This window comes from Spirillospora sp. NPDC127506 (assembly GCF_040302145.1).
Lineage (GTDB): Bacteria > Actinomycetota > Actinomycetes > Streptosporangiales > Streptosporangiaceae > Spirillospora.
Genome location: NZ_JBEORG010000017.1, coordinates 1 through 55,615 on the forward strand (window position 1 = coordinate 1; position 55,615 = coordinate 55,615).

The 55,615-nt window shown below is 72.7% G+C and carries 53 protein-coding genes and 4 tRNA genes (1 of these 57 cut by a window edge); 33 read left to right on the top strand and 24 right to left on the bottom strand.

What is annotated here, in order from left to right; genetic code table 11:
• Positions 1–184 precede the first annotated feature (184 nt).
• The 8 genes from ABTW95_RS17660 (at position 185) to ABTW95_RS17695 (ending at position 4,401) form a co-directional block, all read left to right on the top strand.
• Positions 185–269 (top strand) — tRNA-Ser (locus ABTW95_RS17660).
• Position 270: 1 nt separating this feature from the next.
• Positions 271–343 (top strand) — tRNA-Met (locus ABTW95_RS17665).
• Between the two features lie 11 nt (positions 344–354).
• Positions 355–427, top strand: a tRNA-Arg gene (locus tag ABTW95_RS17670).
• Positions 428–429: 2 nt separating this feature from the next.
• Positions 430–501 (top strand) — tRNA-His (locus ABTW95_RS17675).
• 86 nt (positions 502–587) lie between these two features.
• The gene (locus tag ABTW95_RS17680) at positions 588–2,441 is read left to right on the top strand and encodes a glycoside hydrolase family 3 protein (protein ID WP_500226823.1); all 1,854 of its coding nucleotides are present in this window, start codon (positions 588–590) and stop codon (positions 2,439–2,441) included.
• Between the two features lie 136 nt (positions 2,442–2,577).
• The gene (locus ABTW95_RS17685; protein WP_500226824.1) at positions 2,578–3,732 is read left to right on the top strand and encodes an ROK family protein; all 1,155 of its coding nucleotides are present in this window, start codon (positions 2,578–2,580) and stop codon (positions 3,730–3,732) included.
• 79 nt (positions 3,733–3,811) lie between these two features.
• Positions 3,812–4,114 carry a hypothetical protein gene (locus ABTW95_RS17690; protein ID WP_396447163.1) on the top strand — a complete coding sequence of 101 codons (303 nt, stop codon included), beginning with the start codon at positions 3,812–3,814 and terminating at the stop codon, positions 4,112–4,114.
• The gene (locus tag ABTW95_RS17695; RefSeq protein WP_500226825.1) at positions 4,111–4,401 is read left to right on the top strand and encodes a hypothetical protein; all 291 of its coding nucleotides are present in this window, start codon (positions 4,111–4,113) and stop codon (positions 4,399–4,401) included. The genes ABTW95_RS17690 and ABTW95_RS17695 overlap by 4 nt, the downstream gene beginning before the upstream one ends.
• A gap of 14 nt (positions 4,402–4,415) precedes the next feature.
• On the opposite strand, the gene ABTW95_RS17700 is transcribed toward ABTW95_RS17695, so the two are convergent.
• The 7 genes from ABTW95_RS17700 to ABTW95_RS17730 all read right to left on the bottom strand — a co-directional run bounded on the left by ABTW95_RS17700 (position 4,416) and on the right by ABTW95_RS17730 (position 11,889).
• The gene (locus tag ABTW95_RS17700; protein ID WP_396447166.1) at positions 4,416–5,525 is read right to left on the bottom strand and encodes an AAA family ATPase; all 1,110 of its coding nucleotides are present in this window, start codon (positions 5,523–5,525) and stop codon (positions 4,416–4,418) included.
• Positions 5,522–6,172 carry a nicotinamide riboside transporter PnuC gene (gene pnuC / locus ABTW95_RS17705; RefSeq protein ID WP_396447168.1) on the bottom strand — a complete coding sequence of 217 codons (651 nt, stop codon included), beginning with the start codon at positions 6,170–6,172 and terminating at the stop codon, positions 5,522–5,524. The genes ABTW95_RS17700 and pnuC overlap by 4 nt, the downstream gene beginning before the upstream one ends.
• A gap of 39 nt (positions 6,173–6,211) precedes the next feature.
• Positions 6,212–6,943 carry an anti-sigma factor gene (locus ABTW95_RS17710; RefSeq protein WP_396447169.1) on the bottom strand — a complete coding sequence of 244 codons (732 nt, stop codon included), beginning with the start codon at positions 6,941–6,943 and terminating at the stop codon, positions 6,212–6,214.
• Positions 6,940–7,527 carry an ECF RNA polymerase sigma factor SigK gene (gene sigK, locus ABTW95_RS17715; protein ID WP_396447170.1) on the bottom strand — a complete coding sequence of 196 codons (588 nt, stop codon included), beginning with the start codon at positions 7,525–7,527 and terminating at the stop codon, positions 6,940–6,942. The genes ABTW95_RS17710 and sigK overlap by 4 nt, the downstream gene beginning before the upstream one ends.
• A 65-nt stretch (positions 7,528–7,592) precedes the next feature.
• Positions 7,593–9,032, bottom strand: coding sequence for a High-affinity nickel-transporter (locus ABTW95_RS17720; protein ID WP_500226826.1), 1,440 nt, complete (start codon positions 9,030–9,032; stop codon positions 7,593–7,595).
• Positions 9,029–10,339, bottom strand: coding sequence for a tetratricopeptide repeat protein (locus ABTW95_RS17725; RefSeq protein WP_500226827.1), 1,311 nt, complete (start codon positions 10,337–10,339; stop codon positions 9,029–9,031). Before ABTW95_RS17725 ends, ABTW95_RS17720 begins: the two co-directional genes overlap by 4 nt.
• Positions 10,339–11,889, bottom strand: coding sequence for a DUF4331 domain-containing protein (locus ABTW95_RS17730; RefSeq protein WP_396447173.1), 1,551 nt, complete (start codon positions 11,887–11,889; stop codon positions 10,339–10,341). The genes ABTW95_RS17725 and ABTW95_RS17730 overlap by 1 nt, the downstream gene beginning before the upstream one ends.
• Before the next feature lie 242 nt (positions 11,890–12,131).
• On the opposite strand from ABTW95_RS17730, the gene ABTW95_RS17735 reads away from it, so the two are divergent.
• Entirely contained in the window at positions 12,132–12,836 is a 705-nt protein-coding gene (locus tag ABTW95_RS17735) for a hypothetical protein (protein ID WP_500226828.1), read from the top strand.
• 103 nt (positions 12,837–12,939) lie between these two features.
• Here ABTW95_RS17735 and ABTW95_RS17740 read toward each other — a convergent pair whose 3' ends face one another.
• The 3 genes from ABTW95_RS17740 to pdhA are packed head-to-tail and all read right to left on the bottom strand — an operon-like array spanning position 12,940 to position 16,372.
• Positions 12,940–14,241, bottom strand: coding sequence for a dihydrolipoamide acetyltransferase family protein (locus tag ABTW95_RS17740; RefSeq protein WP_396453708.1), 1,302 nt, complete (start codon positions 14,239–14,241; stop codon positions 12,940–12,942).
• A complete protein-coding gene (locus ABTW95_RS17745; RefSeq protein WP_396445316.1) occupies positions 14,238–15,251 on the bottom strand; it encodes an alpha-ketoacid dehydrogenase subunit beta in 1,014 nt (337 codons plus the stop codon). The genes ABTW95_RS17740 and ABTW95_RS17745 overlap by 4 nt, the downstream gene beginning before the upstream one ends.
• An 11-nt stretch (positions 15,252–15,262) precedes the next feature.
• Positions 15,263–16,372 carry a pyruvate dehydrogenase (acetyl-transferring) E1 component subunit alpha gene (pdhA, locus tag ABTW95_RS17750; protein WP_396445317.1) on the bottom strand — a complete coding sequence of 370 codons (1,110 nt, stop codon included), beginning with the start codon at positions 16,370–16,372 and terminating at the stop codon, positions 15,263–15,265.
• A 151-nt stretch (positions 16,373–16,523) separates the two neighbouring features.
• Here pdhA and ABTW95_RS17755 point away from each other — a divergent pair, with 151 nt between their 5' ends.
• Positions 16,524–17,153 (top strand): GntR family transcriptional regulator, encoded by a 630-nt coding sequence (locus ABTW95_RS17755; protein WP_396445318.1) that lies wholly within the window; start codon positions 16,524–16,526, stop codon positions 17,151–17,153.
• A 23-nt stretch (positions 17,154–17,176) separates the two neighbouring features.
• Here ABTW95_RS17755 and ABTW95_RS17760 read toward each other — a convergent pair whose 3' ends face one another.
• Positions 17,177–17,866 carry a GntR family transcriptional regulator gene (locus tag ABTW95_RS17760; protein ID WP_396445319.1) on the bottom strand — a complete coding sequence of 230 codons (690 nt, stop codon included), beginning with the start codon at positions 17,864–17,866 and terminating at the stop codon, positions 17,177–17,179.
• Between the two features lie 130 nt (positions 17,867–17,996).
• Between ABTW95_RS17760 and ABTW95_RS17765 the strand changes: the two genes are divergently transcribed.
• The 13 genes from ABTW95_RS17765 (at position 17,997) to ABTW95_RS17825 (ending at position 35,258) form a co-directional block, all read left to right on the top strand.
• Positions 17,997–19,226: an NRAMP family divalent metal transporter gene (locus ABTW95_RS17765; RefSeq protein WP_396445320.1), complete on the top strand. Its 1,230-nt coding sequence runs from the start codon at positions 17,997–17,999 to the stop codon at positions 19,224–19,226.
• 3 nt (positions 19,227–19,229) lie between these two features.
• Positions 19,230–19,829, top strand: coding sequence for a 5-oxoprolinase subunit B family protein (locus tag ABTW95_RS17770; RefSeq protein WP_500226829.1), 600 nt, complete (start codon positions 19,230–19,232; stop codon positions 19,827–19,829).
• A complete protein-coding gene (locus ABTW95_RS17775; RefSeq protein ID WP_396445322.1) occupies positions 19,826–20,716 on the top strand; it encodes a 5-oxoprolinase subunit C family protein in 891 nt (296 codons plus the stop codon). The genes ABTW95_RS17770 and ABTW95_RS17775 overlap by 4 nt, the downstream gene beginning before the upstream one ends.
• Positions 20,713–21,504 carry a putative hydro-lyase gene (locus ABTW95_RS17780; protein ID WP_396445323.1) on the top strand — a complete coding sequence of 264 codons (792 nt, stop codon included), beginning with the start codon at positions 20,713–20,715 and terminating at the stop codon, positions 21,502–21,504. Before ABTW95_RS17775 ends, ABTW95_RS17780 begins: the two co-directional genes overlap by 4 nt.
• Positions 21,505–21,525: 21 nt before the next feature.
• Positions 21,526–23,031 carry a protein kinase domain-containing protein gene (locus ABTW95_RS17785; protein ID WP_396445324.1) on the top strand — a complete coding sequence of 502 codons (1,506 nt, stop codon included), beginning with the start codon at positions 21,526–21,528 and terminating at the stop codon, positions 23,029–23,031.
• Between the two features lie 168 nt (positions 23,032–23,199).
• Positions 23,200–24,489 (top strand): ABC transporter substrate-binding protein, encoded by a 1,290-nt coding sequence (locus tag ABTW95_RS17790; protein ID WP_396445325.1) that lies wholly within the window; start codon positions 23,200–23,202, stop codon positions 24,487–24,489.
• Positions 24,486–25,403: a carbohydrate ABC transporter permease gene (locus ABTW95_RS17795; RefSeq protein WP_396445326.1), complete on the top strand. Its 918-nt coding sequence runs from the start codon at positions 24,486–24,488 to the stop codon at positions 25,401–25,403. Before ABTW95_RS17790 ends, ABTW95_RS17795 begins: the two co-directional genes overlap by 4 nt.
• Positions 25,400–26,290, top strand: a complete 891-nt coding sequence (locus tag ABTW95_RS17800) for a carbohydrate ABC transporter permease (RefSeq protein WP_396445327.1) — start codon at positions 25,400–25,402, stop codon at positions 26,288–26,290. The genes ABTW95_RS17795 and ABTW95_RS17800 overlap by 4 nt, the downstream gene beginning before the upstream one ends.
• Positions 26,290–28,581 (top strand): alpha-xylosidase, encoded by a 2,292-nt coding sequence (gene yicI / locus ABTW95_RS17805; protein ID WP_500226830.1) that lies wholly within the window; start codon positions 26,290–26,292, stop codon positions 28,579–28,581. Before ABTW95_RS17800 ends, yicI begins: the two co-directional genes overlap by 1 nt.
• Positions 28,581–29,948, top strand: coding sequence for a GH1 family beta-glucosidase (locus tag ABTW95_RS17810; protein WP_396445329.1), 1,368 nt, complete (start codon positions 28,581–28,583; stop codon positions 29,946–29,948). The genes yicI and ABTW95_RS17810 overlap by 1 nt, the downstream gene beginning before the upstream one ends.
• Entirely contained in the window at positions 29,945–31,177 is a 1,233-nt protein-coding gene (locus tag ABTW95_RS17815; RefSeq protein ID WP_500226831.1) for an MFS transporter, read from the top strand. Before ABTW95_RS17810 ends, ABTW95_RS17815 begins: the two co-directional genes overlap by 4 nt.
• On the top strand, positions 31,161–32,168 hold the full coding sequence (locus ABTW95_RS17820) for a LacI family DNA-binding transcriptional regulator (protein WP_396445331.1): 1,008 nt from the start codon (positions 31,161–31,163) through the stop codon (positions 32,166–32,168). The genes ABTW95_RS17815 and ABTW95_RS17820 overlap by 17 nt, the downstream gene beginning before the upstream one ends.
• A gap of 102 nt (positions 32,169–32,270) precedes the next feature.
• The gene (locus tag ABTW95_RS17825; protein WP_500226832.1) at positions 32,271–35,258 is read left to right on the top strand and encodes a glycoside hydrolase family 3 protein; all 2,988 of its coding nucleotides are present in this window, start codon (positions 32,271–32,273) and stop codon (positions 35,256–35,258) included.
• 42 nt (positions 35,259–35,300) lie between these two features.
• Here ABTW95_RS17825 and ABTW95_RS17830 read toward each other — a convergent pair whose 3' ends face one another.
• Positions 35,301–35,975, bottom strand: coding sequence for an anti-sigma factor family protein (locus ABTW95_RS17830; protein ID WP_396445333.1), 675 nt, complete (start codon positions 35,973–35,975; stop codon positions 35,301–35,303).
• On the bottom strand, positions 35,968–36,513 hold the full coding sequence (locus ABTW95_RS17835) for an RNA polymerase sigma factor (RefSeq protein WP_396445334.1): 546 nt from the start codon (positions 36,511–36,513) through the stop codon (positions 35,968–35,970). The genes ABTW95_RS17830 and ABTW95_RS17835 overlap by 8 nt, the downstream gene beginning before the upstream one ends.
• A 79-nt stretch (positions 36,514–36,592) precedes the next feature.
• Between ABTW95_RS17835 and ABTW95_RS17840 the strand changes: the two genes are divergently transcribed.
• The 5 genes from ABTW95_RS17840 (at position 36,593) to ABTW95_RS17860 (ending at position 39,272) form a co-directional block, all read left to right on the top strand.
• A complete protein-coding gene (locus ABTW95_RS17840; protein WP_396445335.1) occupies positions 36,593–37,087 on the top strand; it encodes an Ig-like domain-containing protein in 495 nt (164 codons plus the stop codon).
• Between the two features lie 37 nt (positions 37,088–37,124).
• Complete coding sequence (locus ABTW95_RS17845) at positions 37,125–37,787, top strand: cytochrome b/b6 domain-containing protein (RefSeq protein WP_396445336.1); 663 nt, start codon at positions 37,125–37,127, stop codon at positions 37,785–37,787.
• Positions 37,784–37,981, top strand: a complete 198-nt coding sequence (locus ABTW95_RS17850) for an anti-sigma factor family protein (protein WP_396445337.1) — start codon at positions 37,784–37,786, stop codon at positions 37,979–37,981. The genes ABTW95_RS17845 and ABTW95_RS17850 overlap by 4 nt, the downstream gene beginning before the upstream one ends.
• A 500-nt stretch (positions 37,982–38,481) precedes the next feature.
• Positions 38,482–38,874 (top strand): SSI family serine proteinase inhibitor, encoded by a 393-nt coding sequence (locus tag ABTW95_RS17855; protein WP_396445338.1) that lies wholly within the window; start codon positions 38,482–38,484, stop codon positions 38,872–38,874.
• 74 nt (positions 38,875–38,948) lie between these two features.
• A complete protein-coding gene (locus ABTW95_RS17860; protein ID WP_500226833.1) occupies positions 38,949–39,272 on the top strand; it encodes a hypothetical protein in 324 nt (107 codons plus the stop codon).
• Between the two features lie 15 nt (positions 39,273–39,287).
• Here the strand turns inward: ABTW95_RS17860 and ABTW95_RS17865 are convergent, their stop codons facing one another.
• The 11 genes from ABTW95_RS17865 to ABTW95_RS17915 form a co-directional block, all read right to left on the bottom strand.
• Positions 39,288–39,770: a nucleoside deaminase gene (locus tag ABTW95_RS17865; protein WP_500226834.1), complete on the bottom strand. Its 483-nt coding sequence runs from the start codon at positions 39,768–39,770 to the stop codon at positions 39,288–39,290.
• A 14-nt stretch (positions 39,771–39,784) separates the two neighbouring features.
• Positions 39,785–40,795, bottom strand: a complete 1,011-nt coding sequence (locus ABTW95_RS17870) for a LacI family DNA-binding transcriptional regulator (protein WP_396445341.1) — start codon at positions 40,793–40,795, stop codon at positions 39,785–39,787.
• Positions 40,796–40,832: 37 nt separating this feature from the next.
• Positions 40,833–42,257, bottom strand: a complete 1,425-nt coding sequence (locus tag ABTW95_RS17875) for a GH1 family beta-glucosidase (protein ID WP_396445342.1) — start codon at positions 42,255–42,257, stop codon at positions 40,833–40,835.
• A complete protein-coding gene (locus tag ABTW95_RS17880; RefSeq protein ID WP_396445343.1) occupies positions 42,254–43,153 on the bottom strand; it encodes a carbohydrate ABC transporter permease in 900 nt (299 codons plus the stop codon). Before ABTW95_RS17880 ends, ABTW95_RS17875 begins: the two co-directional genes overlap by 4 nt.
• Complete coding sequence (locus tag ABTW95_RS17885; RefSeq protein ID WP_396445344.1) at positions 43,150–44,139, bottom strand: carbohydrate ABC transporter permease; 990 nt, start codon at positions 44,137–44,139, stop codon at positions 43,150–43,152. The genes ABTW95_RS17880 and ABTW95_RS17885 overlap by 4 nt, the downstream gene beginning before the upstream one ends.
• 115 nt (positions 44,140–44,254) lie before the next feature.
• A complete protein-coding gene (locus ABTW95_RS17890) occupies positions 44,255–45,553 on the bottom strand; it encodes an ABC transporter substrate-binding protein (protein ID WP_396445345.1) in 1,299 nt (432 codons plus the stop codon).
• 176 nt (positions 45,554–45,729) lie between these two features.
• Positions 45,730–46,776: a LacI family DNA-binding transcriptional regulator gene (locus ABTW95_RS17895; RefSeq protein WP_396445346.1), complete on the bottom strand. Its 1,047-nt coding sequence runs from the start codon at positions 46,774–46,776 to the stop codon at positions 45,730–45,732.
• Positions 46,777–46,786: 10 nt separating this feature from the next.
• Positions 46,787–48,412, bottom strand: a complete 1,626-nt coding sequence (locus tag ABTW95_RS17900; protein WP_396445347.1) for a glycoside hydrolase family 13 protein — start codon at positions 48,410–48,412, stop codon at positions 46,787–46,789.
• 34 nt (positions 48,413–48,446) lie between these two features.
• Positions 48,447–49,271: a carbohydrate ABC transporter permease gene (locus ABTW95_RS17905; protein ID WP_396445348.1), complete on the bottom strand. Its 825-nt coding sequence runs from the start codon at positions 49,269–49,271 to the stop codon at positions 48,447–48,449.
• The gene (locus tag ABTW95_RS17910; protein ID WP_396445349.1) at positions 49,268–50,281 is read right to left on the bottom strand and encodes a carbohydrate ABC transporter permease; all 1,014 of its coding nucleotides are present in this window, start codon (positions 50,279–50,281) and stop codon (positions 49,268–49,270) included. Before ABTW95_RS17910 ends, ABTW95_RS17905 begins: the two co-directional genes overlap by 4 nt.
• Positions 50,282–50,286: 5 nt before the next feature.
• Positions 50,287–51,588, bottom strand: a complete 1,302-nt coding sequence (locus ABTW95_RS17915) for an ABC transporter substrate-binding protein (protein ID WP_396445350.1) — start codon at positions 51,586–51,588, stop codon at positions 50,287–50,289.
• Between the two features lie 209 nt (positions 51,589–51,797).
• Here ABTW95_RS17915 and ABTW95_RS17920 point away from each other — a divergent pair, with 209 nt between their 5' ends.
• The 5 genes from ABTW95_RS17920 to ABTW95_RS17940 all read left to right on the top strand — a co-directional run.
• On the top strand, positions 51,798–52,499 hold the full coding sequence (locus ABTW95_RS17920; protein ID WP_500226835.1) for a nucleotidyltransferase domain-containing protein: 702 nt from the start codon (positions 51,798–51,800) through the stop codon (positions 52,497–52,499).
• Positions 52,496–53,242, top strand: coding sequence for a nucleotidyltransferase domain-containing protein (locus tag ABTW95_RS17925; RefSeq protein WP_396445352.1), 747 nt, complete (start codon positions 52,496–52,498; stop codon positions 53,240–53,242). The genes ABTW95_RS17920 and ABTW95_RS17925 overlap by 4 nt, the downstream gene beginning before the upstream one ends.
• Before the next feature lie 123 nt (positions 53,243–53,365).
• A complete protein-coding gene (ribA, locus tag ABTW95_RS17930; protein ID WP_396445353.1) occupies positions 53,366–54,028 on the top strand; it encodes a GTP cyclohydrolase II in 663 nt (220 codons plus the stop codon).
• Positions 54,028–54,834 carry a CDP-alcohol phosphatidyltransferase family protein gene (locus ABTW95_RS17935; protein ID WP_500226836.1) on the top strand — a complete coding sequence of 269 codons (807 nt, stop codon included), beginning with the start codon at positions 54,028–54,030 and terminating at the stop codon, positions 54,832–54,834. The genes ribA and ABTW95_RS17935 overlap by 1 nt, the downstream gene beginning before the upstream one ends.
• Positions 54,791–55,615, top strand: partial view of a zinc-dependent alcohol dehydrogenase gene (locus ABTW95_RS17940; RefSeq protein WP_500226837.1) — the 5' portion only. It continues 147 nt past the right edge of the window; the window shows 825 of its 972 coding nt (coding positions 1–825); it begins with the start codon at positions 54,791–54,793; its stop codon lies beyond the right edge, outside the window. The genes ABTW95_RS17935 and ABTW95_RS17940 overlap by 44 nt, the downstream gene beginning before the upstream one ends.

The window sequence follows — 55,615 nt, forward strand, 5'->3', positions numbered from 1 at the left end:
CACTGGGGTTCCGCAACCTGACCAACTACATCGCCAGATCACTACTCGAGACCGGCGGCTTCAAACCGCAACTACACCCTCGATCGTGAAGAGCCCCTTTCCGGTCTCGGGTGCCGTCGGGAGACGTGAGCAGCACGTCCTGACGCAGGCCGCCCGAGATCTCGGGCGGTCTTTTTGCATTCCCGGAGGGTTGGCCGAGTGGAAAGGCAGCGGCCCGCTAAGCCGTGGTCAGGGTCATCCCTGCGCGAGTTCGAATCTCGCACCCTCCGCGCCAGGTGAGGACGCTGGTGTGTCCGGCGGATTCATAACCCGCAGGAGGCAGGTTCGATTCCTGCACCTGGCACGCGATGACAAGTCTCCGTGGCGCAGTGGAGAGCGCGCCGGGTTGCGGACCCGGAGGCCGCAGGTTCGATTCCTGCCGGAGACACGGCCTTCGTGGTGTAGTGGTCTGCACGCCAGGTTGTGGTCCTGGAGGTGTCGGTTCGATCCCGATCGAGGGCCCTTTGTCCTGTGCTGCGCGGCAGATATTGCCCATGCGCTGATTTCCGGTTGCGTTGCGTTTGATCAACGCTGGAAAAGCCTTCCGCATGCACACCTCCTCCCTGCACCCGACGCGGTACCGGCTGCCGGCCCTCGGCCTGCTGGCGGCGCTGGTGCTCGCCGCCTACGGCGGGCCGGTCCGGGCGGACCCCGGCCCCGCCCCCTACCTGGACCCGCACCTGTCCGTCGAGGACCGGGTCGACGACCTGCTCGACCGGATGAGCCTGGACGACAAGCTCGGCCAGATGACGCAGCCGGAGCGCAGGTACGTCACCCCGGCCGAGATCACCCGGTACCGGATCGGGTCGGTGCTGTCCAGCGGCGGGTCGGCGCCCGACCCCAACACCCCGGACGGCTGGGCGGACATGTACGACGGCTTCCAGCGGGCCGCGCTCGCCGGGCCGCTGCACATCCCGATCATGTACGGGGTGGACGCGGTGCACGGCGACAACAACATGGTCGGCGCGACGATCTTCCCGCACGACATCGGGCTCGGCGCGACCCGCGACCCCGCGCTGGTGCGCGAGATCGGCGCCGCGACCGCGGAGGAGATGGCCGGGACGGGCGTCGACTGGAACTTCGCGCCGTGCGTGTGCGTCGCCCGCAATGACCGGTGGGGGCGGACGTACGAGTCGTTCGGCGAGGTGCCCGAGCTGCCGTCGATGATGACGACGATCATCGACGGGCTGCAGGGGGACGAGCTGGGCGGCCCCACGTCCGTCCTGGCCACGGCGAAGCACTACGTGGGGGACGGCGGAACCGAGGGCGGCGACGACCGGGGCGACGCGAAGATCTCGGAGAGGGAGCTGCGCGCGGTGCATCTGCCGCCGTTCGCCGCGGCCGTGAAGCGCGGCGTCGGCGCGGTGATGATCTCCTACAGCTCGTGGAACGGGCTGAAGATGCACCGGAACCGCTACCTGATCACGGACGTGCTGAAGGGCGAGCTGGGCTTCAAGGGGTTCGTCGTGTCCGACTACAACGGCATCGACGAGATCGACGGGAAGCGCGGGTTCACCAAGGACGAGGTCGCGGCCGCGGTCAACGCCGGGATCGACATGGTGATGGTGCCGGCCGAGTGGCGCCGGTTCATCGACTACCTGCGGGACGGGGTGAAGGACGGCGCCGTCCCCATGTCCCGCATCGACGACGCGAACCGCCGCATCCTGACGAAGAAGTTCGAGCTGGGCCTGTTCGAGAAGCCGCTGGCCGACCGCGGCCACCTGAAGACGATCGGCGACGCCGCGCACCGGAAGCTGGCGCGGCGGGCGGTCGCCGAGTCGCAGGTGCTGCTGAAGAACGACGACGGCGTCCTCCCGCTCGACGACGACGACAAGGTGTTCGTCGCCGGCCGCAGCGCCGACGACATCGGCATGCAGTCCGGCGGGTGGACGATCACCTGGCAGGGCGAGCCCGGCCCGATCACGCCGGGCACGACGATCCTGGACGGCATCCGCAAGGCCGCCGACCCGGACGCGACCGTCACCTACAGCAAGGACGGCACCGGCATCGACTCGTCCTACGACGCGGCGATCGCCGTGGTGGGGGAGACCCCGTACGCCGAGTACCACGGCGACCGGACCGGCGACCTGAAGCTGGACGACACCGACCTGAAGACCATCGACCGGCTGAAGGCCGCCGGCGTCCCGCTGATCGTGGTGCTGGTGTCGGGCCGCCCGCTCGACATCGCCGGGCAACTGCCCGGATGGGACGCGCTCGTCGCGGCCTGGCTGCCCGGCACGGAGGGGGCGGGCGTCGCGGACGTCCTGTACGGAGACGCCGACCCCCGGGGCAGGCTGCCGGTGACGTGGATGCGGAGCAGCGACCAGGAGCCGATCAACAAGGGCGACGGCAAGAAGCCCCTGTTCCCGTTCGGCTACGGCCTCACCTACGACGACGACTGACCGGCGGTCCGGCTCCGGCCATCGGGCGCGCGGAGCCGCCCGCGGTCTCGATCACCCGCGCTGACCTGGCTATCGTTGGCGCTGCCGAGTCGCGCACGGCATAACGCAAGCGTGGTCGATCGCGTCGAGAGGTGCCGTGTCGCAACATCCGCTGCACGGGGGAGACCCGTCCGTGCTCCGCCGCCTCAACTCGGCCGCGACGCTGCGGGAGCTGCGCGACTGCGGCGAGGCGACGCTCTCCGAACTGGCCGGGCGGGTCGGGCTGTCCCGGCCCACGACCGAGGGCGTGCTGGGGGAGCTGATCCGCCGCGGGCTGGTCGCCGAGGGCGCCCCGCGTCCCGGCGCCGGGATCGGCCGCCCCGCCCGCCGCTACCGGTTCCGCGCCGAGGCCGGGCACGCCCTCGGCATCGACATCGACGCGCACCGGGTGCGGCTGCTGGTCGCGGACCTCACCGGCGAGGTCGTCGGCGGGCACGGCGCCGCGCTGGACGTCCGCGCCACGCCCGGAGAGCGGATCGCGGCGGTGCGCGCGGCGGTCAGCGCGTGCCTCGGCGCGGTGCGGATACCCCGGCGGTCGCTGTGGGCGGTCGGGGCCGGCACCCCCGGCGTGGTCGCGCCGGACGGGACGGTCACGTCCTGCACCGCCGTGCCCGGCTGGGAGGGCGTCCGGCTGGCGCGCGAGCTGGGCCGCTCGTTCCGCTGCCCCGTCCTGGTGGAGAACGACGCGAACCTCGCCGCGCTGGCCGAGCGGTGGCGCGGCGCCGCCCGCGACGCCGACGACGTCGTGTGCGTGTACGCCGCGCTGCACACCGGGACGGGCGCGCTGATCGGCGGGCGCCTGCACCGGGGCCGCTGGGGCGCCGCCGGGGAGATCGGGATGCTGCCCGAGATGGGGCTGCGCGACACCGCGGCGGCGCTGGCCGGGGACGCCTCGCTGGACCGGGCGGCCCGCGTCCTGGACGCGGCGGCCGGCGGCGACGCCGAGGCGGCGGCCCTGGTGAACGCGCTCGCCGCGCGGATGGCGCGGGGCGTCGCGGCGATGGCCCTCGCGCTCGACCCCGAGATGATCATCGTGGGCGGTCCGCTGGCCCGCTCCGGCGGCCCGCTGGTCGCGGAGCTGCGGCGCCGGGTGCGGCCGCTGTGCCCGGCGCCCGTCCGGATCGAGAGCTCCCGGCTCGGGGACGAGTCGGTGGGCCTCGGCGCCGTCCGGCTCGCCCTCGACCGGATCGACGAGGACCTCTTCCGCCTCGACCGCGGCGCGGCGAGTGCGGCGCCGCGCCGCGCGACATGATCCGCCGTCCTGTCGGCGGGCGGTTGTAGGGTCCCGGATGTACGGGTGAGCGGGGACGGACACGACGGACGGGAGCGACATGAGCGCAGAACCGCTGGAGCCCTCCCCGCCGTTCCCCGGTCCCGGCGGCGAGGTCCCGCGGACGGTCGAGGGCATCGGCGAGCGGCTGCCCGAAGACAAGCGCGCGCTGTTCGTCGAGCAGGTCGAGGCCGCCGAGTCCGACGCCGACCTCGACGAGGTGATGCTCGTCTGGTGGGGGCAGGCCGTGCTCGCCCAGGACCCGGGCCGCGAAAAGCGGCTCGCCGACGCGCGGGCGGGCCGCGACCTGGTGCCGCTCTCGGAGGTCCAGCGCAGGCTGCAACGCCGCGAGGACGCCGGGTGACCGTCCATGGTCGCGGATGGACCGTCTTCTGCACCGAGAAGGTGGTCAACGTCCTTCTGGCCATGCCGAAGCGGGTGGAGCACGCCGTCGACCGGCAGCTCTGCGACCTGGCGAAGCGCGGCGGCGAGGCGATCGACGCCGGGCTCCCGCCCCCGGGGCTGCCGCTGGACACCGCCGGCGTCCACTACTCCTTCTCCCTCAAGGACGGCGTGCGGGGGATCGCCGAATACCTGGTGGTCGCCGACATCCGGGAGTTCTACGTCACCGAACTCCTGCTGGTCGAGTGACGGGGGCCCGCGGGCTAGGGTTTCAGCGGTTCGCTGAAGGTCCAGCCCCCGGCCAGCAAGGCGTCGGTCGCCGCGACGGCGGCGGCCAGGCGGTGCTCGTGCGGGCCTGCCACCGTGATGTGCGGCAGGTCCCGCTTCGCGAGCTCCTCCCGGAGGCGGCCCGTCATCCACGGCCGGATCGACTCGCCGTCGCGCCAGCCGTCCTGCTCGAACGGGACGCCCTCCGGCGACGTCAGGATCCACAGATGGTGCGGGACGCGCTCGTGGACGGCCTCCACCTCGGGCGCCGGAGTCCCGACATAGCGCTCGTGCCAGACGGCGGTGGCGAACGCGTCGGTGTCGCAGACCAGGAGCGGCGACCCCGACCTCGCCGCCGCGTCCTCCAGGGCCGCGTGACGCTCGGCGATCCGGAGGAACTCCGCCGGCTCCCACACCAGGTCGTCCAGCCACAGCGACGGGTCGCCGGCGGCGCGCCGGGCGGCGGCCAGCTTCTCCTCGGTGTAGGTCCGGCCGTACTCGGGCACCCACCGGGTCGCGGCCCACACGCCGCCCTTCGCCGCGTAGTGCGCGGCCAGCGCGCGGGCCAGCGTCGTCGTCCCGGTCGACTCGGCGCCGACCACCGCGACCCGCCGCGCCAGGTACGCCCGCACGGGCGGCGACAGGAACTCCCAGTTCGCCACCGGGTCCTCCCGGACGGCCGTGCCGCTGACCGGGAAGCGGTCGCGCGGCGGATCGACCGCCACGTGGGCGGCGGAGAAGCGTCCGGCCAGCTCCGGCCCGTACGCCTCCGACGTGAACACCGCGTCGACCGGCGGGACGGGCACCCCGAGGCCCGACCGCATCGCGAGGCCCGCCCGGAACGCCGCGACGTGCGCCGCCCAGATCTCGTCGGACTCGAAGTCCATCTCCGCGTCGTCCACCGCCGGGAAGACCTCGACGTGCGGCTGCCGGTGCACCTCGCGCAGCCACGCCGTGCGCAGCGCGAGCGGGATGCTCTCCACGGTGGAGGCCGCGACGACCACGCTGACCCGGGCGCACGCCTCCGCCGCGGTGTCGATCAGGTGGTGGTGCCCGGCGTGCGGCGGATAGAACTTGCCGATCACCAGGCCGTGCGCGTACCTCACGCGGCCGCGACCGCCGGTGCGCCGGCCCGGGCCCGCAGGTCGCGGCGCCACGCCAGCAGCCCGAAGACGCACAGCGTCAGGAAGATGACGTACAGGACGCTCGTCAGCTTCAGGTCCTTGTAGAAGTACAGCGGGATGTAGACCAGGTCGGCGGTGATCCACAGCCACCACGACTCCAGCAGCTTCCGCGACTGCCCGTAGGTGGCCATGAGCGAGATCGCGGTGGTGAGGGCGTCCCAGAACGGCACGGTCGAGTCCGTCCAGACGGACAGCGCCCAGGTCAGGAAGGCGGTCCCGGCCGCGCCCGCCGCGGCGAGCGCCGCCCATTCGGCGGGCCGCGTCCGCCGCACCGGGAGCGCGTCCCGGCCGTCCCCGCCGTACAGCCACACCCACCACCCGTACGCCTGGAGTGCCACGTAGACGACCTGGAGCCCGGAGTCGGCGTAGAGGCCGCCGTCCAGGAACACCAGCCCGAGCAGGATCACGTTCGCGATGCCGATCGGCCAGTTCAGGATGTTCTGCCGGACGACGAGCCAGACGTTCACCGCGCCCGTCGCGAAGCCGAGCAGCTCCGCCCAGGTCGTGGGGACCGACCCGACGTGGAAGGCGGGATCGAGCAGCGGGCCCAGCGGGACATGCACCGACATGCGGCAATGATCACATATCGTCAGAGCGACGACAAGTGGTCAGGCGGGGCTCAGCAGGACCAGCGGCGCCGTCGTCGGGCGCGCGGAGCCCCCGGCCGGCTCGACGGTGACGCCCACCTTGTCGGACGGACGCCACGTCCCGGCGACGACCGGGCGCGTCCGGTCCTCGGGAAGCAGCCCCGCCGAGCGCGGGCCGCCCGCGTCGATCAGCCACAGCTGGTACGCCTGCGACGGCGGCAGCGCCCGCAGCCCGGACGACGCGACGACCACCCGGCCCAGCGACGCGGACGCGACGACCGTCACGGTCCCGCCGCCCGCGGCGCGGCCCGTCGCCGCCCGCGCGTCCGGCGCCGACAGGACCGACGCGACGTCCCGGTACGCGGCCTCCGTGCGCTCCACCCGCTGCCGCTCGCGGACCGCGACCCCGACCGACGCGGCCGTCACCAGGCACGCGGCGGCCGCCAGCCCCGCGGCGACCGCGCGCCGCCACCGCCGCGGCCGGATCGGGCGCACGCCGGCGCCGTCCCGGGCGGTCCGCGGCGGAAGCTGCCGCACGTTCCGGATGTCGGCCAGCACCCGCCCGCGCAGCCGCGGCGGCGGGGGCTCGGCGGCCGCCATGCCCAGCCGCGCCGCCGTCGCCCGGAACTCGCGCAGCTCGGCCGCGCACGTCTCGCACCCGGCGAGGTGCGCCTCGAACAGCCGCCGCTCCTCGGCGTCGTCGATCGCGTCGAGCGCGTACGCGCCGGCGAGGGTGTGCGGATCCTCGGTCACCGTGCCACCCCCAGGCAGTCGCGCAGGCGGATCAGGCCGTCCCGCATCCGGGTCCGCACCGTGTTCGGCGGCGCCCCGACCAGCTCGGCCACCTCGCGGTAGGAGTGGCCGCCGTAGTAGGCGAGCGTCACCGACTCGCGCTGGAGCCGCGTCAGCGCCCCCAGGCAGCGCCGCACCCGCTCGTGCTCCAGCCGCGCCTCGACCCGCTCGGCCACCGGATCGTGCGGGCCGCCCGCCCCCGCGTGGGCCGCCCGGGCCTCGCGGGCGCCCGCGCTCTGCTCGCGCCGCACCCGGTCGACGGCCCGGCGGTGCGCGATCGTCATGATCCACGCCATGGCGCCGCCGCGCTCCGGGTCGTACCGGGCCGCGGACCGCCACACCTCGATCATCACCTCCTGCGTCACCTCCTCCGCCATCGCCGGGTCGCGCACGACCCGCCGCGCGAGACCGTGCACGGGCGCCGCGGCCACGTCGTAGAGCAGCTCGAACGCGCGCTCGTCGCCGCGCGCCGTCCGGCCGAGCAGCAGGCCGGCGTCGTGCGCGGACACCGTGCCGCCGCCCGGCGGCCTGGTCTCTGCCGGCATGCCGCGCTCCCCTCGGTGGCCCGCCCCTCCGGCACTGCGCATGGGGCGCGGCCCCGGATCGGACCTCATGGGACGAGGCTCCGCAAGGTGAGCCCGAGCCCGAGGACGACCACGGTCGCGGACGTCCCTATCGGCATCATTCCGCCTGGGAGCCGCAGCCGCCTGGCCGGAATGCGCCGCAGCAGCGCCCGCCCGGACCCGACCACGAGCAGACCCACCGCCACCAGCGCGGCGGCCAGCCCGAGCCCGTACGCGAGGACGAGCACGACCCCGAACCACGCCCGCCCGATCGCCGCTCCGCCGACCAGCACGACCACGGCCGACGGGCTCGGCACCATCCCGCCCGCCAGCCCCATCAACACGACCCCGCCGCGCCGCGAACTCCCGTGCGCATGCCCGTGCGCATGCCCGTGCGCATGCCCGTGCCCGTGTCCGTGCCCGTGTCCGTGCCCGTGCGCATGCCCGTGTCCGTGCCCGTGTCCGTGTCCGTGTCCGTGGTGGGCGTGGCGGCGGTCGCGCAGGGCGCGGCGGAGCAGGACGCCTCCCGCCGCCGTCACGAGGACGCCTCCCGCCGCCCCCAACCAGGGGAACAGGGCGTCCGGGGCGGCGAGCGCCCCGGTCGTCACGAGGAGGCCGAGGGCGAGGACCCCCGCCGTGTGGGTGAGGGTGACCGTGAGGCCCAGCGCGAGGACGTCCCGGGTGCGGCGGCGCCCGTCCCCGATCGCGTGCGCCGCCATGATCGTCTTTCCGTGGCCGGGAGCGAGGGCGTGCAGGGCGCCCAGCACCAGCGCGATCAGGAACGCCAGGGCCGCGAACCCGGGCGTGAGGTCGTGCCGGGCCACCAGGGACGTGAAGCGCCGGGTGAGCCCGTCGGCGCCGCGCGGCAGCAGCGCCTCAGGCCCGCCGCCGGACGCGGAGTCGGTGAGCGGCGGCCCGCCCGGCCGCGCGGTGAAGGCGGCCGACCGCCGGTCGGGCGGGGAGGCGAGCATGTCCTCCGGGTAGGCGGTGAGGCGCCGGCTGCGGGACGAGCCCGGCACGTCGGACGCCGACAGCGTCATCCGGTCGCCCCGCGCGGTGATCTCCCGCCAGCCGATGCGGCCTTGCGCGCCGCCGTCCCGGAAGGAGATCGCCCCCGGCCCGGCGGGCGCGGTGATCCGGCATTCGAGCCGCAGCGTCGGCAGCCCCGCCTGCCCGCGCGGCGCCGTCGCCGCCGCGGACGCCGCGGACGCGGGCACGGCGCGCCCGTCCACCGTGATGCGCATGGACGACGCGGCCCGCCGGCAGGATCCGGCCGCCCAATCGGACAGCTCGGCCGCGGACGGGCGCCCGTCGCCGTCGGAGTCCACGTCCGCCATGGCCTGCGCGGCCGGGATCTCCGCGAGGTCCTCGACGTGGTCGACGCGCAGTTCGTGCGGGGCCGCGACGAGCCCGTCGTAGCGGTTGACGGTGAAGTTGCCCAGGGGATGCGCGGCGAGCAGCCCGGCGGCGACCAGGGCGGCGATCACGGGGTGCCTCCCACCTCGTCCAGTGCGGCCTTCGCCCGGGGCGCCCACAGCGGGGAGAACCGCGGGTTGCGGCGCAGCGCCCCGGCCAGGTCGCGGCGTGCGGCGGCGCGCATGCCGAGCGCCTTCTCGATGACGCCGAGATGGAAGCGGAACCGCGCGCGGCGGTATCCGGTCCCCGTCGCCTGCCGCGCGTAGCGCAGCGCCTCCGCGTCCCGGCCGCTGACGTGCAGCGCCCAGGCCAGCGCGTCCGCCGCGTGCACGCTGCACTGCCGGACGCCGCGCCCCGGGCACCGCCGCGCGTACTCGGCCCGCGCGGCCCGCAGCGCGGCCTCCGGGTCGCCGTGGTCGCTCTCGAACAGGGCGGTCTCCAGGTCGGCGTCCACGCCGTTCGCCTCGGCGATCCGCGTCCACGCCGCCGCGACCGCGTACTGGCGCCGCGCCTCGTCCCGGCGTCCCGCGGACTCCAGCAGCTCGCCGTACTCGGCCAGGTGCTGCGGCAGCGGCAGCCGCCGGACGATCTCGGCCCGGTCGGTGAGCGCTCCCGCGGTGTCGCCCCGCGCGGCCCGGACGCGGGCGCGCCCGTCCAGCGCGGCGAGCTGGCCGGGCGACAGGCGCAGCGCCTCGGCGTATTCGCGTCCCGCCCGCCCGAGGTCGCCGTCGTTCCAGGCCAGCTCGCCGAGCTGGACGGCGATGTAGGCGAGGTCGCCGCGCTCGGTGGCGGACGCGCGCGCCAGCCCCAGCACGCGGCGCGCCTCCCGCACCTCGCCGCGCAGCTCCCGCACGTACGCGAGCCGCGTGAAGATCGGGACGCCGGGGCGGACGGCGTCGGCGCGCCGGGCGGCGGCGAGCGCGCCGCCGTACCGGCCCAGCTCGACCAGCGCGTCCACCCGGACGGCGGCGGCCCGCTGCCCGTACGGGTTCGCCGCGAGCGCCCGGTCCGCGTACCGCAGCGCTCCATGGAAGTCGTGCCGTGCCGCCGCGAGCGCGCCGAGCCCGGCGAGCGCGGCGTCGTTCCCGGGCTCCTCGGCCAGGGAGCGCCGCAGCACCTCGCCGGCCTTCGGGTAGTAGGCCGGGTCGCCGGTCACCCGCGCCCGCTCGACGTAGGCGGCGCCCAGCGAGGCCCAGCCGACCGCGTCGTGCGGCTGCTCGCGGAGCCGCGCCTGCAGCCCCGCGACGCCGGAGGCCGGGGCCCCGGCCGGCCGGGCCGCCGCCGGCGCGCCGGACGGGCGGCCGAGCACGACCGCCGATCCGAGCGTCAGCGCCGCGACCAGCCCGGCGGCCGAGACCCCGGTGAGAAGGGGGCGCATCAGTTCTCCGGCCCTCCCGCCGCGGGACGCCGGCGCCGCCACCACAGCAGCCCGCAGGTCAGCGCGAACGCGCCCGCGCCCGACAGCGCCGCGACCGGCAGCACGGACAGCGGCCCGGAGCCGCCGGAGCCGGAGGTGTCCTCGACCGCGCCCGCGTTGAGGAAGTTCACCCGCCCGCCGCTCTTCCCGGACGCCCCGGACGCCTTGGCCGCGGGCTTCCTCGCGCCGCGCACGTCCGACCCCGAATGCGGCTGCGCGACGTACGGGAACGTCTTCTCGAACCCGACGTCGTTGGCGTTGACGGCGTCGCCGAGGTCGTTCTTCGTACCGAGCAGCTCGCCCTCGACGGCCTGGAGCGCGATGTCGACGACGTCGTCGGTGAGCCGGCGCCCGTTCGGGAAGCCGGCGTTGTCGCCGCCGAGCACGCCGAGCCGGTCCGGCTTCGCGGCCGGCTTGACGGAGGTGTTGAGCCGCAGCAGCTCGGCCGGCCGGACGTGCGCCGGCTGGTTCAGCCCCGGCACGCCGGTCAGGAACGCCTGGACGAGGTCGTTGCGCGGCCCGGGCGGCGCCGGGATCTTGTAGATCTTCTCGATCAGCTTCGGCAGCTCCGGGTCGGTGACGAACCCGGCGAACTGCGCGTCCTGCCAGGGCGTGGACGCGTTGAACGCGTCCTTCTTGCCGCGCGGGATGACCACTTCGTTCACCAGCGGGCTCCCGAGCCGCGACACCTGGACGTACTCGCCGGACGCGGTGAGCCGCGAGACCGTCGAGTTGACCCCGATGACCGGGTCGTGCCCCTTCACCAGGTGCCGCGTCGGCACCTGCAGCGCCACCGTGTTGACGTTGTAGCCGCTCAGGGTGTCGTTGCCGACCTCCTTCAGGTTCGCCCCGTACAGCAGGTCGAACACCCGCAGGTCGAGGAAGAACGGGTCGTCGGCCTGCCCGGCGAACGACAGCGTGCCGTTCCCCGCCCGCTTGACCGCCTGCGCGCGCAGCGTCCCGTAGTCGGGCATGGACGCCTTGCCCACGTTGGACGGCGCGACCGGCGCGTCGTCGGCCAGCTTGTGGACGCCGCGCACGTTCCCGTCCACCCGCCGGATCAGCGTCAGGTCGTAGGTCTGGGTGAAGTTGAGGTCCGGGTCGTCGAGGCTCGTCACGGGACCGGTGTTGTAGAGGAACGTGTTCGCGTTCTTCAGCCGGTCGTGGAACTGGAACCGGTAGGTGAGGTCCGGGAGCGAGTCGCCGTCGTTGTCGACGTTGAGGTCGTACCGGGCGTCCCGCGCGAACTTGTAGAAGTTCGGTCCGCCCGCCGGGTCCTCGAACGGGATGAAGTTCGCGACCAGCGTCGTCGTGTCCGGCTTGTCCGGGCTGACGAACGCGTACACGTCGGTGTTGTCGTACTGCGGCTGCCCGGAGATGAGCGGCGCCTCGCGGTGGCTGGACGCGGTGCCCGGCTCCGGCGCGAGCCCCGCGAACCCGCCGGCGAGCAGCAGGCCCGCGGCGGCGGCCAGCGCGGCGACCCGCGCCCTGGACGTCTGGACTGTCGGCATTCTGAGTCCCCTGCCGGTCCCCGGATGCCCGCCGCGGCGGCGCCGTTTCCATCGGCGCTGGGCCAGGTCTGCCGCGACGCCGGATCGACCGGTCTCTTCGCCATGCCCGCCTCTGCTTCGCGCGCCGGCCCCGATCTGATCGGTCCGCCGGCCCGATGGCCGGATACGGCCACTTGACATCTGAGTGAGCACTCACCCAGGCTGGAACGAGCACGTATTCAACGATCGAGGGGGGATCGGTGATGACCGTCACGATCCGCAACCCGAGCACGAAATATCCCCGCGCCGCGCTGTGCGAACCGGCCCCGTACGGCTACGTCTACATCGGAGCCGCCGTCGACCCGCCCGGCCGCGCCCCGTTCGTCCGGCGCAGCGCCCGCCGCGACAAGGTGCTGGCAGAGCTGAAGGCGCACGCGGCCCGCCTCGAAGAACTCGGCGCGGTCGTGAAGGCCACCGTGTACCGCGCGGTGCTGATGCCGCCGATCCCGGGAGCGCCCCGGTTCGACGCCGTCGTCCTCATCGAGACGACCACGCCCGAGACGATCGGCGACGTGCGGAACACGCCGGAGTACGGGCGGCTCATCGAGGCCGCGGGGAAGGTCCGCGTCACGACGCTCCGCAACGTCAAGCGGATGGGGGACGTCGACAAGACCCGCCAGGGCCTGTTCCTGTTCAACCACTTCAAGGCGGACGACCCCGAGGTCGCCGCGGGGCTGTGGGAGCACCTCGCCGGCTGGTACGCCGCCGAGACCGGCCTGGACAACTCCACCCTGCTGCAGCCGATCGGGGACGCCCCCTACGCGCTGGTCAACCACGCGCGCTGGGACCACGGCCTCGCCCGCTTCGCCGTGCACCAGTTCACGAAGCCGAGCTTCCTCACCTTCGTCCGCGCCAACCTGCGGGCCAACGACACGCAGGCGATGCCGGTCCTCTACAAGCTCGCCTGAGGGACCGCGTCCGCGCGGGCCTCCCGGTCCCCGCGGCGGGACGCGCATGGACGCGGCCTCCGGCTCGACATCGCCGGAGGCCGCGTCACGTTCCGGGCGCTCCCTACGCCACGATCAGGAGGGGGTTCTGCAGGAGCCCGGCCAGGTGGTCCAGGAACCGGGCGGCCGTGGCGCCGTCGGTGGCGCGGTGGTCGACCGAGAGGGTCACCGCCATGCGCTTGCCGGGGACGACCTCGCCGTCGCGGACGACGGGCTGGTCGCGGACGGCGCCGACGGCGAGGATCGCGGCCTCCGGCGGGTTGATCACCGCGGAGAACGAGTCGACGCCGAACATGCCGAGGTTGCTGACGCTGAACGTGCCGCCGCTCATCTCGTTGAGGGTCAGCTTGCCCTCCCGGGCCTTGCCGGCGAGCTCGCGCGCCTCCCGGCCGATCTGCGAGACGCTCTTGCGGTCCGCGTCCTTGACGACCGGGACGATGAGGCCGTCCTCGACCGCCACGGCGATGCCCACGTTGACGCGCTTGTGGAAGAGCAGGTTCTCCTCGGTGTAGGAGACGTTCACCGCCGGGTGCTCGCGCAGCGCGGTCGCGACCGCCTTCACGATCAGGTCGTTGACGCTGACCTTCTCCGGGGCGAGCGCCTCGTTCAGCGTCTTGCGGAAGGCCAGCAGCGCCTCGGCGTCCACCTCGCGGTTCAGGTAGAAGTGCGGCGCCTCGCGCTTGCTCTCGGACAGCCGCTTGGCCGCGACCTTCTGGAAGCGGTTGAGCGGGACGGCCTCGACGTCCGCGTCCTCCGCGCGCGCCTGGGCGGGCGGGGCCGACGGCGCGGCGGCGGCCGGGGCGGCGGCCGGGGCGGCGGGGGCCTTGGCCGGGGCGCCGCCGCGGATCGCGGCCTCGATGTCGGCGCGGACGATGCGCCCGCCCGGACCCGAGCCGGTCAGCGTCGCCAGGTCGATGCCGTGGTCGCGGGCCAGCCGCCGCGCGAGCGGCGACGACGGCGGGCGGGTGGCCGCGGAGCGCTCCGGCGCCCGTGCCGCGGGCGCGGCGGACGCCGGCTCCGCCGCGGGCTCGCTCTCGGGTGCGGCGGCCTCGGGCTCGGCCTCGGCCTCCGGCCGCGGTTCCGGTTCCGGCTCGCCGGCCGGTTCCGCCGGGGCGGTCTGCTTGGCGCCGCCCGCCGGCGCGATCCGGGCGATCGGCGCGCCGATCGCGGCGGACTCGCCCTCGGGGACCAGGATCTCTTCGAGCACGCCGGCCTCGTAGGCCTCGAACTCCATGACCGCCTTGTCGGTCTCGATGTCGACGATCACGTCGCCGACCGCGACCTCGTCCCCCGGCTTCTTCTGCCAGGAGCTGATGACGCCCTCCTCCATGGTGTCGGAGAGGCGGGGCATGAGGATGTCGGTCATGACGCGTTCTCCAGGGCACGGCCCGTCGCGCGGAGCGTGTCGCGGACGGCGGTGAGCAGGGACTCGGCGGACGGCAGCGCGGCCGACTCCAGGGACTTGGCGTAGGGGAGCGGCACCTCGGCCATCGCGACCCGGCGGACCGGGGCGTCCAGCCAGTCGAACGCGCCCTCCTGGATCGTCGCGGCGATCTCGGCGCCGATGCCGTAGGTGAGCCAGTCGTCCTCGGCGACGACCGCGCAGTGCGTCTTGCGGACGGACTCCACGATCGTCTGCCGGTCCAGCGGGCGGAGGCTGCGCAGGTCGACGACCTCGGCGGAGACGCCCTCGGCGGCGAGCTTCTCGGCGACCTCGCCGGCCACCCGGGCCATCCGGGAGTAGCCGATGATCGTGATGTCGGTGCCCTCGCGGGTGACGCCGGCGCGGCCGATCTCGGCGGGCTCGATGTCCTCGATCTCGCCGGGCACCTCGGCCTTGGTGTTGTAGAGCGCGAGGTTCTCCAGGAACAGCACCGGGTCGTCGTCGCGGATCGCGGCCTTCAGCATCGCGGACGCCTCGGCCGGCGTGGACGGCGCGATCACCTTCAGGCCGGGGATGAACGAGTAGAACAGCTCGACGTTCTGCGAGTGCGTGGCGCCGAGCTGCTGCCCGCCGCCGCCCGGCGTGCGGATCACCATCGGGACGCTGGACTGCCCGCCGAACATCCCGTAGATCTTCGCGGCGTGGTTGACGATCTGGTCCAGCGCCAGCAGCGAGAAGTTGATCGTCATGATCTCCACCACCGGGCGCAGGCCGAGCATCGCGGCGCCGATCGCGGCGCCGACGAACCCCTCCTCGGCGATCGGGGTGTCGCGGACCCGCTTCGGCCCGAACTCCTTCAGCAGCCCTTCGGTGATCTTGTAGGAACCCTCGAAGAGCCCGATCTCCTCGCCCATCAGGAAGACGTTCTCGTCCCGCAGCATCTCGGCGCGGAGCGTGTCCCGGAGGGCCTGGCGGTAGGTCAGGGTTGCCATGGGGGTGCCTCTCAGGAACGGAATACGGGGTCGGCGGGGAACCGGCGGAGGTCGCCCGGGACCGGGGTGGCGTAGGTGTAGTCGAACAGCGTGGAGACCTCGGGCTCGGGGCTCTCGTCGGCGAACTTCGCCGCCGCGTCGACCTCGGCCGTGACCTCCTCGTCGAGCCGCTCGCGCTCCTCGTGGGAGAGGATCCCGGCCTCCTCCAGGTCCAGCGCCATCTTGGCGAGGGGGTCGGCGGCCTTCAGCGCGTCCTTCTCCTCCTTGCTCCGGTAGCGGGCCGGGTCGACGACCGAGTGGCCCTTGAGCCGGGGGCTGAGCGTCTCCAGCAGGTAGGGCTTGCTCTCGGACCGGGCGCGCTCGACGGCGGCGCGGGCGGCGTCGCGCACCGCGACCACGTCGGTGCCGTCCACGCGGGCGCTCTCCATGCGGTAGGCGGCGCCGCGCTTGTACAGCTCGGGCTCGGCGGACGACTTCTCCACGCTGGTGCCCATACCCAGGCCGTTGTTGATCACAACGAAGACGATGGGGAGGTCCCACAGGCCCGCGATGTTCAGCGACTCGTGGAACGCACCGATCGCGGCCGTCCCGTCGCCCATCTGGCACATGACGACCTCGTCGCCGCCCTTGTAGGAGACGGCGAGCGCCGCGCCGGTCGCGAGCGGCAGCTGGCCGCCGACGATGCCGTACCCGCCGAGCAGCCGCGTCTCGGTGTCGAACAGGTGCATCGACCCGCCCCACCCCTTGGACACGCCGGTGGACCGCCCGTACAGCTCGGCCATGACGCGGTCGGCGCCGATGCCCTTGGCGATCGCGTAGCCGTGCTCGCGGTAGTTCGCGAACAGGTAGTCGGTGGGGCGCAGCGCGGCCAGCAGCCCGACGACCGTGGCCTCCTCACCGAGGTTCAGGTGGCAGTAGCCGCCGATCTTCGCCTCGGTGTACGCGCGGGCGGCCCGCTCCTCGAACCGCCTGATCAGCAGCATCTGCCGGTAGTAGCCGACGAGCGTCTCGGCGTCCTCCGCCGGGACCTTCGGCGGCGCCGCGGCGGCCTCGGGCTCGGCGCCCTTGCCGCCGCGCGTTCTCCGGCCTCGCGCCGGAGCGGCCTTGACGGTCTCAGCCATCGGCGACCCTTCCTCTGTCCGGGGCAGCGCCGTAGGATCGCCACAGCACTCCCGATCATCGTTGATCTATGATCGATCATATTCCACGGAGTCAGGATTCGCCTACCCCATCACGAGGTACTTACCCATCGTGGCGCTACGATCGAGTTTCGTGAACCCGCCCGCCCAGCTGCTGCGCACCGGACTCGCCGACCAGATCCGGGAGTTCATCGTGGAGGGCATCAGCTCGGGCCGGTGGGAGCCGGGCGAACGCGTCGTCGAGCGCCGCATCGCCGCCGAGCTGGGGGTCAGCCAGGGGCCGGTCCGCGAGGCGCTGCGCCAGCTGGAGGCGCAGCGGCTGATCGAGTCGCTGCCGAACCGCGGCGCCCGCGTCCGCGACTTCACCGAACGCGACCTCGCCGAGATCTTCCCCGTCCGCGCCGGGCTGGAGCGGACCGCCGTGGAGCTGGCGCTGCCCAGCCTGGCCGGCTGCGTGGACGCCCTGGAGGAGCGCAACGACCGGCTGGCCCGCGCCGCGCGGGACGGCGACCTGCAGGAGCAGCTGCGGCTGAGCATCGCGTTCCATCGCGAGATCGTCGAGTCGGCCGGGAACCGGCTGCTCGTCTCGGTGTGGGAGGGCCTCGGCATCGAGCTGTGGACGACCCTGTCCCTGCGCCTCCACCACACGGAGATCTACTCCAAGTCGGCGGAGCACGCGGAGCTGATCGAGGCGTTCCGCCGCGGCGACCCGGAGGCGCCGCAGCTCCTGCACGACCACGTGATGAACTACGCGCCCCAGTGATCGGACGCCGGTAGCGGGCGCGGTCACTCCGCCGCGCGGTACGCCTTCGTGAGCTGCGCCTCCGCGTCGTCCAGGTAGGAGCGCAGCTCGCGCTCGGCCGCCGCGGTGTCGCCCCGCGCGATCAGCTCGCAGAGGGACCGGTTGCGGGCGAGGTACGGCTCGTGGAACTCGCGCGGCGAGCCCATCTCGTGGAAGACGAGCCGCATCTCGGCGAGCAGGTGCCGGATCATCTCGTCCACCCGGGGGCTGCCCACCAGCGCGGCGAGGGCCTGGTGGAAGCGGATGTCGGCGGTGCCCACGTCGGCCCAGCGGCCCGCCGCGGCGGCGCGCTCGCCGTCCAGCACCGCCGCCTCCAGCCGGGCGAGGGCCTCGCGCGGCGCGTCCGGGGCGCAGCGCACCCCCTCGCACTCCAGGATCCGCCGGACGCGGTACAGGTCGGCGAGGCCGTCGGCCGTGACGCGGCGCACGAACACGCCGCGGTTGAACTCGTGGACGAGCAGCCGCTCCTGGACGAGCAGCCGGAACGCCTCGCGCATCGTGTTGCGGGACACCTTCACGGCGCGGCACAGGTCCTCCTCGGGGAGCCGCGCGCCGGGCACCAGGCGCCCGTCGGTGATCTGCTCGCGGAGCAGGTCGGCGACCCGCGCCGCGGTGCTCGACCGGTCCAGGCCGTGCCGCGCCGCCGCGATCTCGTCCAGCCAGGACTCCGCCATCGACCGCCCTCCCGCAGGTGTGAGGGCCAGGGTATCCCATCGCGCGGAAAATCTCTCAACAAGGGGATTGATGGATTGTTGAACAATCTCTACTCTGACGGAAATGCCGACCCCCGGAAGGGCCACCTCCATGACGGACCGGACCACCCTCGACACGACCCCGGCACCACCCGTCACCTCCCGCCGCGGCGCGCTGATCGGCGCCATGTTCCTGATGGCCACCAGCGCCATCGGCCCCGGCTTCATCACCCAGACCACCGTGTTCACCGCCCAGATCGGCGCCGCGTTCGCGTTCGCGATCGTCGTGTCCGTGCTGGTGGACATCGCGATCCAGCTGAACGTGTGGCGCGTCGTCGGCGTGTCCGGGATGCGGGCCCAGGAGCTCGGCAACCGCGTGCTGCCCGGCGCCGGCTACGGCCTCGCCGCCCTCGACGTCTTCGGCGGGCTCGTCTTCAACATCGGCAACATCGCCGGCACCGCGCTCGGGCTGAACGCGCTCCTCGGCCTGGACGTCAAGATCGGCGGCGGGCTGTCCGCGCTGGTCGCCATCGCGATCTTCCTGATCCGCCGCGCGGGCGTCGCGATGGACCGGATCGTCGTCGTGCTCGGCGGCGCGATGATCCTGCTGACGCTGTACGTGGCGATCGTGTCCGACCCGCCGCTCGGCGACGCGCTGAAGCAGAGCGTCGCGCCCGAGACCCTCGACTTCCTGATCATCACCACCCTCATCGGCGGGACGGTCGGCGGCTACATCACCTACGCGGGCGCCCACCGGATGATCGAGTCGGGGCTGACCGGCGCCGGGCACGTCCGGGAGATCAACCGCAGCGCCGTCACCGGCATCCTCGTCACCGGCGTCATGCGGGTGCTGCTGTTCCTCGCCGTCCTCGGCGTCGTCGCCGGCGGGTTCACGCTCGCCAAGGAGAACGCCCCGGCGTCGGCGTTCGAGCACGCCGCCGGCGAGGCCGGGCTGCGCGTCTTCGGGCTGATCATGTGGTCGGCCGCGATCACCTCGGTGATCGGCGCGTCCTACACCTCGGTGTCGTTCCTGGTCTCGTTCTCCTCGTTCGTCGAACGGCACCGCAACCGCCTGGTCGTGGCGTTCATCCTCGTCTCCGCGAGCATCTACCTCGCGATCGGCACCGCGCCGGCCAAGCTGCTCATCCTCGCGGGCGCGCTCAACGGGCTGATCCTGCCGTTCGGCCTCGCGGTGCTGCTGTGGGCCGCCGGGCGCCGCCGCGACCTGCTCGGCGGCTACCGGTACCCGGCCTGGCTGCTCGCCCTCGGCGCCGCCGCCTGGCTGCTGTCCCTCTACCTGGGCTGGAACTCGCTGTCCGAACTCGGCGACCTGTGGAGCTGACGGGTGCGGATCCTCCCGAACGGCGACGCGGCGCTGCTGGTCGAACCACCGGACCCGGCGGGCCTGTACGCGGCGCTGGCCGCGTCCCCGCCGCCCGGCGTCGCCGACGTCGTCCCGGCGGCCCGCACGCTGACGCTGCTGCTCGACCCGTTCGCCGACCCGGCCGCGGTCGCCGCCGCCGTGCGCGCCGCCCGGCCGGGCACGGCGGGCGGCGGCGCCGGCGCCGTCGAGATCCCCGTCGTCTACGACGGGGCGGACCTCGCGGAGGTCGCCGGCCGCACCGGGCTCACCCCGGCGGAGGTCGTCGCCGCGCACACCGGGACCCCGTGGCGGGTCGCGTTCACCGGGTTCGCGCCCGGCTTCGGCTACCTGGAGGGCGGCGACCCGCGGCTGGACGTCCCGCGCCGCGCCGTCCCGCGCGTCCGCGTCCCGGCGGGCGCGGTCGGCCTCGCCGGACGCTTCAGCGGCGTCTACCCGGCCGAGTCCCCGGGCGGCTGGCAGCTCATAGGGCGCACGGAGGCCGTCCTATGGGACCTCGACCGCGACCCGCCGGCCCTGCTCCGCCCCGGAATCTCGGTTCGTTTCGTCGAGCGGGAACCATGAAGCGGGGATTGGACGTTCTCAGCACAGGGCCCCTGGCGACAGTCCAGGATCTGGGCCGACCGGGTCACGCGGCGCTCGGCGTGGGGGTGTCGGGCGCCGCGGACCCGGTTTCACTTCGCCTCGCCAACCGCGCCGTGGGCAACCCCGCCGGCGCCGCCGCGATCGAGGTCACCTTCGGCGGGCTGCGCGTCCGCTGCCGCGGCGCGATCTTCGCCGCGGTCACCGGAGCGCCCGCCCCGCTGCTGGTGGACGGGCGTCCCGAGGCGCCCTACTCGGTGCTCCGCCTCCCGGACGGCGCCGAACTCCGCATGGGCGTGCCGCCGTCCGGCCTGCGCAGCTACCTGGCGGTGCGCGGCGGGGTCGCCGTCCCGCCCGTCCTCGGCTCCCGCTCCACCGACACGCTCGCCGGCCTCGGCCCCGGCCCGCTCAAGCCCGGCGACCTGCTCCCGGTCGGCCCGCCGCCCCGCGCGGCCCCGCTGCTGGACGTCCTGCCCGTCCGCCCGCCGCCGTCCGGCGACCTCGAACTCCGCGCGGTGCCCGGCCCGCGCGCCGACTGGTTCGCGCCCGGCGCGCCGGGCACGCTCTTCACCGCCGCCTACACGGTGACCAGCGACGTCGACCGCGTCGGCATGCGCCTCGACGGCCCGGTCCTGGCCCGCGCGGAGCACGGCGAACTGCCCAGCGAGGGGACGGTCACCGGGGCGCTCCAGGTGCCGCCGTCCGGGCGGCCCGTGCTGTTCCTCGCCGACCACCCGCTGACCGGCGGGTATCCCGTCATCGCGGTGGTCGCGTCCGCCGACATCGGGCGCGCCGCCCAGGCCCGGCCCGGCCAGCGGCTCCGCTTCCGGCCGCACCCGGCCCCGACCCTCGGAAAGGACCTGCCATGACCGCACCCATCGACCCGGGACCGCTCAGCCCCGGCCAGGCCAGGGCGCTGTTCCGGGCCGGCCTCCGCGTCCCCACCTCCGGCTGGTGCGCGGGCTGGACGCAGGCGAACCTGATCAGCGTCCCCCGCGAGTACGCCTACGACCTGCTGCTGTTCGCCCAGCGCAACCCCAAGCCGTGCCCGGTCCTGGACGTCACCGAACCCGGCGGGACGTCCGCCTCCCTGTTCGCCGGCGACCTGCGCACCGACCTGCCCGGCTACGTCGTCTACGAGCACGGCGAGCCGGTCGCGGAGGCGGCCGACGTGACCCGGTACTGGCGCGACGACCTCGTCTCGTTCCTCATCGGCTGCAGCTTCACGTTCGAGGACGCGCTGCGGGAGGCCGGCGTCCCCGTCCGGCACATCGAGCAGAACCGCAACGTCCCGATGTACCGGACGAACCGGATGTGCCGCCGCGCCGGCGAGTTCGGCGGCCCGCTCGTGGTGTCGATGCGCCCGATCCCCGCCGCGCAGGTGGCGGACGCCGTGCGGGTGACGGCCCGGTACCCGTCCGTGCACGGCGCGCCCGTGCACGTCGGCGACCCCGTCGAGCTCGGCATCGACGACCTGGACGCGCCCGACTTCGGCGATCCGGTCGATGTCCGGGTGGACGAGATCCCGGTGTTCTGGGCGTGCGGCGTGACCCCGCAGGCGGCGGTGATGGCGTCCCGCCCGAAGCTCGCCATCGGGCACGCGCCCGGCCACATGGCGATCACCGACGCCCGCGACACCCGGTACCTGGTTCCGTGACTCCGGCATAGGCTGCGTCCTATGCCCGAGACCGTCGCCCCCGGCGACCGCCTGGGGGACCGCTACCGCCTGGAGCGCCCCCTCGGCGCCGGCGGCATGGCGACCGTCTGGCGCGCGGTCGACCTCGTGCTCGACCGCGCCGTCGCCGTCAAGGTGCCCAAGGAGGGCTGGCCCGAGGAGTTCACGCGGCGGCTGCGCCAGGAGGCCAAGGCCGCCGCCGGGCTCACCCACCCCAGCATCACCGGCGTCTACGACTACGGCGAGCACCGGGCCGACCCGGAGCAGGAGCCGTCTGACGGGGCGCCCTCCCAGGAGGAGCAGGGTTCGGTGCCGTATGTGGTCATGGAGCTGCTGGACGGGGAGAGCCTCGCCGCGCGCCTGGCCCGCGGCCCCCTGCCCTGGGGCGAGGCGGCCGGAGTCTGCGCCCGCGTCGCCGACGCGCTGGCCGCCGCGCACGCCGCCGGCGTCGTCCACCGCGACATCAAGCCCGCGAACATCTTCCTCGCCTCGGTCGGCGTGAAGGTCCTCGACTTCGGCATCGCCTTCACCGGCCCGTCCACGGCCGGCGGCCCCGTCCTCGGCACGCCCGCGTACGTCGCGCCGGAGCTCATGACCGGCGCGCCGCCGACCCCGGCCGCCGACATGTACTCGCTGGGCGTCGTCCTCCGCGAATGCCTGCCCGACGACGCCGAAGTGCCGGACGAGGTCGCCGCCCTCACCCGGGACTGCCTGCACGAAGACCCGGAGACGCGGCCCACCGCCCGCGAGGCGGCCCGTGTTCTGGCCGACGCGGCCGGAGTCCAGCTGGTCCGGCCCCCTTCGTCCGGCGCCGCCGGCCTGCCCGCCGACCAGGGCCGCTGGGTGCTCGGGCGGCCGCAGGGCGGGGATGCGCCGGCCGCTGAGCAGGCGCGCGCCGGGGCAGCGGACGAGCCCGCCCCGGCCGGCGCTCCGCCCGGCGGGACGGCGGGGCCGCAGCCGACGCGCGTCCTGGACGAACCGCTGCCCGCCGAGCCGCCGCCCGCCGAGCCGCCGTCCGCGGACCCGGCGGTGTCCGCGCGGAAGCCGCTGATCATCGCGGGGGCCGCGGTCGGGGCGGTGGCGCTGGCGGCCGTGCTGCTGGCCGCGCTCGCGCCCGGTTCGCCCCGGGAGACCGCCGCGCGGCCGTCCGCGAACCCGTCCGAGAGCCCGTCCGGGAAGCAGCCCGCGGCGGTGGCGTGCTCGGTGTCCTACCGGGTCGACGGGACGTGGCCGCAGGGCTTCCAGGCGACGGTGCGCATCACGAACCTCGGCGACGGCGAGATCGACGGCTGGCGGCTCGGCTTCGAGTTCCCGGACGGCCAGGCGATCACGCAGCTGTGGAACGGCAGCCAGTTGCAGGACGGCTCCTCCGTGACGGTGACGGCGGCCGACTGGAACCGGTCGATCCCGCCGCACGGCACCGCCGAGTTCGGCTTCCTCGGCCGCCAGGACGGGGCGAACGGCGCACCCGAGAGGTTCACCCTGAACGGCGGCGAGTGCAGCGGCTGAGCCCCCACTGGGAGCGCTCCCAGATCGTTCGCGCAGGTCAGCGCCGATTTCTCCGAATTGATGCCGGGCGACCTATTGTGTCGCCCCTGGTCGAGGACTTAGCATCCGGATCAATCGAAGCGCTTCGACAATTCGACAGCCACGGCGGTCCCACCCCGGAGGAATCCCATGATCAAGGCAGGCAGGAGCGCGGCCGTCCTCGCCGCCCTCGCCGCGGCGGCGCTCTCGCTCACCGCGTGCGGCGGCGACGACGACGGCGGCGGCTCCGGCGGCAAGGAACTGAAGCTCTGGCACTACGAGTCCCCGGACAGCGCCATGGGCAAGGCGTGGAACGAGGCCATCAAGGAGTTCGAGGCCACCCACCCCGGCGTGAAGGTCAAGTTCGAGGAGAAGGGCTTCGAGCAGATCCAGAAGACCGCGCCGATGGTCCTCAACTCCAAGGACGCCCCCGACATCATGGAGTACAACAAGGGCAACGCGACCGCCGGCCTGCTGTCCAAGCAGGGCCTGCTGACCGATCTCACGTCCGAGGTCACCAAGCGCGGCTGGGACAAGCTGATCAGCCCCAACGTCCAGGTCACCGCCAAGTACGACGCCAAGGGCACGATGGGCGGCGACAAGTGGTTCGGGGTCCCGAACTACGCCGAGTACCTGCAGGTCTACTACAACAAGGACCTGTTCAAGAAGTACGACGTCGAGATCCCGACGACGTTCGACGAGCTGACCGCGGCGATGGACAAGTTCGTCGCGAAGGGCGTCACGCCGCTGACCAACGCGGGCGCCGAGTACATGGCCCACCAGTTCGTCTACCAGCTCGCCCTCGACAAGGCCGACCAGAACTGGGTGAGCGCCTACCAGCGCTACACCGGCAAGGTCGACTTCCACGACGCCGCCTGGACGTACGGGGCGAGCACCTTCGCCGACTGGGTGAAGAAGGGCTACATCGCCAAGAACTCGGTCAGCCTCAAGGCGGAGGACGCGGGCGTCGCGTTCATGAGCGGCAAGTTCCCGATGATGTTCTCGGGCAGCTGGTGGTTCGGCCGGGTCGCGGCCGAGGCGAAGTTCGACTGGGAGACCGCCGTGTGGCCCGGCGCGAAGATGACGCTCGGCTCGGGCGGGAACCTGTGGGTCGTCCCGAAGGGCTCGGAGAACAAGCAGCTCGCCTACGACTTCATCGACATCACGATGAAGAAGAAGGTGCAGAACATCCTCGGCAACGCGGGCGGCATCCCGGTCGCGGCGGACCCGTCCGCGATCACCGAGCCGAAGGCCGAGAAGCTCATCGAGGACTTCGACGGGCTCGCGCAGTCCGGCGGCCTCGCCTACTACCCGGACTGGCCCGTCGCCGGCTTCTACGACGTGTGGGTGTCGCAGACGCAGAAGCTGATGAACGGCGAGTCGCCGAGCAAGGTCCTGGGCAACGTCCAGAAGGAGTACGAGGAGGGCCTGCCCAAGTGACGGCGCAGGGCCGCGGCCGGTCGCGGGAGCAGTGGGGCTACCTGCTCTACCTGCTCCCCGGCCTGCTCCTCTTCACCGCCGTCATCGGCGTGCCGTTCCTGATGAACATCGGGACGAGCTTCACCGAGTGGACGGGCGTCGGAACCCCGTCCTGGATCGGCCTCGGCAACTACCGGGAGCTGGTGAAGGACGAGCAGTTCTGGGCGTCCTTCGGGCACAACGCGCTGATCATCCTGGGGATGGCGGTCATCCCGACGATGATCGGCCTGGTGCTCGCGGCCGCGCTGACCGACCTGATCGGCCGGCACTTCGGGCCGCGGACGGCGAGCGTCCTGCGCGCCTGCGTCTACCTGCCGCAGGTGCTGCCGATCGTCATCGCGGGCGTCGTGTGGAGCTGGCTGCTGGCGCCCGAGGACGGCGCGGTGAACGCGCTGCTCGGCAAGCTCGGCCTCGGCTCGCTGGCGCACGACTGGCTCGGCGACCCGGCGACCGCGCTGTGGAGCGTCATCGGGGTGATGGTGTGGATCCAGATCGGGTTCCCGCTGGTCATCTTCATGTCGGGGCTGCAGCGGGTCGACCCGTCGCTGTACGAGGCGGCGGAGATCGACGGCGCAACCTGGGGCCGGCGGTTCTGGCACATCACGGTCCCGCAGATCCGGCCGGAGATCTTCGTCGTGCTGCTGTGGACGACGATCGCCGCGCTGAAGGCGTTCGCGCAGATCTTCGTCTTGACGAAGGGCGGTCCGGGCGGCGCGACGAACGTCCCGTCGTACTACTCCTGGGTCAACTTCTTCGAGAAGTCGGACGTGGGCTACGGCTCGGCGATCGCGACCGTGCTGACGCTCGTCATCATCGCGCTGACCGTCGTCTTCCTCCGCATGCAGGGGCGCGATCTGGAGGAGGCCCCCCGATGACGGCGACGCTGACAGAGAAGGCGGGCGCGCCGCCGCGCACCGGGCGGGGCAAGGCGCGCCGCCGCCGGCGGGGTCCGTCCGCCTACGCGGTGCTGGTGGCGCTGACCGCGTTCGCCGGCGTGATGCTGATCCCGTTCGTGGTGGTGCTCTTCAACGCGCTGAAGACGCCGCAGGAGTACTCCACCGAAGGACCGCTGTCACCGCCGGACGGGTTCAACCTGGACGCCGTCCGCGCGTTCTGGGAGCGGACCGACTTCGGCAACGTCCTGCTGAACAGCGTGCTGATCAGCGGCTCCGTCGCCGTCCTCGCCGTCCTGCTGTCGGTGCTGAACGCCTACGCGCTCGGCATCGGCCGGATCAAGGGGCGGATGTGGGTCCTGGTCCTGCTGCTGATGGCGAACACCGTGCCGCAGGAGGCGCTCGTCTACCCGCTGTACTACCTCTCCAAGCAGGTCGGCCTCTACGACACGAAGCTCAGCGTGATCATCGTGTTCACGGTGATCCAGTCCGCGTTCGGCACCTACCTGCTCTCGTCGGTGCTGTCGGCGTTCCCGCGCCCGCTGCTGGAGGCGGCCCGCATCGACGGCGCCGGCCGCCGGCAGATCCTGTGGCGGGTGGTCGTCCCGGTCGTGCGGCCGACGCTGTCGGTGCTGCTCGTCTTCTTCTTCGTGTGGACCTGGAACGAGTTCCTCATCCCCATGACCTTCCTGATCTCCAATGAGAACCAGACGGTCTCGGTCGCGCTCGGCGTGCTGCAGGGCCAGCGGCTCATGGACGCCACCATGTCCAGCGCCGCGTCACTGCTCGGCCTTCTCCCGACCGTCGTCTTCTTCCTCATCTTCCAGCGCACCCTTGCGCGCGGACTCACTGCGGGGGCCATCAAATAATGAAGTTCAGCGACGGCTACTGGATGATGCGCGAGGGTGTGCACGCCTTTCATCCGGTGGAGGTCCTCGACGTCGACGCCGGGCCGAACTCGTTCACGGTGTACGCGCCCGTCCACCGCATCCGGCACCGGGGCGATCTGCTCAAGGGACCGGTGGTGACGGTGACGTGCGAGTCGCCGATGCCGGACGTCATCGGCGTCACCCTCACGCATTTCGCGGGGGAGAGGCGGCGCGGCCCGGATTTCGAGCTGGCCGCCGACCCGGCCGGGGAGGTGTCCGTCGACGGTGACGCGGCGACCCTCACATCCGGCGCGCTGTCGGTGCGCGTCGGGTGCGGGGAGGAATGGTGCGTCGACTTCCTCGCGGACGGGCGCCGGCTGACCGGCAGCTCGCCCAAGGCGCAGGCCGTCATCGACACCGACGACGGACGCCACTATGTGCGGGAGCAGCTCGACCTGGGCGTCGACCACTTCGTGTACGGGCTCGGCGAGCGGTTCGGGCCGCTGGTGAAGAACGGCCAGTCCGTGGACGTGTGGAACGCCGACGGCGGGACGGCCAGCGAGCAGGCGTACAAGAACGTGCCGTTCTACCTGACCAACGCGGGATACGGCGTGTTCGTCGACCATCCCGGGCGGGTGTCGTTCGAGGTGGCCTCGGAGGCCGTGGCCCGGACGCAGTTCAGCGTCGAGGGCCAGTCGATGCGGTACTTCGTCATCTACGGGCCGTCGCCGAAGGAGATCCTGCGCAAGTACACCGCGCTCACCGGCCGGCCCGCGCGGGTCCCGGACTGGTCGTTCGGGCTGTGGCTGTCCACCTCGTTCACCACGGACTACGACGAGGAGACCGTCACCTCGTTCATCGACGGGATGGCGTCGCGGAGGCTGCCGCTGAGCGTGTTCCATTTCGACTGCTTCTGGATGCGCGAGTTCCAGTGGTGCGACTTCGAGTGGGATCCGCGGGTGTTCCCCGACCCGGAGGGGATGCTGCGGCGGCTGCGCGAGCGCGGGCTGCGGATCTGCGTGTGGATCAACCCGTACATCGGGCAGCGGTCGCCCCTGTTCGAGGAGGGGCGCGCGCACGGCTACCTGCTGAAGCGTCCGAACGGCGACGTGTGGCAATGGGACAAGTGGCAGCCGGGACTCGCCGTCGTCGACTTCACCAACCCCGAGGCGCGGGAATGGTACGCGGGCAAGCTCGAAGCGCTCCTCGACATGGGCGTGGACTGCTTCAAGACCGACTTCGGCGAGCGCATCCCCACGGACGTCGTCTACCACGACGGCTCCGACCCGGAACGCGCCCACAACTACTACACCTATCTCTACAACCAGACCGTCTTCGATCTGCTGCGCAAGAAGCGGGGAGAGGGCGAGGCCGTGGTCTTCGCCCGGTCCGCCACGGCCGGGGGGCAGCGTTTCCCCGTGCACTGGGGCGGCGACTGCGAGTCGACGTTCGAGGCGATGGGGGAGAGCCTGCGCGGCGGCCTGTCCCTGGGCATGTCGGGCTTCGGGTACTGGAGCCACGACATCGGCGGTTTCGAGGGGACGCCCGATCCGGCGCTGTTCAAGCGGTGGATCGCGTTCGGCATGCTGTCCTCGCACAGCCGGCTGCACGGAAGCCACTCCTACCGGGTGCCGTGGCTGTTCGACGAGGAGTCGGTGGACGTCCTGCGCGACTTCACCCGGTTGAAGATGCGGCTCATGCCCTACCTGGCCGGCGCCGCCCGGCAGGCGTCCGAGGAAGGGCTGCCGATGATGCGGGCGATGGTCGTCGAGTTCCCGGACGACCCCGCCTGCACGCACCTGGAACGCCAGTACATGCTCGGCGACGACCTCCTCGTCGCACCGGTGTTCTCCTCGGACGGCGACGTCTCCTACTACGTGCCGGAGGGCGTGTGGACGCACTACCTCACCGGCGAACGCGTCGAGGGAGGCCGATGGGTTCGCGAACGGCACGGCTTCGGTAGTGTTCCCCTGCTCGTCCGTCCGGGTGCGGTCATCCCCGAGGGCGCGGTGGAGGACCGTCCCGAGTACGACTTCGCGCACGGCGTCACGCTGCGCGTCTACGAGCCGGCCGATGGGGCCGCCGTCGTCGTCCGGGCCGGCGACGCCGCGTTCACCGTGGTGAGAAACGGTGAAAACGTGCGCGTGACGGGCGAGGGAGCCTGGAACGTCCTTCTCGTCAACGCACGCGTGGCGGCCGTGCAGGGCGGCGAGCCTTCGGAGCATCCGCACGGTGTTCTCATCAAAGCGGCCGGCGGCGAGCTGGTCATGACTCTGGAAGAGGAGAACTGATGGGGTTCCCGGAAGGGTTCCTGTGGGGTGCGGCCACCGCCGCCTACCAGATCGAGGGAGCGGCACAAGAGGACGGCAGGGCGCCGTCCATCTGGGACACGTTCAGCCACACGCCGGGCAAGGTCCTCAACGGGGACACCGGCGACGTCGCGACCGACCACTACCACCGGTGGCAGGAGGACGTCGCGACGATGGCCGCGCTCGGCCTCGGCGCCTACCGGTTCTCGATCTCCTGGTCGCGCGTCCTGCCGGACGGCACGCCCAACCAGAAGGGCCTCGACTTCTACTCCCGCCTGGTCGACGAGCTGCTCGACCACGGCATCGCCCCGGTCGCGACCCTCTACCACTGGGACCTCCCGCAGGACCTGGAGGACGCGGGCGGCTGGCCGGAGCGCGACACCGCCCGCCGGTTCGCCGACTACGCCGAGCGGATCGGGCGCGTGCTCGGCGACCGCGTCCACACCTGGACGACGCTGAACGAGCCGTGGTGCTCGGCGTTCCTCGGCTACGCGGCCGGGGTGCACGCCCCCGGCCGCGTCGACCCGGCGGCCGCGCTCGCCGCCGCCCACCACCTCAACCTCGCGCACGGCCTGGCCGTGCGGGCGCTGCGCGGCGTGACCTCGCCGACCGCGCGGCACTCCGTCACCCTCAACCTGCACCACCTGCGCGGCGACGCCGAGGCCGTCCGCCAGGTGGACGCCGTCGCCAACCGCGTGTTCCTGGACCCGATGCTCGGCAACGGCTACCCCGCCGACCTGCTGGACGACACGGCCTCCATCACCGACTGGGGCTTCGTCCGGGACGGCGACGAGGCGATCATCGCCGCGCCGCTCGACGTGCTCGGCGTCAACTACTACTCGCCGACCCTCGTCCGGGTGTGGGACGGGACGTCGCCGCGCGAGCACGCCGACGGGCACCGGCAGGGCGCGGCGACGCCGTTCGTCGGCTGCGACCGCGTCGAGTTCGCCGAGCAGCCCGGCCCCTACACGGAGATGGGCTGGCCGATCGACGCGGCCGGCATGGAGGAGCTGCTGCTGCGGCTGCACCGCGAGTACCCGCACGTCCCGCTGATGGTCACCGAGAACGGCGCCGCGTTCGCCGACGAGGTGGAGGACGGCCGGGTCCGCGACCAGCGGCGCATCGCCTACCTGCGCGACCACATCGCGGCGGTGGAGCGGGCCTGCGCGGCCGGCGCCGACGTCCGCGGCTACTTCGCCTGGTCGCTGCTGGACAACTTCGAATGGGCCTACGGCTACTCCAAGCGGTTCGGCCTCGTCCACGTCGACTACGCGACCGGGAAACGCACGTGGAAGGACAGCGCCCACTGGTACCGGGACACCATCGCCACCCATCGCGGGAGCCCATGAACCGGACACGCGCGCGGACCGCGGTGCTGGCCCTGTCCCTCGCCGCGTTCTGCTTCGTCACGACCGAGAGCCTGCCGATCGGGCTGCTCCGCCTCATCGCGGACGACCTGGACGTCACGCCCTCGGCCGTCGGGATGCTCGTCACCGGCTACGGCGTCGTCATCGCCGTCGTCTCCGTCCCGCTCGTCCGGATGACGTCCCGGGTGGGACGGCGGCGCCTGCTCACCGGCGTGATGCTGCTGTTCGTCGTGATGTCGTTCGCGTCGGCGGCGGCCCCCGGCTACGGCGCGCTGATGGGCGCCCGCGTGGCCACCGCGCTCGCCCAGGCGGTGTTCTGGCCGGTCGCCGCCGTCGCGGCGGCCGGGCTGTTCCCGCCGGAGCTGCGCGGGCGCGCCGCCGTCTACGTGTTCGCGGGCGGGTCGCTCGCCGTCGTCATCGGCGTCCCGCTCGGCACCTGGCTCGGCCGCGTCGCGGGCTGGCGGCCGTCGTTCGCCGCGCTCGGCGCGCTCTGCCTGCTGTCGCTCGCGGCCGTCGCCGCGCTGCTGCCCGGCGGCGACGCGGGCGGCGCGCACGCCGTCCCCGCGGCCCGCCCGGACGCGCGCCGCTTCCGGCTGCTGCTGGCGACGGTCGTGCTGGCCGTCGGCGGCGTGTTCACCTGCTTCACCTACATCACCGAGTTCCTCACCGGGGTCAGCGGCTTCCCCGGCTCGGCGATCAGCCCGCTGCTGCTCGCCAACGGCCTCGCCGACATCACCGGGCTGGCCATCGCCGGCGCCGTGGTGGACCGCGGCCCGCGCGCCCTGCTCGCCGCGGCGGCCGGCGTGCTCGCGGGCGGGATGCTGCTGCTGTTCCTGCTCGGCACGGCCGCGGTCCCGGCGGTCGGCGGGCTCGTCCTGCTCGGGCTCGGCCTGCCCGCCTTCGTGACCGCCATGCAGGCCCGCGTGCTGGAGTCGGCGCCCGGCGACACCGGTGTGGCCTCGGCCTGGACGGCGGCGGCGTTCAACGTCGGCATCGCCGGGGGCGCCCTGCTCGGCGGCGGGCTGCTACCGCTGACCGGGGTGCGCGGCACGGCGCTCGCCGGCGGGCTGCTGGCGGCCGCGGCGATCGCCGTGATCGGCCTGGAGCGGCCGTCCCGGACGGCGGTCCGGCCGCCGCCGGCCGCGGCTAGCATCGAACCCGCTTTGAATCGCTTCGACGCTGACGGGACGGTCCGTGGTCAAGATCACTGATGTGGCGCGGCACGCGGGAGTGTCGCCGAGCACGGTCTCCTACGTGCTGAGCGGCAAGCGCTCGATCTCCGAGGAGACGCGCCGCCGCGTCCGGGAGAGCATCCGCGAGCTGGGCTACCGCCCGCACGCCGGCGCCCGCGCGCTCGCCAGCAGCCGCTCCAACGTGCTCGCGCTGATGATCCCGCTGCGCTCGGGCATCGCGGTGCCCGTCGTGATGCAGTTCGCGGTGTCCGTGGTGACCGCCGCGCGCCGGCACGACCACGACGTCCTGCTGCTCACCCAGGAGGAGGGCGAGGACGGCCTGCGCCGCGTCGCCGACAGCGCGCTCGTCGACGCGCTGATCGTCATGGACGTCCAGATGAAGGATCCGCGGCTGCCGCTGCTGCGCTCCCTGGACCGGCCGAGCGTGCTCATCGGCTTCCCCGCCGACGCCGACGACCTGACCTGCATCGACCTCGACTTCCACGCCGCCGGCGCCGTCTGCGTCGAGCACCTGGCCGAGCTGGGGCACCGCGAGATCGCGCTGATCGGGTCGCCGCCCGAGGTGTACGCGCGGCAGACCGGCTACGCGCAGCGCGTCGCGGACGGGTTCGCCGAGGCGGTGCGCGCGCACGGGCTGAGCGGGGACGTCCACCCGTGCGAGGCGACCGCGGACGCCGCCCGGGAGCTGGTCGGACGTTTGCTCGCCGAGCGTCCCGGGCTGACCGGCGTCCTGGTCCACAACGAGCCGGTCGTCGGCACGGTGGTCCGGGCGCTGCGCGCGGCGGGGCGGCGCGTCCCCGAGGACGTGTCCGTCGTCGCGATGTGCCCGGACGAGATGGCCGAGCACGCCGAGCCGCCGCTGTCGTCCGTCGCGATCCCGGCCGAGGAGGTCGGCGGCCGCGCCGTCGACCTGCTGATGGCCAAGCTGGAGGGCGCTCCCGTCCCCGCGGCGACCCTGCTCCCGCCGACCCTGACCCGGCGCGCCAGCAGCGCGCCCGCCGCTCACTGACCACGACCCGACACCGACGAAAAGGAGGGCACAGGGCCTTTCGCGGTCCGTTATCGAAGCGCTTCGATTAGTCACTCGGGGGCCGAGCCAAGAGGAGAATCGGTGCACAGACCCCATCGAAATCCCCGTACCCCCGGCCGGCGCAGCCGGTCGCTGACCCTCGTCCTGGCCGCCGTGCTGGCGGCGCCCGTCGCGTGGGCGGCGCCCGCCGCCGCCCGCGAGACCTACCCGTTCCGCGATCCCGGGCTGCCGGTGGACGCCCGGGTGGCCGACCTGCTCGGCCGGCTCACGCTCGACGAGAAGATCTCCCTGCTGCACCAGTACCAGCCCGCCGTCCCGCGCCTCGGCATCGGCCGGTTCAAGACCGGGACGGAGGCGCTGCACGGCGTCGCGTGGTCCACCGACGTCCACGACAGCGGCGCGGTGGTGACCGCGAAGGGCACCGTGTTCCCGCAGTCGGTGGGGCTCGGCGCCACCTGGGACCCGGCGCTGCTGAAGAAGATCGGCTCCGCCGTCGGGGACGAGGCCCGCGGCTACAACAGCGAGAACCCCGACGTGTGGGGGCTGCAGCTGTGGGCGCCCGTCGTCAACCTGCTGCGCGACCCGCGCTGGGGCCGCAACGAGGAGGGCTACTCCGAGGACCCGCTGCTCACCGGCCTGCTCGCCGCCGCCTACGGGCACGGCATGGAAGGCGACGACCCCGACCACCTCAAGGCCGCGCCGGTGCTCAAGCACTACCTGGCGAACAACAACGAGATCCGCCGCGACCAGACCTCGTCCAGCCTGCGGCCCCGGGTAAAGAAGGAGTACGACGAGGTCCCGTTCAAGATCCCGATCTCGCGGGACGCGGCCACCGGGATCATGACGGCCTACAACCTGGTCAACGGCCGTCCCGCGACGGTCACGCCGGACGCCGGCGGCCTCGTCCGCTCGTGGACCGACCGGACGCTGTTCAACGTCACCGACGCCGGCGCGCCCAACAACATCGTCAACTCGCAGCAGTACTACCCCGACCTGGCCACCGGCGACGCGGCGATCGTGAAGGCGGGCGTGGACAGCTTCACCACCGACGACACGAACTCCTCCATCACCGTCAACGCGATCAAGGACGCGCTGTCGCGGGGGCTGCTGGCGGAGGCCGACGTCGACCGCGCCGTGCGGCACATCCTCAGCATCCGGGTGCGGCTCGGCGAGTTCGACCCGGGCGGCGGCCCCTACGGGAAGATCACCAAGGACGTGGTGGACAGCCCCGCGCACCGCGCCCTCGCCCGCAAGGCCGCGGCCGAGCAGATGGTGCTGCTGAAGAACGAGGGAAGGACGCTGCCGCTGTCGTCCGGCAAGGTCGCGGTCGTCGGGCAGCTGTCCGACACCCTCTACACCGACTGGTACTCCGGCTCGCTGCCGTACAAGGTCACACCGCTGGACGGCATCAAGAAGCGGGCCGGGTCGGTGACGTCCAGCGAGGGCGTCGACCGGATCGCCCTGAAGGACGTCTCCACCGGCAAGTACATCGCGGGCGGGACGGGCTCGGGCGCCGTCCTGAAGACCGGGCCGACCTCGGCCTCGGAGGTGACGGCCCAGTTCGACGTATTCGACTGGGGCCAGGGCATCGTGACGCTGCGCAGCGCCGCCAACGGCAAGACCGTCGGGCGCTACAACTGGGGCGACACGTTCGCCAACGACCAGGACCAGCCGAACGGATGGTTCGTCCAGCAGATGTTCAAGCTGGAGAAGCAGGACGGCGGCGACTACCTGCTCCGGTACGCCGGGTACGAGAAGGCGTACGACTGGGCCGAGCCGGCCAAGACGTACGTGAAGGCGCAGGACGACGGGACGCTCGTCCTCACCACGAAGGACGACGCCTCCCGGTTCGCCAGGGACGTCGTCAGCAGCGGCATCGACTCCGCGGTGAAGGCGGCAGCCGGCGCGGACACCGCCGTCGTCGTGGTCGGCAGCATGCCGTTCATCAACGGCCGCGAGGACCACGACCGGACGACGATGGCGCTGGCCGAAGGGCAGTCGGAGCTCATCAAGGCCGTCCGGAAGGCGAACCCGAACACCGTCGTCGTGGTGGAGAACAGCTACCCGACGACGCTGAACTGGGAGCAGGAGAACGTCCCGGCGATCCTGTGGACGAGCCATGCGGGCGCCGAGACGGGCAACGCCCTGGCGTCCATCCTGTTCGGTGACGAGAGCCCGTCGGGGAAGCTTCCGCAGACGTGGTACCGCTCGGAGAGCCAGCTGCCCGACATCCTCGAATACGACATCATCAAGTCGGACCGGACGTACCAGTACTTCAAGGGGAAGCCGCTCTACCCGTTCGGGTACGGCCTCTCCTACACCACGTTCCGGTACGGCAAGCCGCGGCTGAGCAGCCACTCCGTGGGACGCGACGGAACGGTCACCATCACCGTGCCGATCACCAACACGGGCAAGAAGGCCGGCGACGAGGTCGTCCAGCTCTACACGCACCAGCGGACGTCGCGGGTGAAGCAGCCGTTGAAGACGCTGCGCGCCTTCGACAAGGTCCACGTGGCGCCCGGGAGGACGGTCACCGCGAAATTCCGGCTGGCCGCCTCGGACCTCGCCGTCTGGGACGTCACCCGCGGCAGGTGGACGGTCGAGAAGTCGAAGCAGGACCTGCTGATCGGCTCCTCGTCCGCCGACATCCGGCAGCGCGCCGCGCTCAACGTGCGCGGCGAGCGCATCCCCGACCGCGATCTGTCGAAGCCGACCCGCGCCGCCGACTTCGACGACCAGAGCGGCGTCCGGCTGGTCGACGAGACGAAGGTGCAGGGCGACGCGGTCGCCGGCGCGGCGGACTCCTGGCTGAAGTTCGCCGGCGCCGACCTGGGCCGCTCCACCGGCCGCATCACCGCGCGGGTCGCGGGCACGTCGGCCACCACGATCCAGGTCCGCCTGGACCGCCCCGACGGCCCGCTCGCCGGAACGCTGAACGTCCCGTCCACCGGTGACGAGTACGCCTACAAGGAGGTCAGCGCCGAACTGGAGCACGCCCGCGGCGACCATGACGTGTATCTGGTCTTCGGCGGCGAAACCCGCCTGAGCTCCTTCTCCCTCACCCGATGAATCCCTCGGCCCGCCCCGGCTCGTCCGGGGCGGGCCGGACCGTCAGCCGAACTGGGCGAGGAGGTCGCCGGACGGGCCGTGGAAGCGCATGACGACGATGTCGCGGATGGCGATCGGCACCGTCGTCCCCCAGGAGCCGCGCCCGTCCTTGACGGTCATGGACCCCAGCGTGACGTCCCGGCCCTCGCGGGTGGTGAGCGACACCCGGTACGCGCCCGGCCGGTCCACCGCCGTCATCGTGACGAACAGCCAGGCGGGCGAGCCCTGGTACGCGAACACGTACCCGGCCGGCTCGGTGCTGACCCCGGTGACGGGGACCGTGCGCAGGTAGCTGCCGTGGGCGACGGCGAGAGCCCGGCGGTAGCCGTCGGCGAGCTGCCGGTCGCTCGCGGTCTTCTGCCAGACCGCGCCCCCGGCCGTCGCCGCGACGAGCACGGCCGCCGCGGCCAGCAGCAGGGCGTTGCGCAGGCGCTTCGGGCGGTGGCGGCGCAGCATGGGCGCGAGCGTGGCGGCCTCGAAGCCGGCGGGCGGCTGCCGTTCCGGGACGAGCCGGAGCAGTTCGTCGACGAGCGCCGTCTGCGCCTCCAGCTCGCGGTGGCACCGGCCGCAGCCGGCGAGATGGCGCAGCGCCGCGGCGCGCTCATCCGGGGAGGCGACGCCCGCCGCGAGCTCGGGCAGGACCTGCCGCGTCTGCGCGCATTCGGGACGGTCAGTCATGGGTAACTCCCAGCGCCTCGCGGAGTTTCGCGAGCCCTCGGCGGAGCCGGGTCTTGGCCGTCCCCAAGGGTATGTGCTCGCGCTCGGCGATCTCGCCCGCGGTGAGCCCGTAGTACACCGACAGCACGATGGGCGTGCTCTGCTCGGGCGGGAGCTCCCGCAGTGCCGCACGCAGCTCCTCGGCGTCCTCGTAGCTCGGGGACGCGGCGGTCCGCTCCGCGCCGGCCAGCGTGTTCAGCAGGATGTGCGGATCGACCGGATGATCGCCGCGCAGCCGCATCGCGTCCACCGCGAGGTTCCGGGTGATGGTCAGCAGCCAGGTGACCGCGCGGCCCTTGCGGGGGTCGTAGGCGCCCGCGTGCCGCCAGGCGCGCAGGAACGCCTCCTGCGCGACCTCCTCCGCTATCGCCGACGATCCGACCAGCGCGTACGCCAGTCCGTAGACGCGGGCCTGGTACCGCCGGACGAAGACGGCCGCCGTCTCGGTGTCGCCTGCGGCCATGCCGGTGAGCAGCGACTCATCGGAAAGTTCCCACATGTGCAATACGGCCGCGGGACCGAAAAGGGTTCACCGGACGGCGAATCTTTTCCGGCCGCCTCGCCGTATTACCGCTGTCATGCAGCACGACGAGGGGAGAGGCGTGAACACCAAGGCCATGATGGCGGGGCTCGCGGTGGCGGCGCTCGGGCTGAGCGCGTGCGGCGGAGGCGCGGAGGCCGCGGGCGGGGGCGGCGGCGGTCCGACGCTCACGATCGAGGCGCCGGCGCAGGGCGCGGACGTGCAGTCCCCGGTGACATTGAAGTTCAGCAGCAGCGAGGACATCGGTCCCGAGGAGTCCGGCAAGGACCACGTGCACGTCGTCATCGACGGCAAGACGAACGAGTACACGGTGGTGACGTCCTCGCCGTACCAGATCAAGGACCTTCCGCCGGGGCGGCACACCATCGGGGTGACGCTCCAGCACGCCGACCATTCCTCCGCGGGGGCCTCCGCCAAGGTCGACGTGAACGTCACCGGCGGGGGAACCGGCGGCTCCGACGGCTCCGACGGCGGCGGCTCCGACGGCGGCGGTTCCGGGGGCTCCGACGGCGGCGGGATCTATGGCTACTAGATCGCGGACGGCGCCCGCGAGCGGGACCCGGCGGCGCGTGGAGCGGTATCCGCGGTCGGCGCGGTGGTTCCACGCGGGCGTCTACGCGGGGGTGCTGCTGCTCCTGGCGACCGGCTGGTGGCTGCTGCTCGGGCATGAGGGGCGGCCGAGTCTTCTGGCCAGGCTGTCCGGGCTGCCCGACACCACCCTGCACAAAGACGTGGGCTGGGCGCTCACGGGCCTGGTCGCCGCGGGCCTGCTGCTGGGAGCGCGCGGGGTGCGCACGTTCGCGGCGGAGTCGCTGCGGTTCCGCAGGGGCGACGCGCGATGGTTCCTCAGCTGGCCCGCGGCGGCCGTGACCGGGCGGTTCGCCCGGCACGGCGGTCGTTTCGATCCGGGGCAGCGGGTCGCCAACATCCTCCTCACGGCGGGGCTGCTCGTCTTGATCGGGAGCGGTGTCGGACTGGTGACGCTGCACGGCGGTCCCGTCTTCGCGGTGCTGGCGCGCGTGCACAAGTGGGCCACCTATGTCTGCACGGTGCTCATCGCGGGGCACGTCGTCGTCGCGTCCGGGATCCTTCCCGGGTACCGCGGCGTGTGGCGGTCGATGCATCTCGGCGGCCGGCTGGACGAACGCGTGGCCGGGCGGCTCTGGCCCGCCTGGCTGGAAGGCGCCCGACGGGAAGGCAGAGACGCGCGGGAACGGCAAGACATGCGATGAACTGCCCGTACCGGCTGGAAACCGGGGCCTATGTCCTCGGCGTACTGTCCCCGGCCGACCGGAGCCGGATGCGCGCGCATCTGGAGGACTGCCCGTCGTGCCGGGCCGAGGTGGCGGAGCTGACCGAGGTCCTGGAGCTCCTCCGCGGACTGGTCATGCCGAGCCGTCAGCGGGGCGGAGGCGCGGGAACCTGAGAGGGGGCGTCCCGGCTCCCCGCCCCGGCGTCACCCGGCGGCGGCCAGGCTCCGCAACGCCCGCAGAGCCTCGGCCGCCGCCCCCGATGCCGCCGTATAGAAGACCGTCCACTGATCGCGCGGGTGTGTCGTCCGGCCGCCGAGACCGGTGTGTTCCTGAACGAGGACGGCGGCGTCTACCCCTGGTGAATCGCCATGGGCCGGAGGGGCAGGCCGGGGCGGCCCGCAGGACGGCGCAGCCGCCCCGGGGAATTGGAACGTGCTCGCGGCCGGCGCGCCCGGATACCACATGCGCGGGTCAATTTGCATTCAAGGCGCATTGCACAATCGGGCAGACTTGATTTAAGTATTCACCAGTGGCCAGGTTGGGACTTGATCTGCCCTTGTTTGTGGGAGTTTGCGGCGCCTAATGTCTGGATGCGGCGGGGCGCCCACCACAATGCGGCGCTCCGGCCGGCCCAGTGCCGCAGATCGCGGCGGGCGAATCCAGGGAGGAAGACATGCACATGTCGCGTGCCCGTTTCCGGTGGGCGGCCGTGCTGGCGGGAATCGCGGTCATCGCACAGGCCGCGCCCGCGCAGGCGGACGAACCGGCCGGCGCCTACCTGCTCGTGGTGGCGCCCCAGCAGGGACCCGTCACGGTGCGCAGCCTGTACTGCGACCCGGACGCAGGGACGCTGAAGGCCGCGTCCCAAGCCTGTGACCAGCTCGAAGCCGTGGACGGCGAGGTCGGGAGGATCCCCGCGCGCACGGGGCCGTGCACGCTGGAGTACGCCCCGGTGCGCGTGAGCGCGCACGGCAGGTGGCACGGCCGCCCCAGGCACTTCGAGCGGACGTTCCCGAACCGGTGCATCGCCGTGCGCGACACCGGCGGAATCCTTTTCAGCGAGTAAACCCACGGACCGCGGGCCGCCGGAATGGGGAAAGCGGGGTGCTGTCCGGCGGCCCGCATGAAAAGGAGACGTCAATGCTCGCTTTCACCGGGCCGGACGTGCTGGTCACCTACGAGCGCACCGGCGGATTCGCCGGAATTCAGCAGCGGGTGACCGTCCGCAATTCGGGAAACGCCCTCGTCAATGGCGAGTGGGTCGCGCTGGACGACGGCGAGCTGCGCGAGCTGCGCAGCGCGCTCGACGGCATCGTCACCACGAGGTCGTCCAAGGCGGGGTGCCAGGTGGCCGACCACTTCACCTACACCCTCGACTACCGCGGGCACCGGGCGACGCGGTGCTGGCTGCCGTCCGACTGGCGCGCCGCCGTCGAGCGGCTGGAGGCGCTGACCCGGAGGTGAGGGACGTCGCCGCCCTCAGGCGCAGGCGCGGGTGTGCAGGTCGCGCATGGCCGCCTCGAGGGCGGCGACCGGCCCGTCCACCGGGACGCCCGGCACGACGTCCTGGATCGGGATGGCGTTGACCGGGCCGGGCGGGACGCCCAGCCCGGCGCGCAGCTCGGCCAGCTGCCGGGACGACATGATGTACACGATGCGGCCGAGCCCGACCCAGCCGTGCGCGGCCGAGCACATCGGGCAGTGCTCCCCGGAGGTGTAGACGGTCGCCGCCGCGCGCTCCTCCGGCACCATGTTCGCCGCCGCCCAGCGGGCGATCTCGAACTCCGGGTGCCGGGTCTGGTCGCCGCCCGCGACCCGGTTGCGGTCCTCGAACAGGACCTTCCCGGACGCGTCGACCAGCACCGACCCGAACGGCTCGTCGTTCGCGGCGAGCCCCTCGGCGGCCAGCTCGACGCAGCGGTTCAGGTGGACGAGCTCCTCGTCCGTCGGTTCGTACGCCATGAGGCGATCGTAGATCAGGCGGACTCGCGCAGTACCAGGTGGGGCTGCAGGATGACCACCGGGTCCTCGACCGTCTCGCCGCGGATCCGCGACACCAGCAGCCGCGCCATCTCCACGCCCATCTCCTCCAGCGACTGGTGGACGGTGCTGAGCGGCGGGTCGGCGAGCGGCGCGGCGGACGAGTCGTCGAACCCGATCACCGCGACGTCGTCCGGGATGCGCCGCCCGCGCCGGTGCAGGATGCGCAGCGCGCCGAACGCCATCGGGTCGCTGGCCGCGAACACCGCGTCCAGCCGCGGCTCGGCGGCCAGCAGCTTCTCCGCGGCGGCCATGCCGCTGGCCTCGCCGAAGTCGCCGTACGCGACGTACTCCGGCAGGCCCGCGTCGGCGAGCGCCTCGCGGTAGCCGGCCAGCCGGTCGAGGCCCACCCCCATGTCCTGGGGGCCCGCGATCGTCGCGATGCGCCGCCGGCCGCCCGCGATCAGGTGGCCGACGGCCTCGCGGGCCCCGCTGCGGTTGTCGACGTCGACGTAGCTGACCGGCGCCAGGCCGGGCGGGCACCCGCCGAGGACGGTCGGCACGCCGTTCGCCTCCAGCTTCGCGGGGAGCGGGTCCTCGGCGTGCAGCGAGGTGAGGAGCACCCCGTCCACGTGCTGGGTGGTGAGGTACTCCTCCAGCCGCCCGTACTCGGCGGGGGAGCGGGCCATGGCGAGCAGCAGCTGCAGCCCGGTGTCGCCGAGCCCGTTGCTGATCCCGCGGATGATCCCGGCGAAGTACGGCTCGCCGAACAGCCGCTGGTCCGACTCGGCGACGACGAGCGCGACGGTGTCGGTGCGTCGGGTGACGAGCGTGCGGGCCGCCCGGTTCGGTACGTAGCCGAGCTCCTCTATGGCCCGCAGCACCGCCTCGCGGGCCTGCGGGCTGACCCGGGGCGAGCCGTTGACCACCCGTGACACCGTGCCGCGACCGACCCCGGCGCGCGCCGCCACCTCTTCCAATGTCGGACGCGTGCTCCTGCCCGCCATCCGGCCCCCTATCTTCCGTACCGTCCGCCGACCCCGGTCAAGCCCGCCCGGGCAGCCCGCCCTGCCGGATCACTCCGGCGTACCAGCGCGCGCTGTCCTTGGGCACGCGGCGCTGCGTGGCGTAGTCGACGTGCACCAGCCCGAAACGCTTCGAATAGCCCCAAGCCCACTCGAAATTATCCAGCAGCGACCAGGTGAAGTAGCCCCGCAGCGGAACACCTTCGGAGATGGCGTCGTGGCACGCGCGCAGATGGGCGTCCAGGTACGCGATGCGCTCCGCGTCCTGGACCGTGCCGTCCCCGTCAGGTGTCTCGTCGTAGCCGGCGCCGTTCTCCGTGATGTACAGCGGGACGGACGGGTACTCGCGGTGCAGCCGGGTCAGCACCTCGTGCAGGCCGCTCTCGTCGATCTCCCAGCCCATCCCGGTGACGGGGCGGCCGGCGGGGACGAACCGGACGTGGTCGCTGCCCACCCAGGGGGAGTGCGTCGAGAACGGCGACGACGCGGTCTGCGTCGCCTCGCCGGGGGTCCCGGCGACGGTGTGCCGCGAGTAGTAGTTGATGCCCAGCTGGTCGATCGGCCGGCTGATGACGGCCAGGTCCTCGTCCGGCGGGGTGAACCCGTACCGGGACGTGTCGGCGAGGACGTCCTCGGGGTAGCGGCCGAGCAGCAGCGGGTCGAGGAACAGCCGGTTCTGCAGTCCGTCGATGCGGCGCGCCGCGTCCACGTCGGCGGGGTCGTCCGTCGCCGGGGACACCGCGTACAGGTTGACGGCGGCGCCGAACTTGTTGCCGGGGCGCCGCGCCCGCATCGCGTCGACGGCGAGGCCGTGCCCGAGCATCAGGTGGTGCGCGGCGAGCAGCGACGCGGCGGGGTCACGGCGTCCGGGCGCGTGCTCGCCGCTCGCGTAGCCGAGGAACGCCGCGCACCACGGCTCGTTCACCGTCGTCCAGTGCTGGACGCGGTCGCCGAGAGCGGCGTGCACGTGCGCCGCGTAGTCGGCGAACCGGTGCGCGGTCTCGCGCTCCGGCCAGCCGCCCTTGTCCTCCAGCGGCTGCGGGAGGTCCCAGTGGTAGAGGGTCGGCCACGGCTCGATGCCGGCCTCCAGCAGCGCGTCGACCAGCCGCCGGTAGAAGTCGAGGCCCTCGGTGTTGAAGGCCCCGGCCCCGTTCGGCTGCACCCGTGGCCAGGAGATCGAGAACCGGTACGCGGTCAGCCCGAGGTCGGCCATGAGCGCCACGTCCTCGGCGAACCGGTGGTAGTGGTCCACGGCGACGTCGCCGTTCTCGCCGTTGAGGACCTTGCCGGGCATGCGGCAGAAGGTGTCCCAGATGGACGGTCCGCGCCCGCCCTCCCCGGCGGCTCCCTCGATCTGGTAGGCGGCAGTGGCGGCCCCCCAGCGGAACCCGGTCGGGAACGGTGCGGCAGGAGCCGCGCTGGTGTCGTCCTGTAGGGAGGTCACGCCTTCACTGCACCTTCCATGATTCCGCCGATGATCTGGCGGCCGAAAATGATGAACACGACGAGCAGCGGCAGGACCGCCACGGTGGTCCCGGCGAACATGAGCGTGTAGTCCTTGAAATAGGCGTTCGCCAGATTGTTGATGGACAGCTGCACCGTCGGGTTGTCGGGAGTGAGGACCGCGAGCGGCCACATGAACTCGTTCCAGGTCTGCATGAACGTGAACAGGCCGAGCACGCCCGCGGCGGGGCGCAGGGCGGGCAGCACGACGCGCCAGTAGATGCCGAACGTGGTGCACCCGTCGACGCGGGCTGCCTCGATCAGCTCGTCCGGCACCGCCTGGTCGGCGTACTGCCGCATCATGAACACGCCGAACCCGGTGACCAGGAACGGGACGATGACCGCCTGGAGCTGGTTCTCCCAGCCCAGCTTCACCATGATCATGTACAGCGGGATGATGCCCATCTGCACCGGGATCATCATCGTCGCGATGATGGTGAGCAGCAGCGCGTTCTTGCCGCGGAAGCGCAGCTTGGCGAACGCGAAGCCGGCCAGCGAGGCGAAGAAGACCGTGGAGATCGTCACCGCGCTGGAGGCGATCATCGAGTTCAGCAGGCCCTTGGCGAAGTAGGCGTCCGGGTTGTCGAACAGCCGGCCGACGTTGCCGGCGCCGTTCCCGCCGGGCAGCATCGGCGGCGGGACGTCCGCGACCACGCTGTTGGTGCGGGTCGCGACGATGATCATCCAGTAGATCGGGAAGACCGACAGCGCGAGCGCGACGATCAGTGTCAGGTAGGTCAGCGGGCTCGCGTTCCACAGGCCGCGGAAGCGGCCGGCGGGCGCGGCGTGCTTGGGGTCGGGGCGCCGGCTCCCGGGGCCGGCCAGGAGCGTGGTCACTTTGCGCCTCCGGTGCGCCGCACGGCCAGGAAGTTGATCAGGGAGAACACGATGATCAGCACGAACAGGGCCCAGGCGACGGCGGCGCCGTAGCCGTAGCGGTCATGGCCGAACGCGTTGTCGTACATGTACATCGTGATCGTCTGGAACTGGTGCAGCGGGCCGCCGTCCATCTTGTTCGGCGTGGCGACGCTGAACAGGACGGGCTCGGTGAACAGCTGCAGCCCGCCGATCGTCGAGATGATCACCGTGAAGAGGATGGTGGGACGCAGCAGCGGCACGGTGATCTGCCAGAACTGCCGGATCCGGGACGCGCCGTCGATCGCGGCGGCCTCGTACAGGTCCCTCGGGATCGCCTGCATGGCGGCCAGGTAGATCAGCGCGTTGTAGCCGGTCCAGCGCCAGTCGACCATGATCGCGATGGCGGCCCAGGACCAGCCGCGGCTGCTCGACCACTCGATCGGGTCGACGCCGAACAGCCCGATCGCCCAGTTGATCAGGCCCCAGTTCGTGTCGAACATCTGGGTGAACACGATGGCGACGGCGGCGGTCGAGGTGACCAGCGGGGCGACCATCCCGATCCGGAACATAGTCGGCAGCCGCATCCGCCGGTTCAGCGCGTTGGCGACGAACAGCGCGATGAGCAGCTGCGGGACGGTCGAGATGACGAAGATTCCGAGGGTGTTGACCGTGGCGTGCCAGAAGCCCTCGTCGGTCAGCAGGTAGTCGAAGTTGTCGAGCCCGATGAACTTGCGGGTCCCGGACGCCAGCTCCCACTGGTGCAGGGAGACCCAGAGCGTGTAGACGAGGGGGAACGCGCCGAAGATCAGGAAGACGATGTAGAACGGTGAGATGAAGGCGTAGGGGGCGCCTTTCACATCGAGCCGCGCCAGGCGGGCCCGCCAGGTGCGGCGGGGGGCCCGGTGGGTCTGCGCCGAAGTGGGTTGCGGCGGACCGTTCCGGCTGGGGCGCAGATCGGTGGTCATCGTCGTGCGCCTCCTTTCCGAGGACGGGGCGGGGCGGGCAGAAGCGGGTACGGCGGCGGCGCCGGCGGGGAGGTAGCGGCGCGGCGCCGCCGCCGTGGTCACATGTCCGGGGCGGTTACCGGGCGGCCCGCTCCGCTTCCTTGACGGACCGCTCCCAGGCGTCCTCCGGCTTCACCCTGCCCTGGCCGACGGACGTCAGCACGTTCTCCACCGCCGCACGCACGGCCTCGTTCTTCGGGCCGAGGTAGACGGGCTTCACGCTCGCCACCAGGCTGCCGAAGATCTGGCCGACCGGGGCGTTGTTGAAGTACTCGTTCTTCGCGCCCGCGACCGCCGGGTCCTGCGCGGCCTGCGGCGAGGACGGGAAGACGTTCGCCTCCTTGAACGCACCGACCTGGCCCTCGGGGGAGGTCAGGAACTTGACCAGCTCCGCGGCGGCCTTCTGGTGCTTGGACTGCTTGGGCACGGCCAGCCAGGAGCCGCCCCAGTAACCGGCGCCGCCGGGCGTGGTCGCGACGTCCCACTTGCCCTTGCCGTAGTCGCCGGAGAAGTCCTTGATGCCGCCGAGCATCCAGGACGGGCACGGCACGGTCGCGAACGTGTCGCGCTTGAGCGCCGTCTGCCACGGCGGCGTGAAGATCGACAGGTCGGCGGTGAGCTTGTTCTGCTCGAACTTCAGCGTCGTGTCGAACGCCTTCTTCACGGCCGGGTTGCTGTCGAAGACCAGGTTGTTCTGCCTGTCGAAGTAGCTGTAGCCGGGACCGGCGCCGGCCTCCTGCAGGACGGTGGCGCGGAGGATGGCGGGGGCGCCGTCCATCCACTTGGTCTTCGGCACCTTCTCCTGGAACTTCTGGCCGGTGGCGAGGAAGTCGTCCCACGTCGTCCAGAGCTGGCTGACCTTCTCGCGGTCGGTCGGCAGGCCGGCCTTCTTGAACAGGTCCTTGCGGTAGCAGATGGCGAGCGGACCGACGTCCGTGCCGAGCCCGACCAGCTGCTTGCCGTCCTGCGTCACGCCCATCTTCCACTTCCACGGCAGGAAGTTCTTCTCGAGGTCCCGGGCGCCGTAGTCGAACAGGTTGACGAACTTGTTCGCCTGCTGCATGTAGAGCGGCAGGATGCCCTCTTCCAGCATGACGACGTCGCCCGCGCCGCTGCCCGTGGCCATCCACTGCTGGATGCGCGGCATGAACGCGTCCAGGTTGTCGACCTTGCGCTGCTTGATCTTGACGTTGGGGTGGGACTGTTCGTACTGCTTGTAGAGCGCGTCGTAGCCGGGCGCGCCGAAGACGTCGACGGTGAGCTCGACCGGCCCGCTGTCGGAGTCTCCCTTGCTGTCGTCGCCGTCGCCGCCGCACGCGACGGCGAGGCTGCCGACGAGTACGGCCGCCATCGCCGTACTCAGTCCGCGCCGCATGATGGCCCTCATGGCGGACCCCTCTCAGGTTGTGTCTTGCACCGGTGTGGGAGCGCTCCCACGAAGGAAAGACCGTGACAGGGCTCACTGTCAATGCGCCGAAACCTAACCGTTACAACAACCTGGCCGCGGAGGCAGGATGGTCAGGCCCGTTCCGACACCGGGTAACCCCGGGGTCAGCCCTTTTCGGCCGGGGTCAGCCGGGCCGCCGCCGGAGCCGGCGCGGTGGACCGCCGGACCACGAGTTCCGGCCGGTAGAGCAGCTCCGTGCGGGGCGCGCGGGCGCCGCGGATCTCGTCCAGGACGGTGCTCACCGCGGCCATCGACATCTCCCGCACCGACTGCCGGATCGTGGTCAGCGGCGGGTCGAGGTAGGCGGTCAGGAGCGAGTCGTCCATGCCGGTCACGGACACGTCCCCGGGCACCTGGAGGCCGCGCGCCCGCGCCGCCCGGATCGCGCCGAGCGCCATGATGTCGTTGCCGCCGCAGATCGCCGTGCACCCCGCGTCGAGCAGCTTCGCCGCCGCGGCCTGCCCGCCCTCGACCGTGTACATGGTGTTGACGATCAGCTCGTCCACCTCGTCCGGCGCGAGGTCGGTGTGCGCCGCCATGGCGCGCCGGAACCCCTCGGTCTTGCGCCGCGTCGGCACGTACACGTCCTGCCCGATCGCCAGCCCGATCCGCCGGTGGCCCATTGCGGCCAGATGCGCGACGACCGCCTCCAGCGACGCCACGTCGTCGTTGGAGATGAACGGCGCGTCGATGTCGGGCCGGTAGCCGTTCACGAGGACGATCGGCAGCGCCTGCTCCAGCAGCCGCACGTACCGGGCCCGGTCGGAGTTGGCGTTGGCGTGCAGCCCGTTGACGAAGATGATCCCCGCGACGCCGCGCTCCAGCAGCATCTCGATGTAGTCGTCCTCGGCGACGCCGCCCGGCGACTGCGAGCACAGCACCGCCATGTACCCGTGCCGGGCCAGCGCGCTCTCGATGACCTCGGCGAACGCCGGGAAGATCGGGTTGGTCAGCTCCGGGATGATCAGCCCGATCAGCCCGGCCCGCCGCTGCCGCAGCCGGGCCGGGCGCTCGTAGCCGAGCACGTCCAGCGCCGTCAGCACCGCCTGGCGCGTGGTCGGGGACACGCCCGGCTTGCCGTTGAGCACGCGGCTCACGGTCGCCTCGCTCACCCCGGCATGCGCCGCGATGTCCGCCAGGCGCGTCGTCATGGGTTTCAAACTATCCCTCCTCGACGTCCCACCACAGAGCGGCGTCCGGGGGCAGCTCGGCGTGCCCGCCGCTCACGTGGACCGGTCCGCTCGCGAGGAGCGGGGCTCCGCGCAGGGGGACCCGGGCCGTGCGGCCGCCGGTGTTCACCGCGCACGCGAGCCGCCTCCCCCCGTTCTCCCGGACGAAGACAAGTGTGCCGGGTGGACCCGCCCGCCAGTGCAGATCGCCGTCGCCGAGGGCCGGATGCTCGCGGCGGACGCGCAGCGCCTCGCGGTAGAGGGCCAGCATGGAGTCCGGGTCGGCGGTCTGCGCGGCGACGGTCAGGTCGCGCCAGGCGGTGGGCATCGGGAGCCAGGGCGCGGCGCCCGCGCCGAAGCCGAACGGCGGCTCCTCGCCCTCCCACGGCAGCGGGACGCGGCAGCCGTCGCGGCCGGCGCCCTCGCCGCGCAGCCGCTGCGGGTCCTGCTGGAACTCCTCCGGCAGGTCGAGCACCTCCGGCAGGCCCAGCTCCTCGCCCTGGTACAGGTAGGCCGAGCCGGGCAGCGCGAGCGTCAGCAGCGCCGCCGCGCGGGCGCGCCGCAGGCCGGTCTCGCCGTCGCCGTACCGGGTGACGTGCCGTTTCACGTCGTGGTTGGACAGCACCCAGGTCGCGGGCGCGCCGACCGCGCCGGCGGTGCGCAGCGACTCGTCGATCACCGCGCGCAGCCCGCCGGCGTCCCACGGCGCGGTCAGGTAGTGGAAGTTGAACGCCTGGTGCAGCTCGTCCGGGCGGGTGTACCGGGCGAGCCGCTGCGGCGTGGGCGCCCACGCCTCGGCGACGGCGATCCGCTCGCCGCCGTAGGAGTCGAGCAGGCGCCGCCACTCGCGGTGGATGTCGTGGACGGCGTCCTGGTCGAAGTAGGGCAGGACGGCCGTGCCGAGCATCTCGACCTGGCCGGCGCGGCCGACGTCCGGCAGCCCCGGGGCCTTGGCCATGCCGTGGGCGACGTCGACGCGGAAGCCGTCCACGCCGAGGTCGAGCCAGAACTTCAGGATGTCCGCGAACTCGGCGCGGACCTCGGGGTTCTCCCAGTTCAGGTCGGGCTGCTCGGGTGCGAACAGGTGCAGGTACCACTGGCCGTCCGGCAGCCGGGTCCAGGCGGGGCCGCCGAACACCGACTCCCAGTCGTTGGGGGGCCGCGCGCCGTCCGGGCCCCGCCCGTCCCGGAAGATGTAGCGGGCGCGCTCGGCGGAGCCGGGCGGCGCGGCGAGCGCGGCCCGGAACCAGGCGTGCCGGTCGGACGTGTGGTTCGGCACGACGTCCACGATGATCCGCAGGCCGTGGGCGTGCGCGTCCTCGATCAGGCCGCGGGCGTCGGCGAGCGTGCCGAACAGCGGGTCGACGTCGCGGTAGTCGGCCACGTCGTAGCCGAAGTCGGCCATCGGGGAGACGTAGAACGGGGTCAGCCAGAGCGCGTCCACGCCGAGGCCGGCAAGGTAGGGCAGCCGGGACCGGACGCCGGGCAGGTCGCCGACGCCGTCGCCGTCGGAGTCGGCGAAGCTGCGCACGTACACCTGGTAGATGACGGCGTCGCGCCACCATCGGGTGCCCCCCTCCCGGCGGGAGGCGCGGGCGAGCAGGGTGTCCTGGGTCATGAACGTCCTTCGAATCGGGAGCCGTCTGCGTGCTTCACTTGACGCCGCCGGCGGTGAGGCCGGCGACGATCCGGCGCTGGAAGACCAGCACCACGACGATGAGCGGGACGGTCACGATCACCCCGGCCGCCATCTGGGTGCCGAACGGCTGGTCGAACCCGGAGACGCCGGTGAACTTGGAGATCGCGACCGTGGCGGTCTGCATCTCCTTCTTGTTGACCATGGACAGCGCGATGAGGAACTCGTTCCACGCGGCGATGAAGGTCAGGATCGCCGTCGTGAACACCCCGGGCGCCGCGAGCGGGACGATGATCTTGCGGAACGCCTGGCCGCGGGTGCAGCCGTCCACCATCGCCGCCTGCTCCAGCTCGAACGGGAGCTGCCGGAAGAACGCGGTGAGCAGCCACACCGACAGCGGCAGCGCGAACCCGAGGCTGGGCAGCACCATCGCCTGGTAGGTGTTGATCCACCCGATGTCCGTGAAAAGTTTCAGCAAGGGAACAAGCTGCGAGATTCCCGGGAACATGGTGGTCGCGATGATCAGTCCGAGCACCGCGTTCTTGCCCCGGAAGTCCAGCCTGGCCAGCGCGTACGCGGTGAACGTGCCGATCAGCAGGGTCAGCGCGGTCGTGCCGCCGGCCACGATGAGGCTGTTCAGCAGCGCGCGGCCGAACCCGTTGCCGCCGGAGAAGACCGCGGAGAAGTTCTCCAACGACCACCGCGCCGGGACGATCGAGTTGTCGAACTGGTCCTGCGGGCGCCGGAACGCCGAGATCGCCATCCAGTAGAACGGCGCCAGGCAGTACACCGTCACCGCGGCGAACCCGAGGTAGGGCAGCAGCCGCTTCGTCCGTGTCATGCCGCCTTCTTCCGCGCGCGCCTCGACCGCCGGCTCGACTGCCGGCTCGACCGCCGGCGGGCCTCGCCGATGATGTCGGCGCCGAGCAGTTTCACGAACAGGTACGCGATCAGCGCGATGTACAGGAACAGCACGGTCGCGTACGCGGCCGCCGACCCGTACCGCAGGTTGGACGCCTCGAACCAGGCGATCATCGTCAGCGTCTCCACCGACTTCTGGTTGACGCCGATCAGCACGGCGGGCAGGTCGAACATGCGCAGGACGTCCAGCATGCGGAACAGCACCGCGACCAGCAGAGCGGGCTTGACCAGCGGCAGCGTGATCCGGAAGAACTGCTGGACGGGCCCGGCGCCGTCGACCCGCGCCGCCTCGTAGACGTCCCGGGGGATCATCTGCAGCCCGGCGAGGACGAGCAGCCCGATGAACGGGGAGGTCTTCCACACCTCGGCGACGACGACGGCCATCTTGGCGGGGAACCCGTCGGCGGTCCACAGGATCTGCTGCCGCAGCACCGCGTTCGCGGCGCCGTCCGCCTGGAAGATCCACCGCCACAGCAGCCCGGAGATCGCGGTCGGGATCGCCCACGGGACGAGGATGCCGGCGCGCACGATCGCCCGCCCCCGGAACGCCTGGTGCATGATCAGCGCCATCGCGACGCCGATCAGCGTCTCCAGCACCACGGTCGTCAGCGTGAAGAACGTGGTGTTGGAGAAGGCGTTCCAGAACGCGTCGGCGCGGTCGCCCCGGAAGATCGCGGTGTAGTTGTCCAGGCCGACGAACCGGTCGCCCTCCACGACGAACCCCTGCGCGTCCAGGCCCTCGCCGCGCGCGTACAGCGACTCGCGGAACCCGGCGAGGACGGGGTAGCCGATGACCAGGGCGAGCACGAGCAGCGTGGGGGACAGCAGCAGCGCCGCGAGCCGCCTCGTCCCCTGCGCGTCGCGGCCGCGCCGGCGGGGCGCGTCCGCCGCGGGGGCGCCCGCGGCGGACGGCGTCTCGATCGCGGTCATGCCGCTCACTGCGCGGTCAGCGGCCGAAGCTTGGCCTGCAGGTCGGAAAGGGCCTGGTCGACGGGCTTCTTGCCGGTCACCGCGTCGTACATCTCGCCCTGGATCGCGGCGGTCACGTCGCCGTACTTCACCGCGACGGGCCGCGGCTCGGCGTTCGTGATGGCCTTCTTCAGCACCGGCAGGTACGGGAACTTCTTCACCATCTCGGGGTCGTCGTAGAGCGCGGCGATCGTCGGGGCCTGGGAGGTGGCGAGCAGGTTGTCGCGCTGCGCCTGCTCACCGGTCAGGTACCGGATGAAGTCGAGCGAGGTCGCCTTGTTCTCGGCGAACGCGGAGATCGCGAGGTTGTGCCCGCCGAGGTTGGAGACGCCGGGGCCGTCCGGGCCGGGCAGCGGCGCGACGGCGAACTTGCCCGCCACCTTGGACGAGCCGTCGTCGGAGTTGGCGAGCGCGTACTGGTAGGGCCACTGCCGCTGGAACACGAGCTTGCCGGACTGGAAGTAGCGGCGCCCGCCCTCGGTGTCGAGGGTGACGGCCTCCTTCGGCATGTGCTCCTTCTTGGCCTTCACGAGGAACTCGACGCCCTGCTTCGCCTGCGGGGTGTTCAGCGCCGGCCGGCCGTCCTCGCCGATGATCGAGCCGCCGGCGCTGCCGATCGCCTCGACCGCGCTGATCGTCATGCTCTCGGTCTTGTTGACCTCGGTGAAGAAGCAGTCGATGTCCTTGGCCCCGGGCAGCTTCCGGACCTTGGCGCAGTCGTCCCACATCTCGTCGTAGGTCTTGGGCGGCTCGGCGATCCCGGCCTTCTTGAGGAGGTCCTCGCGGTAGTAGAGCATCCCGGCGTCGGACGTGGACGGCACCGCGTACAGCCGGCCGCGGTACTGCCCGGTGGTGATCGTCGCCGGCAGCATCTTCGACAGGTCGATCCTGTCCTTGGGCAGCTCGGTCAGCCAGCGGTTCGCGGCGAACTCGGCGGTCCACACGACGTCGAGGTTCAGCACCGAGTAGGCGTCCGACTTGGTCGTGGCGTTCTGGATCATCTGCTGCCGCTGGTCGTTCGGCTCGTCCGGCAGCTCGATGACGCGGACCTGCTCCTTCGGGTGCTCGGAGTTCCAGGCGTCCACCTGCTTCTGCAGGTTGCCCGAGCGGTCCTTGCCGGTGACGAAGGTGATGGGGCCGCGGCCGTCCAGCGCCGCCGCGCCCGCGCCGCCCGCGGAGCCGCCGCCGTCATCGCCGCCGCACGCCGAGAGCGACAGCGCGAGGGCGGCGCACACGACCGTGCCGCCGATGAGGGGGATGCGCCGCATGGTGTCCTCCTTCGCGGGAGGGCCCTCGCCGGGGCCGCCGTCCCGCAGGTCCGTACTGGGGGTGACTGGACGGGGACGTTAGCAACGGGTTGCAGCCTCGTAAATGCCTTGCAGAAACTTTCTGCAAGGCTGTGGCCGATCTGTAACCGACTTGCAGCGGCCGGACAATCCGGTCGACGCGCCCGGAGACCCTGCGCCAGGCTTCACCCGTGACGATCTCCGACCACGGCGCCGGGCTCGACCTCGTCCGCGACCACACGATCCTGTCGGTGGTGACCGGGTCGCGAGCCTACGGGCTGGCGACCGATGCCAGCGACATCGACCGCCGCGGCGTCTATGCGGCCCCTGCCCCGCTGTTCTGGCGTTTCACCAAGCCGCCGGCCCATGTGGACGGCCCGCTGCCCGAGCAGTTCTCCTGGGAGCTGGAGCGGTTCTGCGCGCTGGCCCTCGGCGCGAACCCCACCGTCCTGGAGTGCCTGTGGTCGCCGCTGGTCGAGAAGGCGACCCCGGCAGGCGAGGAGCTGCTGGCCGTCCGGTCCGCCTTCCTGTCCCGGCACGCGCACCGCACGTTCCTCCGCTACGCCGAGGCGCAGTTCCGCAAGCTGGAAGGCGACTTGCGCAACGGCGGCGCGCCGCGCTGGAAGCACGTCATGCACATGCTGCGGCTGCTGGTGAGCGGCCTGCACCTCGTCCGGCACGGGGAGCCGCGGGTGGACGTCGGCGACCTGCGCGACCGCCTCCTCGCCGTCCGCCGGGGCGAGGTCGCCTGGGACGAGATCGAGACCTGGCGCGCCTCGCTCACCGCCGACCTGGACGGGGCCGTTGCGCGCAGCCCGCTCCCGCCCGAACCCGACCGGGCCGCGGTCGAGGATCTCCTCGTCTCCATCCGCCGCAGGAGCGTGAACCGGTGAGACTCCCCGAGGGCATGCTGGACCGCTTCGCCGCCGACCACCCCTGGCCCCGCGCGTTCCTCACCGTCAGCGGCGCGCACCTGTACGGCTTCCCGTCCGAGGACTCCGACATCGACCTGCGCGGCGTCCACCTGCTGCCGCTGGAGGAGATCGTCGGCCTGGAGACGGGCGAGGAGACGGTCACGCTGATGTGGGACCACGGCGGCGTGGAGGCCGACGCGGTCACCCACGACCTCGCCAAGTTCTGCACGCTGCTGCTGAGGCGCAACGGGTACGTCCTGGAGCAGGTCATGTCGCCGCTGGTCGTGGCCACCTCGGAGGTGCACGACGAGCTGAAGGCGCTCGTGCCGGGGCTGGTGACGTCGAACCACGCGCACCACTACCTGGGGTTCGCGCGGTCGCAGTGGACGCTGTTCGAGAGGTCGCGCGAGCTGAAGCCGCTGCTCTACACGTTCCGGGTGCTGCTGACCGGGATCCACCTGATGCGGACCGGCGAGGTCGAGGCCGGCCTGACCCGCCTCGCCGGCGGCGGCCCGCCGTATCTGCCGGAGCTGATCGAGGCGAAGCGGGCGGCCGAGCACGGCGGCCTCCCGGACGGCGCTCCCGGCCTGCCCCGCCTGCGGGACGACGTCGCCGCGCTCACCGCCCGGCTGGAGGACGAGCGCGGCCGCAGCTGCCTGCCCGAGTTCCCCGCGGACCGCCGCGCCCTCCACGACTTGGTGGTTCGCGCGCGCCTAGGCTGAACCCTGCGGCGCCTCCCCTGCGTGCCACCGGTAGTACGGACCGTTTTGGACGCAACCACCCGGTGCGTTCGCCACGTACCAGTCAGTACGTACCAGGTGATCGCGGACCGAGGAAGGGGAGCGATGCGCGAGCAGGGCATCGATCGCAATGACATCGCGGAGGCGGATCTGCGGACGAGGCGCGGGGTGTTCCGCGCCGTCGCGTTCCGCGACCCGGTCGACGGGCACGAGCACATGGCGCTGGTGCGCGGCGACGTCGGGGAGCGGGGGGACGTGCTCGTCCGGATGCACTCCGAGTGCATGACCGGCGACATCTTCGGCGCGACCCGCTGCGAGTGCGGGGACCAGCTCGGCGCGGCGCTGGACGCGATCGTCCGCGAGGGCGCCGGCGTCCTGGTCTACCTGCGCGGGCACGAGGGGCGCGGGATCGGCCTCGTCGCGAAGGTGCGCACCCACATCCTGCAGGACGACCAGGGCCTCGACACCGTCGACTCCGCGACCGCCATCGGGCTGCCGGTGGACGTCCGCGACTACGGCCCGGCCGCGCGGATCCTGCGGCACCTCGGCGTCCGGTCGGTGCGGCTGATGTCGAACAACCCGGACAAGGTCCGGGCCCTGGAGTCCTACGGGGTGGTCGTCGCGGCGCGGGTGCCGCTGCTCGTCCCCGTCAGCGACGACAACATCCGCTACCTCACCGCCAAGCGCGACCGCCTCGGCCACGACCTGCCCCAGCTGGACGCCGCCGCCGCAGTCCTCGGTGAGGCGCCGGTCAGCGAGGTGCGCTGATGACCCGGCCGATGACGCTGACGCGGCCCGCGCTCCAGGCGCACGTGCCGCTGCCGCGCCGGCCCCGGCTGACCCGCGGCCCCGAGCTGGGTCTCGCGGTGGCGGCGCAGCTCGCGCTGCTGGCGGTGCTTCGTCCCGGCCACGCGGGCCTGGCCGTGGGCGTCGGATACACGCTGGCGTCGTGGGCGGTCCTCGCCCGTGCGTTCCGCGGCAGGCGCGCGCTCGGACCGGCCGACCACGTGACGCTGGCCCGGGTCGTGCTCACCGGAGGTGTCGCGGCGCTGGTCGCGGGGCATCTTGCCGGTGCGGGGCACACCGCGGCGCTGGTCGCGGTCGCGTCGGCCGCGCTCGTCCTGGACGGGGTCGACGGGCAGGTCGCCCGCCGCACCGGGACGGTGTCCAAGCTCGGCGCGCGGTTCGACATGGAGGCCGACGCGCTCCTCGTGCTGGTGCTGAGCGTCGAGGTCGCGTGGACGGCGGGGGCCTGGGTGCTGGCGATCGGCGCCATGCGGTACGCGTTCGGCGCGGCGGCCTGGGCGGCGCCGTGGCTGCGCGCGGACCTGCGCCCGAGCGTCGCGCGCAAGGCCGTCGCGGTGGTGCAGGGCGTGGTGCTCGTCGTGGCCGCGTCGGGCCTCGTCCCGTACGCGGGCCTGCTGGTGGCGGCGGCGCTCGCGCTGCTGGTGTGGTCGTTCGGCCGGGACGTGCGGTGGCTGTTCGCGCGGCGCGACCGGCGCGGGGACGCGGTTCGGGGGAGGGGCACGGATGGAGCGCGACGCGCGCGCCTTCTGGATCCGGTCGCCCGGTAAGGGGGAGATCCGCGATCTCGTCCTGCCGGAGCCGGGGCCCGGCGAGGCGGTCGTCCGCACGCTGTACTCGGGCGTGAGCCGCGGCACGGAGGCGATCGTGTTCCGCGGCGGCGTCCCGCCGAACCAGCACGCGATCATGCGGGCGCCGTTCCAGGACGGGACGTTCCCGGGCCCGGTCAAGTACGGGTACCTGAACGTCGGCGTGGTCGAGCAGGGCCCGCCCGAGCTGGCCGGGCGCACGGTGTTCTGCCTGTACCCGCACCAGACCCGGTACGTGGTGCCGGCGAGCGCGGTCAGCGTCGTCCCGGACGACGTGCCGCCGGGCCGCGCCGTCCTCGCCGGGACCGTGGAGACCGCGGTCAACGCGCTGTGGGACGCGGCGCCGCTGGTCGGCGACCGCATCGCCGTGGTGGGCGCCGGGATGGTCGGCTGCTCGGTCGCCGGGGTCCTCGCGGGGTTCCCGGGCGGCCGCGTCCAGCTGGTCGACACCGACCCGTCCCGGGCGGCCGTCGCGGAGGCGCTCGGCGTGGAGTTCGCCCCGCCGGAGCGGGCGGCGGGCGGCTGCGACCTGGTCGTCCACGCGAGCGCGACCGAGGCGGGGCTGGCGCGGTCGCTGGAGCTGCTCGCGCCGGAGGGGCAGGTCGTCGAGCTGAGCTGGTACGGCGACCGGCGGGTCGGTGTCCCGCTGGGGGAGTTCTTCCACTCGCGGCGGCTCACGATCCGGGGCAGCCAGGTCGGCGCGGTGCCGCCGTCCCGCCGGGCGGGCCGGACGTTCGCCGAC

Coding starts and splice junctions, on each gene's coding strand:
- ABTW95_RS17680 (WP_500226823.1), top strand. CDS start 588: ATGCACACCTCCTCCCTGCACCCGACGCGGTACCGGCTGCCGGCCCTC.
- ABTW95_RS17690 (WP_396447163.1), top strand. CDS start 3,812: ATGAGCGCAGAACCGCTGGAGCCCTCCCCGCCGTTCCCCGGTCCCGGC.
- pnuC (WP_396447168.1), bottom strand. CDS start 6,172: ATGTCGGTGCATGTCCCGCTGGGCCCGCTGCTCGATCCCGCCTTCCAC.
- sigK (WP_396447170.1), bottom strand. CDS start 7,527: ATGCCGGCAGAGACCAGGCCGCCGGGCGGCGGCACGGTGTCCGCGCAC.
- ABTW95_RS17725 (WP_500226827.1), bottom strand. CDS start 10,339: ATGCGCCCCCTTCTCACCGGGGTCTCGGCCGCCGGGCTGGTCGCGGCG.
- ABTW95_RS17730 (WP_396447173.1), bottom strand. CDS start 11,889: ATGCCGACAGTCCAGACGTCCAGGGCGCGGGTCGCCGCGCTGGCCGCC.
- ABTW95_RS17735 (WP_500226828.1), top strand. CDS start 12,132: ATGACCGTCACGATCCGCAACCCGAGCACGAAATATCCCCGCGCCGCG.
- ABTW95_RS17740 (WP_396453708.1), bottom strand. CDS start 14,241: ATGACCGACATCCTCATGCCCCGCCTCTCCGACACCATGGAGGAGGGC.
- ABTW95_RS17745 (WP_396445316.1), bottom strand. CDS start 15,251: ATGGCAACCCTGACCTACCGCCAGGCCCTCCGGGACACGCTCCGCGCC.
- pdhA (WP_396445317.1), bottom strand. CDS start 16,372: ATGGCTGAGACCGTCAAGGCCGCTCCGGCGCGAGGCCGGAGAACGCGC.
- ABTW95_RS17760 (WP_396445319.1), bottom strand. CDS start 17,866: ATGGCGGAGTCCTGGCTGGACGAGATCGCGGCGGCGCGGCACGGCCTG.
- ABTW95_RS17765 (WP_396445320.1), top strand. CDS start 17,997: ATGACGGACCGGACCACCCTCGACACGACCCCGGCACCACCCGTCACC.
- ABTW95_RS17775 (WP_396445322.1), top strand. CDS start 19,826: ATGAAGCGGGGATTGGACGTTCTCAGCACAGGGCCCCTGGCGACAGTC.
- ABTW95_RS17780 (WP_396445323.1), top strand. CDS start 20,713: ATGACCGCACCCATCGACCCGGGACCGCTCAGCCCCGGCCAGGCCAGG.
- ABTW95_RS17785 (WP_396445324.1), top strand. CDS start 21,526: ATGCCCGAGACCGTCGCCCCCGGCGACCGCCTGGGGGACCGCTACCGC.
- ABTW95_RS17790 (WP_396445325.1), top strand. CDS start 23,200: ATGATCAAGGCAGGCAGGAGCGCGGCCGTCCTCGCCGCCCTCGCCGCG.
- ABTW95_RS17800 (WP_396445327.1), top strand. CDS start 25,400: ATGACGGCGACGCTGACAGAGAAGGCGGGCGCGCCGCCGCGCACCGGG.
- yicI (WP_500226830.1), top strand. CDS start 26,290: ATGAAGTTCAGCGACGGCTACTGGATGATGCGCGAGGGTGTGCACGCC.
- ABTW95_RS17810 (WP_396445329.1), top strand. CDS start 28,581: ATGGGGTTCCCGGAAGGGTTCCTGTGGGGTGCGGCCACCGCCGCCTAC.
- ABTW95_RS17815 (WP_500226831.1), top strand. CDS start 29,945: ATGAACCGGACACGCGCGCGGACCGCGGTGCTGGCCCTGTCCCTCGCC.
- ABTW95_RS17830 (WP_396445333.1), bottom strand. CDS start 35,975: ATGACTGACCGTCCCGAATGCGCGCAGACGCGGCAGGTCCTGCCCGAG.
- ABTW95_RS17835 (WP_396445334.1), bottom strand. CDS start 36,513: ATGTGGGAACTTTCCGATGAGTCGCTGCTCACCGGCATGGCCGCAGGC.
- ABTW95_RS17840 (WP_396445335.1), top strand. CDS start 36,593: ATGCAGCACGACGAGGGGAGAGGCGTGAACACCAAGGCCATGATGGCG.
- ABTW95_RS17850 (WP_396445337.1), top strand. CDS start 37,784: ATGAACTGCCCGTACCGGCTGGAAACCGGGGCCTATGTCCTCGGCGTA.
- ABTW95_RS17855 (WP_396445338.1), top strand. CDS start 38,482: ATGCACATGTCGCGTGCCCGTTTCCGGTGGGCGGCCGTGCTGGCGGGA.
- ABTW95_RS17860 (WP_500226833.1), top strand. CDS start 38,949: ATGCTCGCTTTCACCGGGCCGGACGTGCTGGTCACCTACGAGCGCACC.
- ABTW95_RS17865 (WP_500226834.1), bottom strand. CDS start 39,770: ATGGCGTACGAACCGACGGACGAGGAGCTCGTCCACCTGAACCGCTGC.
- ABTW95_RS17870 (WP_396445341.1), bottom strand. CDS start 40,795: ATGGCGGGCAGGAGCACGCGTCCGACATTGGAAGAGGTGGCGGCGCGC.
- ABTW95_RS17885 (WP_396445344.1), bottom strand. CDS start 44,139: ATGACCACCGATCTGCGCCCCAGCCGGAACGGTCCGCCGCAACCCACT.
- ABTW95_RS17890 (WP_396445345.1), bottom strand. CDS start 45,553: ATGCGGCGCGGACTGAGTACGGCGATGGCGGCCGTACTCGTCGGCAGC.
- ABTW95_RS17895 (WP_396445346.1), bottom strand. CDS start 46,776: ATGACGACGCGCCTGGCGGACATCGCGGCGCATGCCGGGGTGAGCGAG.
- ABTW95_RS17900 (WP_396445347.1), bottom strand. CDS start 48,412: ATGACCCAGGACACCCTGCTCGCCCGCGCCTCCCGCCGGGAGGGGGGC.
- ABTW95_RS17905 (WP_396445348.1), bottom strand. CDS start 49,271: ATGACACGGACGAAGCGGCTGCTGCCCTACCTCGGGTTCGCCGCGGTG.
- ABTW95_RS17910 (WP_396445349.1), bottom strand. CDS start 50,281: ATGACCGCGATCGAGACGCCGTCCGCCGCGGGCGCCCCCGCGGCGGAC.
- ABTW95_RS17915 (WP_396445350.1), bottom strand. CDS start 51,588: ATGCGGCGCATCCCCCTCATCGGCGGCACGGTCGTGTGCGCCGCCCTC.
- ribA (WP_396445353.1), top strand. CDS start 53,366: ATGCGCGAGCAGGGCATCGATCGCAATGACATCGCGGAGGCGGATCTG.
- ABTW95_RS17935 (WP_500226836.1), top strand. CDS start 54,028: ATGACCCGGCCGATGACGCTGACGCGGCCCGCGCTCCAGGCGCACGTG.